Raw genomic sequence first — 57,671 nt, forward strand, 5'->3', positions numbered from 1 at the left:
CCGGGCCTGACGAAGGTGGCGCAGTTCGGCGACCCGGTCGGTCCTGGGACGCTGGCGGGATTCATCACCGACAGCGGGCTGAGGCCGCGCTACCCGGCGGTGGAGATCTACCACGTGGACGCCTCGGGGCCCACGTCGACACCGACCCGGCCCTATCTCACCGACACCGACGCGATGGCCCGCGTCGACGGCGGGCCCGAGGCGCTGCTGCGAATCGACGAACGCCGACGCCTGCTGGGCCAACCACCGCTGGGCCCGATGCTGCTCACCGCCGACGCCGAACGCGCGGGGTTGCCCGCACCGGTCGTCACCGTCACCGATACCCCGGTCGCGCGCGAGACCGACTACGGCCGCGTCGACGACCACTCGTCGGCGATCCGCACCCCCGACGACACCAGGCACACCTTCAACCGGGTCCTCGACTACCCGGCAGGCGGCGCCGACCCCGTCTACGGGAAGTGGCCGGGCGGCCGGCTGTCGGTGTCCAGTTCGGCGGCGGACTCGACGTCGCTGCCCAACGTCGCCACCGCACTCGGTCCCGCCGCGGCCATCGACGGGGACTCGTCGACCAGTTGGGTGTCCAACGCCCTGCAGGCCGCCGTTGGGCAGTGGTTGCAGGTCGACTTCGATCACCCCATCGCCAACGCGACCGTCACCATCACCCCGAGCGCCACAGCGGTCGGCGCGCAGGTCCGCCGCATCGAGGTGGCCACCGCCAACGGCACCAGCACGCTGCGGTTCGATCAACCCGGCAAGCCGCTCACCGCCGCCCTGCCATACGGCGAAACCCCGTGGGTCCGGTTCACCGCGGTGGGCACCGACGACGGCTCACCCGGGGTGCAGTTCGGCATCACCGACTTCACCGTCACCCAGTACGACGCGTCCGGGTTCGCCCAGCCGGTCAGCCTGCGGCACACCGTCATGGTGCCGGGGCCGCCGCCCGGTTCGGCTGTGGCGCAATGGGATCTGGGTTCGGACCTGCTCGGCCGCCCCGGCTGCGCGGACGGCCCCGTCGGTGTGCTGTGCGCCGCGTCGATGGCGTCCTCACCGGAGGAACCGGTCAACCTGAGCCGCACGCTGACCGTGCCTGCGGCCACCAAGGTGGTGCCGACGGTGTGGCTGCGCGCGCGGCAGGGACCCAACCTGTCCGACCTGATCAGACCGCCCGACACCACCTTCGCGGTGGGCGACGCCGACCCGATCGACGTACTCGGTTCGGCATACGCCGCCACCGACGGCGACCCCCGCACCGCGTGGACCGCGCAGCAGGGCGTGGTTCAGCACCGGACGGCTCCCAGCATCGAGGTGCGCCTGCCCGCCCCGACGGAGGTCGCCGCGCTGCGCTTGACGCCGAGTTCGTCGGCGCTGCCCGCGCACCCGACGATGGTCGCCGTCGACCTCGGCGACGGACCACAGGTCCGTCCACTCGACGCAGACGGCGGTGCTCAGACGGTGCCGTTGCACCCAAGGGTGACGGACACCATCAAGTTGTCGATCCTGGATTGGGACGACGTGATCGACCGCACCGCACTGGGTTTCGACCAGGTCAAGCCGCCCGGCCTGGCAGAGGTCACCGCACTCGACGCGCGCGGTGCACCGATCGCGGCCGCCGATCCGACGCGCAACCGCGCCAGGGCCATCGCGCTGCCGTGCGGCCGCGGCCCGATCATCGCCGTCGCGGGCCAGTTCGTGCAGACGTCCGTCGCCACCACCGTCGGCGCCCTGCTCGACGGCGAACCCATCGCCGCACGGCCATGCCAGGCCGCACCGACCACCTTGCCCGCGGGCGAGCAGGAATTGCTGATCAGCCCCGGCCCGGCGTTCGTCGTCGACGGAGTCCAGTTGGCCGGCCCACTCGCCGCGCAGGTGCGCGGCGCCACGGCCACTGCGGCCGTCACCGGCCGCTGGACGGCCGATCACCGCGAGGTCGACGTCACCGAATCCGCCGCGTCGCGAGTGCTGGTGGTGCCCGAGAGCATCAACCCGGGATGGCGGGCGCACGCACCCGACGGCGCCACCCTCACCCCGGTGACGGTCAACGGCTGGCAGCAGGGCTGGGTCATTCCGCCGGGCACGTCCGGCCCGATCACCCTGGAGTTCGCCTCGAACACCGCATACCGCATCGGGTTGTTCGGCGGCCTGGCGCTGCTGCCGTTGCTCGCCCTGTTGGCCTGGCTGCCCGTCCGGCGGAAGGTGCCACCCAGCGAACCGGCGCGTCCATGGCAACCGGGCACCCTGGTGGCCGGACTCGCCGTCCTCGCAGTCGGATTCGTCGTTGCGGGCCTGGCCGGAGCCGCGGTGGTAGGCGCCTGCCTCGCGCTGCGCCGGTTGCTACCCCCCAGGTGGTCAGACCGCGTGACGATCGGCGCCACCGCAGGCGGCCTGATCCTGGCCGGCGCCGTGCTCAGCCAATACCCCTGGCGCTCGGTCGACGGATACCTCGGCCACTCCTGGGGCGTCCAGTTGCTGGCGCTCATCAGCGTGGGCGCGGTGGCCGCGTCGGCGGTGCCGTTGACGAACGAGTCCGCCGGAAACCGGCCCGAGACAGGACAATCCGGCCGTAGCATCCCGAATGGTCAGTCGACGGAAGCAGGGGCATGAACTCGACCACGCTGAACACGGCGCGCGGCGCCATCGACGCCGCCGACCTCGGCGTGACACTCATGCACGAACACGTCTTCATCATGACCACCGAGATCACGCAGAACTACCCCGAGGGGTGGGGCGACGGCGCAAGGCGGGAGGCCGACGCCATCACGCGGCTGAACGAGCTCAAGTCCCGCGGGGTGGACACCATCGTCGACCTCACCGTGATCGGCCTCGGTCGCTACCTTCCGCGCATCGCCAGGATCGCGGCGGCCACCGAACTGAACATCGTGGTGGCCACCGGCCTGTACACCTACAACGACGTGCCGATGTACTTCCACTACCTGGGCCCGGGAGCCGCGCTCGGCGGCCCGGAGATCATGACCGAGATGTTCGTCCGCGACATCGAACACGGCATCGCCGACACCGGGATCAAGGCCTCGATCCTGAAGTGCGCCACCGACGAACCCGGCGTGACGCCAGGGGTGGAGCGAGTGCTGCGGGCCGTCGCGGCCGCGCACCGCCAGACCGGGGTGCCGATCTCGACGCACACCCACGCCGCGTCGCGTCGCGGGCTGGAACAGCAGCGCATCTTCGCCGAGGAGGGCGTGGACCTGTCCCGCGTGGTCATCGGCCACTCCGGTGACACCACCGACATCGCCTACCTGGAGGAGCTCATCGCCGCGGGGTCCTACATCGGCATGGACCGGTTCGGCGTCGACGTCTTCCTGTCCACCGAGGAGCGTGTGAAGACGGTCGCGACGATGTGCGAGCGCGGCCACGCCGATCGGATGGTGTTGTCCCACGACGCCTCCTGCTACTTCGACGCACTGCCCGAGGCGACGCTGCCGATCGCTTTGCCCAACTGGCACTATCTACACATCCACAACGACGTGATCCCCGCGCTCAAACAACGTGGCGTGACCGACGAACAACTCACCACCATGCTGGTGGACAACCCGCGCCGGATCTTCTCCACACAGGGCGGTTACTGACATGGTCGACCGCGTCGCGCCGATGAGCACCCAGATCTCGACGCTGGCACGGGCGGCGCCCGACGCGCCTGCCGTCACCTGCGGCGGCCGCACCCTGACCCGCGCCGAACTCGACGCGTCGACGAACCGACTGGCCCGGGCGTACGCCGAACTCGGCGTCGGCGTCGGCGACTACGTGTCGATCGCCATGCCGAACTCGATCGAATGGATACAGGTGGTCATCGCCTGCTGGAAGCTCGGCGCCGTGCCGCAGCCGCTGTCGGCGCGGCTGCCGGTCGCCGAGTTCATCGGCATCCTCGATCTCAAGCCGCGGGCCTTGATCGTCGGCCGGGCCGATCCGCGTGGCGAGGCGCCAAGCGTAGCAGCGGATTTCGCGCCCGATCCGGCCATCTCCGACGCGCCACTGCCAGAGGCGGTGTCCCCGGTGTGGAAGTCGATGACCTCTGGCGGAAGCACGGGCAGACCAAAGCTCATCGAGGCGGGCGGGGACAGCCGGATACCAGCTCTGATCGGCTTCCCGCTCGGCATGCAGGAGGACGACGTCAACCTGCTGTCCGTGCCGCTGAGCCACAACACCGGGTTCACGACCGCGGCGGCGGGCCTGCTACTCGGGCACCACCTGGTAATCATGCCGCGGTTCGAACCCAACGAGTTCCTCCGGCTGGTCACCGAACACCGGGTGACGTTCCTGGCCACGGTGCCGACCGTCATGCAGCGCCTGCTGCCGGTGTATCGCGCCGACCCGGACTCCTACGACCTGTCGTCGATCCGGAGGTTCTGGCACCTCGGCGCGCCGTGTCCGCCCGCGATCAAGCTGGCCTGGATCGAGCTACTCGGGCCCGAGGCTATCTGGGAGTTGTACGGCGGCACCGAACTTCAGGCGTTGACCTTCATCTCGGGCGACCAGTACCTTACGCACCCGGGGTCGGTGGGCGTCGTCGTCGCAGGCGAGATGAAGGTGCTCGACGACGACGGGGACGAGTGCCCGCCCGGTGTGGTCGGCGAGATCTACATGCGCCCCGCTCCGGGCAGCGCGCCCACCTACCGCTACGTCGGCGTCGACGCCAAGAGCCGCGACGGCTGGGATTCGCTCGGCGACCTCGGCTACTTCGACGCCGAGGGCTTCCTATATTTGTCCGACCGGCGGGTCGACATGTTCACCGTCGGCGGGCGCAACGTCTACCCGGCCGAGATCGAAGCGGCGTTGGCCGAGCATCCAGACATCTTGTCCAGCTTGGTCGTCGGCGTGCCCGACGAGGACCTCGGCCAAGTTCCCCACGCGCTGGTGCAGGCAGGTGCGCCCCTCGACGAGGCGGCGGTGCGGGAGTTCCTGGCCGGCCTGGTCGCAAGGTACAAGGTGCCGAGCACCGTGGAGTTCGTCGACCGGCCGTTGCGTGACGATGCGGGCAAGGCGCGGCGCTCGGCAGTGCGCGCCGAGGTCATCGCGCGGCGGGCCGCGCAATCCGGCTAGCGCGCGACGGCAGGCTCGGGCGAATCGCTGACCGAGCTGTCCAGCGGCGTCACGTCGTTCCTTCTTTCCCACCGCCGCAAGGCATTCCGGCACGGCGACTCGACCAGCGCGTAGCTCACCGCGGCGATCGCGAAGCCGAAGATGACCGTCAGGACCAGCACCACCGACATGTGTCCGTTGAACGGGAACTCGCCGATCACCGGGAACACCATCGCCAGCGCGGCCAGATGCCAGACGAAGAGGCCATAGGACCACCGGCCCAGCGTCACCATGGTGGTGCTGCCGAGGAATCGATGGCTGGTGTCGGGCCGGTCGAGCACCAACGGCGCCAGCAGCGCGGCCGCCACCACCGTGCCCATCGCCACCTTCACCACGAACTGGCCGAGGTTGCCCGGAATCAGACCCTCCGGGCCAGCCAGCGGCGAGGCCGCCACCCCGAAGGCGGCGGCGGCAACCAGCGCCATCAGTACGCGGCGGCGCGCCAGCCGGTGCACCCACCCGACCGGGCTCACCGCCAACTCCGCCAGCACCATGCCTGCGGCGAACCAGGAGAAGAAGGCGGGGGGCCACGTCAGCGCATTGACACCGAACGGCACGTCGAACGGGATCAGCCCCCAGCCGAAGCTGGCGACCGCGAGCACCGCTATCGCCGTGATGCGCGCACGCACCGGCAGCCTGCGGGCCAGCAGCGCCAGGACCGGCAGCGCCAGGTAGAAGCTGACCTCGACCGACAGGCTCCACATCTGGGTCAGGCCTGCGGTCAACGTCAATGGCACGTAGATCTGGGTCAGCGACAGATTGGCCAGCCACACCACCAGGTCGGCGTTGGCGTCGGGCAAAAGACACAGGATCACCACGACGGCCACCAGATAGCCGGGCATGATGCGCACGACCCGGGACCGCAGGTAATGACCCGTCGGCGGTGTGTGTCGCAGCCCGCGGGCGGCGGCGGCGTGCCCGCGCCACAACAGGAAGCCCGACAGCGAGAAGAACACCGCGACCGCGAGATCGAACCGGCCGAGCAGCCGGCCGGTGGCCCAGGTGGTGTGCCCGGTCTGGAAGGCGACGTGGGTGATCACCACGCCCACTGCGGCGCAGGCGCGCATACCCTCGACGGCGGGGACGAATCCACGCTGCCCGCCGGTCTCATTCCCCACGGCGCCAGTGTGCCCGATGCGGTTGTAGTACGCGTCGAGCCCATCGCGGGGCTGTTAGGGTCGTTCGAGTTGCCTCCTCCGCCTGGTCTAGGCAGGTGGCGGCATGTGGACACCGAGTCGTGTGGTCACCCCGAAGACGAGGAGGCACGGTTTGAACCGCGCTGTGGCGCTGCGTATCGCAGCGTGCGGGCTCATGGGACTGGGCGCCGCCCTACTGATCGCCGCGCTTCTGCTGTCCACCTACACCGAGGGCAAGATCGCCAAGATCCCGCTCGACCTGGACACCACACTGGTCAGCGACGGCACCGGCACCTCGTTCGACCCGGCGTCGCTGATGGCCCAGAAGTTCGTCGTCAGCAAGAACGTGCCGCTCTCGCTGCAGCAGCAGCTCAGCGTGGAAGCGCCGTCGAACGCGGACGTGGTGACGCTGCAGGTTGGCAGCACGCTGAAGCGCACCGACAAGCAGCAGGACAACGGCCTGCTACTGGCGATGGTCGACACCGTGACCCTCGACCGCAAGTCGGCCTTGGCCGTGTCCAGCGACACCAACCCGGGCGGCGCGGTGCAGAAGCCCCGCAGCATCGAAGACCAGAACCCGCCGACCAACGTCGCGCTACCGCACGAGGGCCTGTCCTACCGCTTCCCGTTCAACACCGAGAAGAAGACCTACCCCTACTTCGACCCCATCGCGCAGAAGCCGTTCGACGCGAACTACGAGGCCGAAGAGGACGTCAACGGTCTGACCACCTACCGGTTCACCCAGAACGTTGGCTACGACGGCGACAACAAGCTGGTCGACCCGGTGAAGTACGCCTCGCTCTACGACAACGACGAGGACAGCCAGGTCACCGCACGTGCCGAGTTGTGGGGCCTGCCGGGTGACCCCGCCGAGCCGGTCACCATGCAGCGCTACTACGCGGCGCAGCGCACGTTCTGGGTGGACCCGGTGTCGGGCACCATCGTCAAGGCCAAGGAACACGGCTTCCACTACTACGCCCGCGACGCCCTCAAGCCAGAGGTGACATTCGCCGACTACAACGTCACCTCGACCGAGGAGACCGTCGAGGCGCAGGTAGCGGCTGCCCGCGACGAGCGGGACACCGTGGCACTGTGGGGCCGGATCCTGCCGATCACGTTCACCGGGCTCGGTCTTGTCTTCCTGGTCGGCGGCGTGCTGCTCGGCTCGTTCACGCTGCGAGCCGAGTCGGCGCTGATCGATCCTGGGCTGGACGGCGCCGACCACGGGTTCTTCTCCAGACGTGGCGCCGACGACTCCGGTCCGATGCCTGCCGCCGAGGCGCAGACCGAGAAGCTGCCCACCCAGCGGCCGTCCGACCTGCCGCCGGACCGACCGGCCTGATACCGACCAGCCTGATTCGGCACCCCGGCATCCGTTGGGCGGTGCCCGGGTACGCGCTGGCGCTGTCGCTGCTGGTGACGGCGCCGCTGCTCGCGCCGGGCTACCTGTTGGTGCGCGACGCGGTGTCGACGCCCCGCTCGTATCTCTCCGACGCGGCGCTGGGGTTGTCCGAAGCCGCGCCGCGGGCGCTGCCGCAGGACTTCGCGATCGCGCTGGCCTCGCACGTCGTCGACGGCGGCGTGGTGGTCAAGGCACTGCTCATCGCCGGGCTGTGGCTGGCGGGGTGGGGCGCGGCCCGACTCACTGCCGTCGTGGTGCCCGACGCGGGCCTGTCCGGGCAGTTCGTCGCAGTCACGCTGGCCATCTGGAATCCCTACGTCGCCGAGCGCATGTTGCAGGGGCATTGGAGCCTGCTGGTCGGCTACGGCTGCCTGCCGTGGGTGGCGGCGGCGATTCTTCGCCTGCGCAGCGGTGACGGCGCCTGGTGGCCGGTGGTGTTCTGGATAGCGCTCGCCGGCCTGACGCCGACGGGGCTGCAGCTGGCCGCCGCCGTCGCAGTGACGTGCAGTCTGGCGCCGGGGCCTGGCAGGTCGCGCTGGGCATGTGCGGCGGTGAGCCTCGGCGCGGCGGTGCTGGCCGCGCTGCCGTGGCTGGTCGCCTCGGCGGTCGCCGGGTCGCTCTCGTCGTCGCAGGCGGCGGGGGTGGCTGCGTTCGCCGCACGCGCCGAACCGGGTCTCGGTACGTTGTTCAGCCTGGCCGGGCTCGGCGGCATCTGGAATGGTCACGCCGTACCCGACTCGCGGACAACGCTTTTCGCGGTCGTGGCCACCGTGGTACTGCTCGCCGTGGTGGCCGTCGGCCTGCCGACCGCAATGCGCCGCCCCACCGCAGTGCCTCTGCTGGCGCTGGCCGCCGTCGCCGTCGTGCTGCCCGCACTGATGGCGACGGGCCCCGGTCTGGCGTTCGTCGAGTCGACCGTGCGGACGCTGCCAGGACTGGGGGTGGTGCGGGACGCGCAGAAGTGGGTCGCCCTGGCGATGCCCGGCTACGCGGTCGCGGGCGCGGCCGCGGTCGTGACGCTGCACCGCCTGCCCGCCGTGGCCACCGCCGTCGCGTGCTGCCTGGCGCTGCTGGCCGTCCTGCCTGACCTGGCGTGGGGGGTGGGCGGCAAGGTCGTCTCGGTCCGCTACCCGCCGGGGTGGGCGGCGACGGCGGCACTGATCAACGCCGATCCACGGCCCGTCGCGGTGCTGCCGCCGGACAGCATGCGTGACTTCGCCTGGGCCGGGCGTGCGCCGGTGCTCGATCCGCTGCCGCGCTGGGTGTCGGCAGATGTGCTGGCAACGGGTGATCTGTTGATCGGCGGCCGGACGGTGCCCGGTGAGGGCGAGCGGGCCAGGGAGGTGCAGCGCCTGCTGACCTCGGGCGCCGACGCCGCGGAAGTAGCGCGCGCGGGTGTCGGCTGGGTGGTGGTCGAGTCGGCGGGGTCGGCGCCGCTGGCGCTGCCGGTCGCGTACCGCGACGACGACCTGACGCTGTACCGGGTCGGGGGCGAGCACCCGGCGGCGGCGCACCGCGGTGTGCTGTTCGCCGCGCACCTGATCTGGCTGGCGGCGTTGATCATCGGCGCCGTCGGGTCGGTCGTGACGTGGCGGTCGACTAGACGATGCCGCTGACCATCCGGCCGGCGAGCACTGACTCCAGCACCTCGTGCATGGCGTCGGCGCTCTGCCGCCAGGAGAACTCGCCGCTGCGTACCTGAGCCTTCACCCCGAGTTGCTCGCGCAAGACGTCGTCGCCGAGCAGCTGCTCCAGCCGGGCGACCAGTTCGTCCTTGTCGTCGACGAGCAGACCGGTCACGCCGTCCACGATCGAATCGGTCAGCCCGCCTGAGGACCGGTAACCGATGGTGGGCACCGCGTGCTGGGCCGCCTCCGTCACGGCCAATCCCCAGCCCTCCTTGCAGGACGGCAGCAGATGTACCCAACTCCGTTGCAGGAGTTGGTGCTTCGCGAGTTCGTCGACATGGCCGTGCAACGTCACCGCGTCCGATATGCCCAGCAGCTCGGCATGGGCGACCAGACGGTCTTCCCACCATCCACCGCCGACTACGTCGAGATGGAGGCCGGGCACGACCGGGCGCAGTCGGGCGATTGCATCCAGTGCATCCTCGATCTGCTTGTGCGGCACCAACCGCGACAACACGACCACCCGCGGAGTGGCCGACCTCGGCAGGTCGAGCGTGCCCGCGGGAGCCTCGTCGAGTCCGTTGCGCACCACCGCGATGCGATCGGGACGCACTCCGAGGTCGACCAGGTCGCGCGCCGACGGCAGTGACACCGTGACGTACTGGTTGCGCCGGTGTAGCCGCGGCGACAGCGTCGCCTCGATGAACCAGCCCACTCTGCTCAACAGCCATCCGGCCACCGGCCACAGCTCGCGGTGGCAGTGGTGCACCAGCACGACGGCCCGGCGACCGAACACCAGACGGGCCAGGAACGGCAACCCGTTCTGGGTGTCGACCACCACGTCGGGACGCACCCGGCCCAGCGGGCCGAGCCCGACCCTGGCGCCGAGCATGGCCAACCCGGCACGCAGGTAGACGGTGTACGGGCCGCCTGCGCGACTGATCGTGACGCCGTCGACGGTCTCGCGGCCCGACGCGCCCGGGTAGCGGGCGGTCCGCAGGGTGACGTCCACGCCCTGCGCCGCCAGCTGAGCACCGATGCGCTGAAGATAGGCCTCACTGCCCCCGCCCTGCGGATGCCCGGTGTCTCGCCAGCACAGCAGCAAGACGGAACGGAAGGGACGGGCAGACATCCGAGTCAGACTAGTCGCCGCCTACGCTCGATCGGTGCCTGCCAGCCGAACCGATCTGTTCGCCAGGCGGGCCACCTTGGCGCGATCGGTACGCCTGCTCAGCGAGTTCCGGTTCGAACAGCGCGATCCGGCCCGCTTCTACGGCGCACTGGCCGACGACACCGTCACACTCGTCACCTCGTTGTGGACCTCACTGCACGGCACCGTACCGACCCGGCGCACCCTGCTCGACGTGGGCGGCGGGCCTGGCTACTTCGCCACCGCGTTCATCGATGCCGGGCTGAACTACGTCGGCGTCGAACCCGACCCCCGAGAGATTCATGCGATGCATACCGACCCTTGCGAAGCCGGCGCGGGCATCTTCGTCCGGGCCTCGGGGCTGGCGCTGCCGTTCGCCGACGGCAGCGTGGACATCTGCCTGTCGTCGAACGTCGCCGAGCACGTCGCGCAGCCCTGGCGACTGGGCCGCGAGATGCTGCGGATCACCAGGCCTGGCGGGCTGGTGGTGCTGTCCTACACCGTGTGGCTCGGTCCGTTCGGTGGCCACGAGATGGGGTTGACGCACTACCTCGGCGGCGCGCGTGCCTCAGAGCGCTACACCCGCAAACACGGTCATCGGCCGAAGAACGACTACGGCTCGTCGTTGTTCGCGGTGTCGGCGGCCGACGGACTGGAATGGGCTGCGAGCACCGGGGTGCTGGTCGCCGCATTTCCGCGCTACCACCCACGATGGGCCTGGTGGATGACACGCGTGCCCGTGCTGCGGGAGTTTCTGGTCAGCAATCTGGTGCTCGTGCTGCAGCCGTGCTGAACCACTGAACTGCAACAGGTTCTCGTTTCGCGATTCGATGGGTAATGTGACGCTCATGACACAGAGCACTGCCTTCAAGACCGAGTGGGACAAGCTGTTCATCGGCGGCAAGTGGGTCGAGCCGGCCACGTCCGACGTCATCGAAGTGCACTCACCCGCCACCGGAGAGCTCGTCGGCAAGGTGCCGCTGGCGTCGGAGGCCGACGTCAACGCCGCGTGCGCCGCGGCCCGCAAGGCCTTCGACGAAGGGCCGTGGCCGCACACCTCCCCCGAGGAGCGGGCCGCCGTTCTCGGTGCCGCCGTGAAGATCATGGAGGAGCGCGCCGACGAGCTGAAGTTCCTGCTCGCCGCCGAGACGGGTCAGCCGCCGACCATCGTCGACATGATGCAGTACGGCGCGGCGATGGCGTCGTTCAACTTCTACGTCGGTGCCGCGGACAAGTTCACGTGGCAGGACATCCGCGACGGCATCTACGGCCAGACGCTGGTGCTCAAGGAGCCGATCGGCGTCGTCGGCGCGGTCACCGCGTGGAACGTGCCGTTCTTCCTGGCCGCCAACAAGCTCGGCCCTGCGTTGTTGGCCGGCTGCACCGTCGTGCTGAAGCCCGCCGCCGAGACCCCGCTGTCGGTTTTCGCGATGGCCGAGATGTTCGCCGAGGCCGGACTTCCAGAGGGCGTGCTGTCGATCATGCCCGGCGGTGCCGAGACCGGGCGCGCGCTGACCGCGAACCCGGAGTTGGACAAGTTCACCTTCACCGGCAGCTCGGGCGTCGGCAAGGAGGTCGCCAAGATCGCGGCCGAGAAGCTGAAGGCCTGCACCCTGGAACTCGGCGGCAAGTCCGCGGCGATCATCCTCGAGGATGCCGACCTGGACTCAACGCTGCCCATGCTGGTGTTCTCCGGATTGATGAACTGCGGTCAGGCCTGCGTTGGCCAGACCCGCATCCTGGCCCCGCGGTCGCGCTACGACGAGGTCGTAGAAAAACTTGCGGAAGCTGTCTCAAATATGCCGATCGGCCTGCCAGACAACCCGGGAGCCATGATCGGCCCGCTGATTTCCGAGAAGCAGCGCGAGCGCGTCGAGGGCTACATCAAGAGGGGTGTCGAAGAGGGCGCGCGGATCGTCACCGGTGGCGGCAGGCCCGAGGGTCTGGACGGCGGCTGGTTCGTCGAGCCCACCGTTTTCGCCGACGTGGACAACTCGATGACCATCGCCCAGGAGGAGATCTTCGGACCGGTCCTCGCGGTGATCCCCTACGAGACCGTGGAGGACGCGATCCGGATCGCCAACGACTCCGTGTACGGGCTGGCGGGCAGCGTCTACACCACGGACTTCCCGAAGGCCCTGGAGATCGCGAAGAGGATCCGCACCGGCACCTACGCGGTCAACATGTACGCGTTCGATCCCGGTGCGCCGTTCGGCGGCTACAAGAACTCCGGCATCGGCCGCGAGAACGGGTGGGAAGGCATCGAGGCGTACTGCGAGTCCAAGAGCGTGCTGCTGCCCTTCGGCTACACGCCGTAGCTCAACCCCGTCCCGCTCGCCGAGACGTACGTTTTGCAGCGTCCCACTCGAACTTCTTCCGCAGAACGTACGTTTCGCGTCACCCACGATGGCTAGAAGGACGCCTCACTGAGGTCCATAGCCGTCAGGTCGACCGATTCCACGATCCTGCGCTCAGACGCAAGGCGCGGGAGGACGTTCTTGGCGAAGAACTTCGCCGCGGTGATCTTGCCTTCGTAGAAGGCACGATCCCGTTCGGATGGCCCCGCGTCGAGCGCCTGGAGTGCGATCTCCGCGTTGCGCAACAACAGCCAGCCGATCAGCACGTCGCCGACGGCAAGCAGGAACGGAACCGACTCCAGCCCAAGGCGATACAGGTCACGCGGGTTCTGCTGCGACGCGATCAGGTAGCCGGTCATGGTGACCACCATGGCCTGCAGGTCAGCCAGCGCGGCGGCCAGCACCTCGCGGCACTCCGCGAGTTCGGGACGCGACTCGCCGTCGAGGAAGACCTGAATCTGGCCTGCCACGTGACCAAGGGCGGCGCCGTGGTCTCGGGCGATCTTGCGGAAGAAGAAGTCCTGCGCCTGGATCGCGGTGGTGCCCTCGTACAGCGAGTCGATCTTCGCGTCGCGGATGTATTGCTCGATCGGGTAGTCCTGCAGGAAGCCCGAGCCACCGAAGGTCTGCAGCGACTCGGTGAGGCATTGGTAGGCGCGTTCGGAACCGACGCCCTTGACGATCGGCAACAGGAAGTCGTTCACGCGTTCGGCCATCCCGGCGTCCGCCCCGGACACCAAGGCCGCAGCGGCAGCGTCCTGGTGGGCGGCGGTGTACAGGTACAGCGCGCGGAGTCCTTCGGCGTAGGACTTCTGCACCAGCAGCGCCCGCCGCACGTCGGGGTGGTGCAGGATGGTGACCCGCGGCGCGGTCTTGTCGGTCATCTGGGTCATGTCGGCGCCCTGGATGCGGGTCTTGGCGTACCCCAGGGCGTTGAGGTAGCCGGTCGAGAGCGTGGCGATGGCCTTGGTGCCCACCATCATTCGCGCGTATTCGATGATCTTGAACATCTGCGCGATGCCGTTGTGCACGTCGCCGACCAGCCATCCAACGGCGGGCCTGCCGTGCTGGCCGAACGTCAGCTCGCAGGTCGCAGACGCCTTGAGTCCCATCTTGTGTTCGAGACCGGTGACGTAGACGCCGTTGTGCTCACCGGGGTCGCCCGTCTCGGGGTCGGGCAGGAACTTCGGGACGAGGAAGAGGCTCAGCCCCTTGCTACCTGGCCCTGCGCCCTCCGGGCGGGCCAACACCATGTGGAGGATGTTCTCGAAGAGGTCGTCGGTGTCGCCGTTGGTGATGAAGCGCTTCACGCCGTCGAGGTGCCAGGTGCCGTCGGGTTGGGGGACGGCCTTGGTGCGTCCGGCGCCGACATCCGAACCGGCGTCGGGTTCGGTGAGCACCATGGTGGCGCCCCAGTTCCGGTCGATCGCCATGGCCGCCCAGTGCTTCTGCTGCTCGTTGCCGACGTGATGGAGGATGTCGGCCAGGATCGGCCCCGCGAGGTAGATGAAGGCCGCGGGCTGGGCGCCGAGCGCAAACTCGTTTATGGCCCAGGCCACCATGGCCGGCGCGGGCACGCCGCCGATCTCGTCGGACAGCCCGATGCGGAACCACTCACCCCGTTGCCAGGTGCGCAATGACTTCTTGAACGGCTCGGGCACGGTGACGGTGTGCGCGTCCGGGTCGAACGTCGGCGGGTTGCGGTCGGTCTCGGCGAACGACTCGGCGAGGGGGCCCTCGGCCTGCTTGGCCGCCTCGCCGAGCATCTCTCGCACCGATTCGGCGTCGAGGTCGCCGAATTCGCCGGTCGCCAGGACCTTTTCCAGGTCGAGCACCTCGAAGAGGTTGAACTCGAGATCACGCACGTTGCTCTTGTAGTGACCCATGGCCGCGCCTTTCGCGATCGAACAGCGCCCCTCAGCCTAGCTTCGACTACCGGTCAGTAGCCACGAAACTGGGCGGGCCGCCGCTCGACGAACGACTGCACGCCCTCCGCCGCATCCGCCGTGCCGAACAGGCGGGTGACCTCGGGCCGGAGCCGGTCGGCCGCTGCGGCGTCGCCTTGGGTGCGGGCCAGGTGGGCCGACGCCAGCGTGGCCTGGACGCCCAGTGGCGCGGCGCGGTCGGCGATGCCGTGGGCGATCTCGCGGGCCCGCGCCCTCGCCCCGTCCGCACCGTCGACGACCTCCTGGACCAGCCCGATCCGGTGCGCTTCGGTGGCGTCGAACTCGTCGCCGGTGAGCAGCCACCGCATCGCGTTTCCCCACCCGGCCTGCCGCGGCAGCCGGATCGTGGCGCCGCCGAACGGGTAGATGCCTCTGAGTACCTCCATCTGGGCGAACCGGGTGTCCGACGCAGCGATCCTGATGTCGGCCGCCAGCAGCAACTCGATGCCGAGGGTCAGGCAGCGACCCTGCGCGGCGGCCACCACCGGCTTGGTCCAGTCACCGTCGAGGCGCCACGGGTCGCGGCCGTCGTCGGGGAGCGGGTTGCGGCCCTCGGCGATGAGCGGCGCGACGTCGACCAGGTCCAGGCCCGCGGTGAAGTGGTCCCCGTGCGCGACGAGCACGCCGGCCCGCAGGGTGTCGTCGTTCTCCAGCAGGGCGTACGCCAGGGACAGGTCGACGAGCATGGCCACGTTGAAGGCGTTGCGCTTGTCAGGTCGGTTCAGCCCCATCACCAGGACGTGCCCGTCGCGCTCGAGGGTCACGGTCTCCAACGTGGGATCGGCGGCGGTGGTCATGGGTGGAGTGAACTCCCATCTCCCAGATTATGCAAGAGACCATAATCCTGGCGAGGGCGGTCGGAGGCGATGCTGGTCGTGCGCCGCCGTGCACCTGCTGTTTACCGACAGCCACGTGTGATCCGGAATACATTCGTTGCCCCCATGTGTTGTGAGTTCTATGCTGAAAGCCATAGTCAGGAGGCGCGCCGATGTGGATCGTTGAGGTCAACATCCTCGGTCGCAGATTCACGTACCGGGGACCCAACCGGACCCGGGCGTTCCGGCTCAGCCCTCGCACCGTGCAGTCGCGCCTGGCGCAGCTTCGGCACGTGCGAGCCGCTTGATGTCGGCCATCGCCACGAAGGCCACGAACAAGCGCGGCAGCACCCGTCACCGGATGTTGTTGAGCGCCGCGGAGGTGTTGCGCGAGCGCGGTGCCGCCGGCGTCACGATCGACGAGGTGCTCACGCGTAGCGGCGCGCCGCGCGGGTCGGTGTACTACCACTTCCCCGAGGGCAGGAATCAGCTCCTCACCGAGGCCCTCCGGTTCGCGGGCGATTCCATTGCCGCCGACATCGACGACGCCGTCGGCCAGGGTGGAGTTGCCTTGGTACGCAACTTCGTCGAGTTCTGGGAGCGCACGCTGGTCGACAGTGACTTCAACGCCGGGTGTCCGGTGGTCGCGGCCGCGATCGGCTCTGCCGACGACGACCCCGAGCTGAGCGCCGTTGCCGGCGAGATCTTCAACCGCTGGCGCGCTGCACTCACCCGCGCGTTCGTGACCGACGGCTTCGACGAGGCCGACGCCGGGTCACTTGCGGTGACCTGCATCGCCGCCATGGAAGGGGCGGTGGTGCTGTGCCGGTCAACCCGCAGCGCCGAGCCCCTTCGCGAGGTCGCCCAGCAGATCGAATTCCTGGTCAAGTCACGGGAGTTCGTGCGCCGCAACGGAATACCGGGCACCGAACACTAAGCGGCGGCCCACCTGGCGCAGACGAAGTCACCGTTGACCCCAGACTCGGCCAGCCGCCACTCCGATCGAACCGGCAGCACGGGCGCGCCCGAGCCCAGGGAGCACGGGGCATAGCTCACGATCATCTCGTCGATCAGGCCGGCAGCCACGAACTGCGCCGCGACGTGGCCGCCGCCGACCACCCAGACGTCCCTGCCCGCCGCCGCCGACACCAGTTTGGCGTGCAGTTCGGCGACGTCGCCGTCGAACGTCTGCACCGGGTGCCCGGCCTCGATGATCTCGGGGCGGCTGGTCAGCACCCACGACGGCTGCTCGTATATCCAGTCGCCGGGATGGTTCTTCACCACCCAGTCGTAGGTGGCTGATCCCATCGCAAGGGCGCCAACGGATTTCGCGAACGCCTCATAGCCGAACGGGCCATTGGCGTCGATGGCTCGAGACGTCAGCCAGTCCAGGCTGTCGGCGTCGTCGACGATGAACCCGTCCAGGCTCGACGCGGTGAAGTAGACGGTGGCCATGTCAGTTTCCTCTCATCCAGTCCAGTGGATCGCCGTGCTTGGTGGCGATTCCGTGGCGGGTCAGCATGGTGCGGGCGAGCTCCCGCCGGTGCGCGGAGTAGGTCAGGACGTGCGCGACGATCCCGTACAGCTGAAACGACTCGGGTGGATCGCACAGCGCGTCGATCACCGTGTCCGTCAGCCGGCCCTGTTCGGCGTAGTCGACGACCATCGCGGTCCACCGCGTCGCGACGTCGTCGTGATCGGCGGCGAGCCGGTCCGGCGGCCGCAGTTCCGGCCGGGTGGGCAGGTCGCGGCCCTCGATGCTGGCCAGCCACACCTCCTTGGACCACACGATCGCCCCGAGCACAGCCCCGACGCTCGGCTCCTCGCCGTCCCAGTCGAGGACGACCTGGTCCGGCGAAATCGGTTCGGCCCACTGGTCTTCCGACAAGCGGGCGGCCCGCGTGATCAGGTAGGCGGTGTCGGCGACGTCGTGCGCCATCATCAGCCGCGAGACGTCCGGTTGCTCAGCATCGCCGCCTGCGTCCAGCCACAACGACTGCGGCGGGTGAAAGTGCACGCCGTTGGGCGCGGGCAGCCGGAACCCCACGTCGGAGGCCTGCGACGGTGGAACGCCGAACGTCCGGCGGAACGCGCGGGAGAACACCTCGGGCGAGGACCAGCCCTCGTCGACGGCCACCGCCGCGACCCCCTCACCGCGCTGCAACCGCCACGCCGCGCGCTCGAGCATCACCCGCCGGCGCAACGCTGCGGGTGGCTCGCCGGTCAGCCGACTGACCTCACGGGAGAAGTGGAACTCCGAGGCGTGACTGCTCCGTGCCATCCCGGCGACGTCCGTGTTGTCTCCGCCGACGACGGCGTCGAGCAGCTCGCGCAGGCGATCGCGCCGCGGACCCGGTGAACTCGGTTGCACACTCACGGTCACCGAGTATCGTCGCGCGCCGCGTGCGGCGACATGACTTTTCCTGCTGCGTCGACGCGGGAACCTCGGCAGTAGACTCACCAATCCTGTGAGCGAATTCGACGCACTGTGCGCCAACGACGCCGAACTGGCCGAACTGCGGTCGGCCATCCGGGGCTTCCTCGCCGCCGATCGGGAGCGGTTCGGTTGGCTGCCCGCCGTCGACTGCTGGCTGTCGCGATGGGACGCCGACTTCAGCGTCCGCCTCGCCGACGCCGGGTTCGTCGGGCTGACCATCCCCGCCGAGTACGGCGGCCGGGCGCCGACGGTTGGCGCCGGCTATCTGCACCGCTACGTGGTCACCGAGGAATTGCTCGCCCAGGGCGCCCCGGTCGGCGCGCACTGGATCGCAGATCGACAGGTCGCCCCGGCGCTGCTGACCTACGGCACCGAGGAACAGCGCCGTCGCCTGCTGCCACGGATCGCGGCGGGCCGGCTGTACTCGGCGATCGGCATGAGCGAGCACGGCGCGGGATCCGACCTCGCTGCAGTTCAGACCAGGGCGACCCGAACCGACGGCGGCTGGGTGCTGAACGGGACCAAGGTGTGGACCAGCGGCGCGCATCTTGCGCATCAAGTCGTGGTGCTGGCCAGGACCAGCCCGAGAGATCCCGAGCATCGCCACGCCGGGTTCAGTCAGTTCATCGTGCCGACCGACGCGGCAGGGGTGACCGTCAGCCCGATCATCCTGATGGACGGTGAGCACCACTTCAACGAGGTGCTGTTCGACGGCGTTGCGCTGTCCGACGGCGACGTGTTGGGTGAGATCGGGGACGGTTGGCACCAGGTCACCGCGGAACTGGGTTTCGAGCGCAGTGGACCAGAGCGCATTCTGTCCACCGCCACAATGCTTTTCGCTGTCATTCGAACGCTGGCCCGGCAGGGCCGTATCGACGACAGGACCGCCGCCGAGGTCGGCGATCTGGTGGGCCGGATGATCTCGCTGCGGCAACTGTCGGTGTCCGTCGCGCGGGCGCTCACCGACGGTCAGGACGCGGCCGCCAGTGCCGCGATGGTCAAGGACCTCGGCACCCGGTTCGAGCAGGAGTCCGTCGACGTCGCGGCCGACCTGATCGACGACGTCGAGCGCTCGTCCCCGGATGCTGCCCGCTTGCGCGCGATGCTGGCCACCGCACGCGTGCACTCGCCGCTGTTCACGCTCCGCGGCGGCACCAACGAGGTGCTGCGCGGCGTGGTGGCCAAGAGCCGCGAGACGCTGCCTGCCGCACCGCGTGACGAGATCGACCGTCTCGTCGACGACGTGGGGCGGCGCTCCTTCGACGCCAAGCTCGGGCGTCGCGGCCTTCCGGAGGAGTTCGACGCCGAGCTGTGGCGCACGCTCGAGGAGACCGGACTGACCCGGCTGACCAGTGCACAGGGCGCGAGTCTGCGGGAGTCGGCGGTGGTGCTCGACGGGCTCGCCCGCTGGGCGGCAGCGGTGCCGGTCGCCGAAACCGACCTACTCGCAGCATGGTTGGCGGAGCAGGCGGGCCTTCAAGTGCCCGACGCCGGGCCGATGTCCGTAGCCATCGCCGACGCGTCACCCGACGGCGGAAGGATCGCAGGCACGGCGACCGACGTACCGTGGCCCCGATCTGGTCCGGTACTGCTGGCCGTGCGTGCCGACGACGCCACCTTCGTCACCGTCCTCGACGACGCCGAGATCGTCGACTCGCACACCTTGGCGGGCGAACCGCGCGGGGCGATCGCCTTCGACGTGCCTGCGGCCGACACCGTCGCACTGTCCCGCGCCGTCGGCGACGAGTTGGCGCGCCGCGGCGCGTGGGCGCGCTGCGTGCAGATCATCGGCGCCTTCTCGGCGGCCGCCGACCTCACGGTCAGGCACATCGGCGAGCGGAAGCAGTTCGGCCGCCCGTTGAGCAAGTTCCAGGCCGTCCAGCACGCGCTGGCCGAGATGCTCGGCCAGATCGAGCGGTCCAGGGCGGCAACGGTATTGGCTACCGCCGCGGCCGCCGACTTCGGGTTCGACAGCTCCAGGGCCGACTACGCGGTGACGGTGGCGAAGGTGGCGGTGGGTCGCGCGGTCGGCCCGGTGACCACCATCGCCCACCAGTTGCACGGCGCGATCGGGACGACCATCGAGCATCCGCTGTGGCTGGCCACAATGCGTGCGCGCAGCTGGTCCGACGAGTACGGCACGACGGGGTGCCACGCGAGAAGGCTTGGGCGGATGGCACTGTCGGGCGACGATCCGTGGGATCTGGTGGTCGGCCCCTAAGTATCCAGCACGGCATCGACCCGAGCCTCGACGACGGCCCGGTCGCCGAGATCGTCGAGGTCGATGCCGAACCGGTCGGTCAGGGCGTCGACTACCTGTGCGGCGGTGTCGAACCGGATCCGCTCTGTCTCGCCATCCCGATGGATCGCCAGGTTGCGGCCGCGCAGATTCCGGCGTTCGTCGTCGGTCACCAGTGCCGCCGTCAACCCGGTGACGAAATAGGACCCGGGATGTGTAGAGACATACCAACTCCCGGTCTCGAGATCGATTCGCGGCTGGGGACGGGTGTTGAACTGGTACAGCGGCTGCCATTCATCGCGGACTTGGGCCTGGAGCGTCAGCTCTGTGACATCGGAGCCATCGGCGACCAAGCGGTACGGCTCGTGCCGCGTCGATTGGACGGGTCCGGCTTCCAGTCGCACCGGCGACGACAGGGTCTGACCGCCGAATCCGACGTCGACCAGGAACGGTCCGTCCGTGCCGGGCATCGTCACCGACAGCACGTTGTGCGTCAGCGCGGGCAGCGGCGCATCCGGCTCCTTCATCCAAACCACGCGGCCGGCGAGACGCTCGACGCCGTAGCCCAACGCCTCCAGCACGAAACCCATCAGGCCGTTGTGCTCGTAGCAGTAGCCGCCGCGGCGCCGGTGCACCAACTTGTCGGTCAACGCCGCCGGGCCGAGGTCATCGACCGGTACCCCCGTCAGCGGGTCGAGGTTCTCGAATGGGATCGACCGGTTGTGCGCGGCCACCAGGCCGCGAAGCGTGTCCAGCGTCGGATCCGTCGATCCCCCGTACTCGACGCGGTCGAGGTATCCGGCCAGATCCAGTTCCGTGGCAATGCTCGTCATCGGTCCATGGTGCGACCTCAACTGTGATTCAGGTCAAGAACACCCACTGGATGTGACGTGAGCTACAGCTACGGCACGACGAAGTGAAATCAAGGAAGCTGAGCTAATGACACTATTGGCGCAAGCGACATTGGTCGCAGCTGCCGCGTCGCTGATGGCCATCAGCCCCGCAATCGCATCGGCCACTCCCACCGAACCCACCGGCGCCGCCGTGATGCCGATGGTCAGCAAGTTTCGCGCCTGCGACTTCACCGCGGAGATCTGGGTGAACGCCGGCGGTGACGCCCGCGGGGTTACCTACCTCAGCACGTCGGGGTCGAACGTCGTGGCCAACGTCGACCTGGCGACCGCCGAGCCCAACACCCACTACGACGTCCGGATCATTCAGACGCCGCGGCCGTCCATGGGCTGCGCGCCCGGCGCGCCCGGCGTCATCACCGGCGGTCTGCAGACCGACGCGGGCGGCGCGGGACACACGACGCTCCAAGGCCCGATCGAATCGAACGCGACCGGCGCCTGGGTGATGATCCAACGCCCGGCGGCCAACTCCCTGACGCCTGAGGAGTTCTACACCTCGGAGTTCGTCGGCTCGATCTAAACCAGGAGCAACCTGACCGACGAGATCCGGGGGTTGACCCGACCCGGTACCATCAAAACTAGAACACGTTCCAATTCTTCAGGGGGTCCCGTGGACGCGACCGATATCGAGCCGCCGGAAGTCACGAAGTGGGATCCTGGCCTCACCGAACGGGTGATGGGCTGGATTCGGCCGCTGATCAAGGGTTACCACCGCGCCGAGGTGCGCGGGCTGGACGACTTCCCGCCCGGCGGTGCACTGGTGGTGGCCAACCACTCCGGCGGCATCTTCCCGATGGACGTGCCGGTCTTCGCGACGGGCTTCTACGAGAAGTTCGGCTACGACCGGCCAGTCTTCACGCTCAGCCACGACATCATCTTCACCGGGCCCACCGCCGACTTCTTCAGGAAGACCGGCTTCATCCCCGCCAACCACGAGAACGCCGACGAGGCGCTGCGCTCGGGCGGGATCGTCGTCGTCTTCCCCGGCGGCGACTACGACGTCTACCGGCCGACGACGTCGGAGAACAAGATCGACTTCGACGGTCGCACCGGCTACGTCCGGGCGGCGCTGAACGCCGGCGTGCCGATCGTGCCGACGGTGTCGATCGGCGGGCAAGAGGCCCAGTTGTTCCTGTCGCGCGGCGAGTGGCTGGCCAAGGCGGTCCGACTGGACAAGCTCATGCGGGTCAAGATCCTTCCGATTACCTTCGGTTTCCCGTTCGGCCTGTCCGCCGTCCTTCCGGTCAACGTGCCGTTGCCGACCAAGATCGTCACCCAGGTATTGGCTCCGATCGACATCGTGGCGACGTTCGGCGAGGATCCCGACGTCGATGAGGTCGACGCCCACGTCCGGCACGTCATGCAGCGGGCCCTCGACGAGTTGGCCAGGGAACGCCGCATCCCCGTGCTTGGCTGAAAACGTGGCGCTCACCGACACGATCGGCCTGGTGTCCACGATGGTGCGGGCCGGTGTGATCGCACCGCTTCGGCCCGACAAGTACGTCAGGATCGCCGCCGCGATGGCGCGCGAGAACATGGGCATCACTTCGGGTTTCGCCAGCGCGGCGGCGCGCTGCCCCGACCGGCCCGGGCTGATCGACGAACTCGGCACGCTGACGTGGCGGGAGATCGACCGGCGAAGTGACGCGTTGGCCGCGGCGCTACAGGCCCTGCCCGGCGGTGGACCCAAAGTGGTCGGGATCATGGCCCGCAACCACCGTGGCTTCGTCGAGGCGCTCATCGCCGCCAACCGCATCGGTGCCGACGTGCTGCTGCTGAACACGTCATTCGCGGGCCCCGCCCTTGCGGAGGTGGTGGTGCGCGAAAAGGTCGACGCCGTCATCTACGACGAGGAGTTCACCCCCACCGTCGACCGGGCGCTGGCCGAACACACGGGCGCCAGGCGCATCGTGGCGTGGACCGACACCACCGACGGAGGGCAGGAGCGAAGCGACCCGGGAAATGACACCGCCGACCTCACCGTCGAGAAGCTGATCGACGCATGGTCTGGAAGCCAACCCAAGCGCACCAAGGCCAAGAGCCGGGTGATCTTGTTGACGTCGGGCACCACGGGATCGCCCAAGGGCGCCAGCCACTCGGGCGGTGGACCGGAAACGCTCAAGGCGATCCTCGACCGGACCCCATGGCGGGCGGGGGAGGTGACGGTCGTCGTCGCGCCGATGTTCCACGCCTGGGGCTTCTCGCAACTGGCCTTCGCCGCGTCGATGGCGTGCACGATCGTCACCCGGCGCAAGTTCGACCCCGAGTCCACCCTCGACCTCGTCGACCGGCATCAGGCCACCGGATTGTGCGTCGTCCCCGTGATGTTCGACCGGATCATGGATCTGCCCGACGACGTCCGCGGGCGCTACAGCGGCCGGTCACTGCGGTTCGCGGCCGCCTCGGGATCCCGGATGCGCCCCGATGTCGTGACCAGGTTCATGGACCAGTTCGGTGACGTCGTCTACAACAACTACAACGCCACCGAGGCCGGCATGATCGCCACCGCGACGCCCGCCGACCTGCGCGCCGCCCCCGACACCGCGGGCAGGCCCGCCGAGGGCACCGACATCCGCATCCTCGACGCCGACTTCCGCGAGCGGCCGACGGGTGAGGTGGGCACCATCTACGTTCGCAACTCGACGCAGTTCGACGGCTACACCGGGGGCTCCACCGAGAAAGGCAAAGCCTTTCACGACGGTTATATGCACTCGGGCGACGTCGGTTACCTCGACGACGCGGGCCGGTTGTTCGTCGTCGGCCGCGACGACGAGATGATCGTGTCCGGCGGCGAGAACGTCTACCCGATCGAAGTGGAGAAGACGCTGGCCGCTCATCCCGAGGTCGCCGAGGCCGCGGTGGTGGGTGTGGACGACGAGCAGTACGGCCAGCGACTGGCGGCGTTCGTCGTGCTCGACGCCGGGGCAGCGGCGACGCCGGAGACACTCAAGGCGCACGTCCGGGAGAACCTGGCGAACTACAAGGTGCCGCGCCAGATCGCCGTGCTCGACGAATTGCCCCGCGGCAGCACTGGCAAGATCCTCCGTCGTGAGCTTCACGCGCTTCTCCATGCGGCTGGCGACGAGACGTAGGCGGTATCCGCTGCTGCGTGCGGTCGCGGAGCTGGTCAACGCCAGCAACGCGGCGCACCCGCTGGGCCGCAAGGGCTATGTCACGCTGCCGGTGTTCGCGTTCGGCTGGCCGACCGGCGAGGCCGCCCCCGTGGTGGCCGGTGCGTCGATGCTGGACGCCGCCCGACGCGGCCTGCGGGGCGACTTCACGGGCCTCCGCGGCCGAATCGCCCTGGCGCTGACGGTGCTCAGCTGGGGCGTGCTCGGTTTCGTCTACCGCCGTTCCGCGCAGTCCCAGCACTACTTCGAGGATCCGCTGCGCGAGACGCTCGGCGAGAACTACGAGGCGGTCGCCGCGCAGGAGCGACGCCGCAGGCCGGGCGGTGTGCTCCGCACGTCGTGGAGCAGGCGGCAGTACGTACAGAAGACGAGCACCGTCCGCTACGGACCGCACCGGGTCAACGTCGCCGACGTGTGGCGGCGCGCCGACCTCCCCCGTGACGGGCGTGCCCCAGTGCTGCTGCAGGTGCCCGGCGGCGCATGGGCGATCGGGATGCGCCGCCCGCAGGCCTACCCGCTGATGAGCCACCTGGCCGAGCGCGGCTGGGTCTGCGTGTCGATGGCGTACCGGGTGAGCCCGCGCAACAGCTGGCCCGCGCACATCGTCGACGTGAAGCGGGCGCTGGCATGGGTCAAGGAAAACATCGCCGAATACGGCGGCGACCCGGACTTCGTGGCGATCACGGGAGGCTCGGCGGGCGGACACCTGACCGCTCTAGCGGCGCTGACGCCGAACGATCCGCAATGGCAGCCCGGCTTCGAGGACGCCGACACGTCGGTGGTGGCGGCCGTCCCGGTGTACGGACGCTACGACTGGTTCAGCACCAAGGGGGCCGGCCGCCCGGAGTTCATCGCCTTTCTGCAGAAGTTCGTGATCAAGAAGCGCTTCGCCGGGAACGGGCAGGTGTACGTGGACGCGTCACCCATCGCCAAGGTCCGGTCCGACGCTCCACCGTTCTTCGTGCTGCACGGCCAGGACGACTCGATCATCCCCGTCCGGGAGGGGCGCGCGTTCGCCGCGGCGCTGGAGGAGGCGTCGGACCACCCGGTGGCGTACGCAGAGATTCCGCACGCCCAGCACGCCTTCGACTTCTTTGGCTCGCCGCACGGCCACTACACCGCCACGGCGGTGGCCCACTTCCTGGACTGGGTGAAGGCCACCCGGGGTTGACCGCGTAGAAGGGCCTTCTCATGGCTGGCGATACCGAACCTTCCCGGGACGAGATGGGCTCCGGCGTCGAACCGCCCGTTTTCGCCGAGGGTGCGTCGGGCATTCGGGCTCCTGGAACGCCTCGCTCCCGCGATCGGAGCGAGGTGGGCCGTCGAGCTGTGGTGCACACCGCCCGTCATGGAGTCGAGTTTGCGCATGCCGCCGGGTGTTTCGCCGGGCGAGCCGGTCGAGGCAGCGTGGTCCGGACACCGGATCGCCGGGGAGTCATGGGGCACTGGGCCACCGGTGTACCTCGTGCACGGCTGGGGCGGCTGCCGCGCGCATCTGGCGATCTTCGTCAAACCGCTCGTCGCGGCCGGCCACCGGGTCATCGCGTTCGACCTGCCGAGCCACAACGAGTCCGATCCAGGCGCACTCGCGCCCGGACGCACCACGATCGTCGAGTGCGCCCACGCGGTACGCGCCGTCGTGCAAGCACACGGGCCCGCGCACGCGATCGTGGCTCACTCCCTCGGTGCGAAGGCTGCCGCGTTGGCGACGGAGTGGGGCACACCGGTCGAACGTCTGGTGTTCCTGGCGCCGATGGGTGACTTCTCGATGTATCTGGACCTCTTCGCCGATCGCCACGGCTTCGGACTCCGCATCCGCACCGGGCTGCATCGCCGTCTCGATCGACGAGTTGGCATGCCGCTGTTCGACACCGACATCTCCCACGTGGCGGCCGCAATCAACAGTCCGACGCCGCTTCTGGTCATCCACGATCCCGATGACCCCGACAGTCCCTACGCGACGAGCGAGAAGGTCGTCGGCATTTGGCCTGACGCACGCTTGGTCACCACCCGTGGGCTCGGGCGGCTTGCGCACTACCGCATCCTGCGACATCGCCCTGCGATCAATGCCGGCATCGACTTCATCGGCCACTCAGCCGGACAATCTCAAGACGTGACATGACGTCGTCGCGGACAGTCGAGCCGCATCCGCGGATGCAGAACCCCTTCTTATCCGCGGATACGGTGGGATAGCATCCGTGCGTGCCGTCGATCCGAATCCGCGAGGCCGCCGGCCTGCTCGGGGTCAGCGACGACACCGTCCGGCGATGGATAGACCACGGCAGTCTGTCCGCGACTGAGGACGACTCCGGGCGCATGGTGATCGCGGGTGACGTTCTCGCGGAGTTCGCCCGCGCCAATGCGGCTCCGGTGCCGCAGGATCCGCTTGGAGTCGCCAGCTCGGCACGCAACCGTTTCGTGGGCCTGGTGACCAAGGTCGTCACCGACAAGGTGATGGCTCACGTCGAGATGCAATGCGGACCGTTCGTCGTCGTATCGCTCATGAGCGCCGATGCCGTGCGCGAGCTGAAACTCGAGCCAGGCAGCGTCGCCGTCGCCGTCGTCAAGGCCACCACCGTCATCGTCGAGACACACCGAGGAGATTCGTGAAGCGCGCTCTTGGACTAGTCATGGCGGGCGTCGTGTCCATGGCCGTGGCGACCGGCTGCGGGTCGTCGACCGACTCGTCCTCGCCGGCCACCTCATCCGGCGGCTCCACGAGCACGGCGGCGGCAGGCGGGCAACTCGTCGTGTTCGCTGCAGCGTCACTGAAGAAGACGTTCACCGACATCGGCGAACAGTTCAAGACCGACAACCCCGGTTGGTCCGTCGACTTCACCTTCGCCGGTTCGTCGGACCTGGTGACCCAGTTGACCCAGGGCGCCAAGGCCGACGTGTTCGCCTCCGCAGACGAGAAGAACATGGACAAGGCGACCCAGGCCGGGCTGCTCTCCGGTGCCCCCGTCGACTTCGCGTCCAACACCCTCGTCATCGTCACCGCGCCGGGCAACCCGAAGAAGGTGAGTTCGTTCGCCGATCTGGCCACGCCGGACCTGAGTGTCGTCGTGTGCGCACCGCAGGTGCCGTGCGGATCGGCGACGAAGAAGGTCGAGGACGGGACCAAGGTGACACTCAACCCGGTGAGCGAGGAATCCTCGGTCACCGACGTGCTGACGAAGGTGACCAGCGGGCAGGCCGACGCGGGAGTCGTCTACGTCACCGACGCCATCAGCGCTGGCGACAAGGTCGCCCAGGTCGACTTCGTGGAGTCATCCGTTGCGGTCAACACCTATCCGATCGCGGTGCTCAAGAGCGCAACCGACGCGGACGCGGCCAAGAAGTTCGTCGACCTGGTGACCAGCGAGGCGGGCCAGAAGGTGCTGTCGCAAGCGGGCTTCGCCAAGCCCTGACTCGGTGACGGCTACTGGGCCATCGCGCCCTCGACGACGGTGAGCTCTTCGGAAAGCCCAGCGGCGCGCCGGATTTCGATGAACGCCTCGATCATGCCCTTGGTCAGCTCATGCGGGTCTTCGAGCGTGGCGCCGTCGGACAGCACCGAGATGTTCAGCTGGTCGACGTAGCTCCACACGGTGATGTTCAGGCCGCTGCCGGTGGTGAGCGGGCCCACCGAGTAGATCTCGGTGACCAATGCGCCGCCCACCCGGCCGTGCTCGCGGGGGCCTGGCACGTTGGAGATGGGCAGGTTGAGCACCTTGTTCTGACCGTCCTTGTTGGCCAGCCAGCGGAACAGCGCCTCGGCGGGCGCGGGCGGGAAGTATGCCGACCAACGGCTGACCAGTTCGGGCCCCATCAGGTCGTGAGCCTCCTTGGCGTCCACCGCCGCGTCGTGCACGGCCTGCACGCGCTCGAGCGGATCCTCGAGCTCCACGGGCAGCACCATCATGACGCCGGTGAAGTAGTTGCCCGAGATCCGATCGCGCGAGAAGTCGAAACTCACTGGGACGGAAGCCAACAACGGGTGATCGGCGTTGCCGTCGTAGCGCAGCAGAAGCTTGCGCAGTGCCCCAGCCGAGATTGCGAGCACCATGTCGTTGATGGTGGCGCCCAGGTGCTTGCCCGTCGCCTTGACGTCGGCGAGCGCCAGCGACGCGGTCGCGAACTTGCGCGTGCCGTCGACCATGTGGTTCATGAAGCTGGGTGGCGGCGTGAACGGACGGGTCAACTCCGGCGACAACTTCCGCGAACTCTTGCGCACCCGACTCAAGCCCGCGGCGGTGTAGCGCATCACGCCGGGCAGTCTGCCGATCTGGCGCAGGTGGTCGCCGAACGCGGTTCGCACCAGCTCCGGCCGGGTCGGCGCGGGATCGGTTGCGTACCCGTCCCGATCGGCCTGCGTCCCATCCGACAGATCCATCCCGCGCGCCATCAGGTTCGCCGACGCGACCCCATCGGCCAAGGCGTGGTGGATCTTCCCCAGCACGGCGATCCTGCCGTTGGCAAGCCCCTCGATGAAGTACATCTCCCACAGCGGCCTGCTGCGGTCGAGTGGTGTGCCGGCGATCTTGCCGACCGCCTCGTCGAGTTGGCGCCTGCCCCCTGGGCTGTCCACCCGGTACGGCCGCACGTGGTAGTCGATGTCGACTTCGCAGTTCTCCCGCCACATCGGGTGGTGGAACTTGAACGGGATGTCGACGAGTTCGTAGCGGAAGGGGTCGAGCTTGTAGAGCCGGCCACGGATCACCTGACGGAACTCGTCGATGCCGAACTGTCGGCCCTTGAGGTCGTCGAGCGTGATCACGGCGAGCTTGAGGGTGTGCATGTGCACTGCCGGTGTTTCGCTGTACAGCAGCACAGCGTCCCACCCGCTGAGTCTCTTCACCCGAACCTCCTACCCGGAGGCTATATAACCTGCTTCTCCCGGATGATCGTCCGGTTTCGGTGTACTTCATTGAGGAACAAGCCGATTGCCGTGGCCATCGAGCCGGTGCGGGCACCGTCGGTCATGTCGAACCCGTGCCCGGCGCCCGGCAACTCGACGTAACCGACCAGGGCTCGCGACGCGGACCGCAGCTTCTCCACGAAGTCACGCGCCTGCTGCACCGGGATGACGGTGTCGCCGCTGCCATGGATGACCAGGAACGGCGGCGCGTCGGCGTGGGTGCGGGCGATCGGCGAGGCCTTGCGGAAGATCTCCGGGTGTCTGTCGATCTTGCGCTTGACCACCACGTGCTCGAGGAAGTCGACGAAGCGGGCCCGCTCGACGGTGGACCGGTCCTCCCAGTCGTAGCGGCCGTAGATGCCGACGACGGCGGCGACGGACGTGTCGGACCCCTCGGGAAGATCGTCCTGGAGCTCGGGATCGTTGGCCGTCAGACCGGCCAGGGCTGCGAGATGCCCACCGGCCGACGTACCGGCCAAAGCGACGAAGTCGCGGTCGCCGCCGAACTTGTCCACATTGGCGCGCGCCCACGCGATGGCGGTCTTCACGTCGGTGATGTGTTGGGGCCAGCGGTGATTCGGCGCAACCCGGTAGTCAATGGACAGGCACACCCAGCCCATCTCGGCCAGGTGCGACATCAATGCGTAGCCCTGCAGCAGCCGGCTGCCGTGCACCCATGCGCCGCCAGGAACGAACAGCAGCACCGGTGCGGGTTGGGTGGGCAATTCCTCGCGGCGCCACACGTCGAGCAGTTGCGCCGGGCTGTCGCCGTAGCGCACCGAGGACCGGTACACGTTCTTGCGATGCTCGAACGCCTTCCACACCGGTGGGGTGCGCTCGGGCGCGGGCCAGGTGATATCGAGATCCTTTGCAGGCACGACACCCCTCAACGCGGCTTCGGTCACGGTGTTGGTGGCGTCGCGCTCCTGCTTGCGCACCTCGCCGATGCCCGGCGTGAACCACGACTTCACCGCCGCCACGAGGAAGTCCGGCATGTGCCGGACACCCCAGATGCTCATCGCCGTGGCGCCGCCGAGCGGCTCGAGATGCCTGCCGATTACGGGCAGCGAGGTGGATGCGACGCTCATCGCCAGCATGTAATCGGCGGGGCCTGCCTTCATCAACCAGCGCGCTCGCGTGGTCCAGGTCGGTCCGGGGTACCGGGTGTCCGGGCGAGCCGTCATTTCGCGACTGTACCTCGGCTACTCATTGGGACACGACAACTCTGGGATGTTGTCTACCAACGGCACATTTGCCCGATTGCTGTGACCTGTATCACAGGTACGAGCTGGGCTTTTCGGTGGTTAAGTCGAGCGGTGGGCAACTCTGCGCTAGCGATCACCGACGACCACCGCGACCTCGCCGACGCCGCAAACGGCCAGCTCAAACGGCTGAACAGCCTTGCTGCGGCCAGGGCCACACTCGACTCGGACACCGACGGCGCCAACCACCCGGCCGCCCTGTGGTCGGCCGCCGCCGACGTCGGGTGGCAGGGCCTTGCCGTCGCCGAGGAATACGGTGGTTCGGGCTTCGGCCTGTCCGAGCTGGCGGTGGTGCTGGAGGCACAGGGCCGTGAGCTGTGCCCCGGCCCCTTCCTGCCCACCGTGGCGGCCGCGGTGGTGATCGACCGCTGCGCGCCCGATTCGGTTCACGCGCAACTTCTTCCGGGACTCGCCGATGGCAGTGTGGTGGGCGCGCTTGGCTTGTCGGGCAGCGTCACCGTCGGCTCGGACCTGGTGGTCGCCGGTGAGAGCCCGGCCGTGCTGGGCGCTCCGGATGCGGCCGTGCTGGCGGTCATGGCCGGAGACGACGTCGTGCTGGTCGACGCCGATGCCGACGGCGTCACGGTGACCACGCTGTCGTCGCTGGACACCACCCGCAGCATCGGATCGGTCGCACTGCGCAACGTCGCCGTCGCCGAGGAGCGCGTGCTCCGCGGCGCCGCGCGACGCGCCCGCACCGTCTTCCGCATCCTGGCCTCCGCCGAGGCCGTCGGAATCAGTTGGGCCACATTGGACATGGCCGTGGAGTACGCGAAGGTCCGCGAGCAGTTCGGCCGCACCATCGGCACCTTCCAGGCCGTCAAGCACCACGCCGCGAACATGCTCGTCAACGCCGAGCAGACCACGGCGGCTACCTGGGACGCCGCGAGGGCAGACGACCTCGACAGCGCCTGGTTCGCAGGCGCCGTCGCGGCGTCGCACGCCATCCGAACTCAGATATTCAACGCGCAGTACAACATTCAGTTGCACGGCGGCATCGGGTTCACGTGGGAGCACGACGCGCACATGTACCTGCGGCGGGCCCGCACGCTGGCGGCGGTGATGGCTGACGGCGCCGAGCCCCTGATCGACGTCGTCGACGGCCAGCGCGGCGGCCAGGCGCACGGCGCCTCGTTCACGCTGCCCGACGAGGCCGAGGAGTACCGCAAGCCCGCCCGCGACGCCGTCACCACGTGTAAGTCCCTGCCTGCAGAGCAGCAGCGTGACTTCCTGGTCGACTCCGGGTATTTGGTGCCGCACTGGCCGAAACCGTGGGGTCGCGGTGCGGGTGTGCTGGAGCAGTTGGTGATCGAGGAGGAGTTCGAGAACGTAGAACGTGCCGACATGGGCATCACCGGCTGGGTGACGCTGACGATCGCCCAGGCCGGCAACGACGACCAGCGCGAGCGCTGGGTCGAACCGGTGCTGCGCGGCCAGGTGATGTGGTGCCAGTTGTTCTCCGAGCCCGGTGCGGGTTCCGACGCCGCGGCGGTGCGCACGGCGGCCAAGAAGGTCGACGGCGGCTGGCGGATCACCGGGCAGAAGGTGTGGACCAGCCTGGCGCACCAGTGCCAGTGGGGGCTGGCGACGGTGCGCACCGATCCCGATGCCCCCAAGCACGCCGGGGTCACGATGATGGCGATCGACATGGCCTCGCCGGGGGTGACGGTGAATCCGCTTCGCGGCATGACGGGTCACGCCCACTTCAACGAGGTGTTCTTCGACGACGTGTTCGTGCCCGATTCCGACGTCGTCGGCGACGTCAACCGCGGCTGGCTGGTCGCCCGCGCCACGCTGGGCAACGAGCGGATCTCCATCGGTGGCGGATCCTCTGCGCCGACGGGGTTCACCGTGGACGACCTGATCAAGCTGCTCGACAGCGCACCGGCCGACACCGCCACCAGCTACATCCGGCGAGCCGGCGAGGTGATCGCCGAGGGCCACACGCTGCGGCTGCTCAACCTGCGCCGGGTCACCCGGGCGATCTCGGGCGCCGAGCCGGGCCCTGAGGGCAACGTGACCAAGCTCCTGCTCGCCGAGCAGTCCCAACACCTCACGGAGCTGGGCATGGACCTGGCCGGGTCCGCCGCCGTCGTCGGGCTGACCCCTCAGCTGGCGACGACCTACCTCGGTAACCGCGCCATGACGATCGCGGGGGGCACCTCGGAGATCACCCGCAACACCATCGCCGAACGCATCCTCGGCCTGCCGCGGGACCCGCTGCTGAAGTAACGGAGAAGCCACGGGTGCAGTAACGAAGGGCCACGGGCTGGGCACGACGCCGCGGATTGTGCCAAGCTTGACTATCGTGGCTAGCAAACTCGGCCCGGCGAGCGAGTCGCCATCGTCGAGCAACGGCGCAGAAACCGTCGACCTCGCGTCGGTGCTCGCCGCGCTCCAGCACACGCAGACACCAGCCGAGGATCAGCATCCATCCACCCGCGCGAACCGGCGTGGTCTTCTGACGTTGGCGTTGATTGGCCTGATCCTCGGGGGCGTCATCCAACTTGCCACCTCCACGCCCGAGCGCGAACGGACCGCGTCCAACGGCGCGAGCCGCGCCGAGGTGGTCTTCAGCAACGCCAAGAGCGGTACCTGCCTGAGCTGGCCCCCCGACCAGCCCGACAAACCGTCCTTCGTCCAGTGCACGGCCGACCACATGTTCGAGGTCGCGAAGCCCGTCGCGATGAACAATTTCGGCGAGCCGTGTCAGCTGGCGGCGCGCCAGTACCTGGGTGACCGGTACGACCCCGCCAGCAGGTTCACGATCGGCGTCATCTGGCCAGGGGACGCCGTCGGAACACCGGCCAGTGAGCGAAACCTGCTGTGCGGACTACAACTCCTTGGACCAGGAGGTCGACCGGTCCCATTCACGGGCAAGATCGCCGAAATCGACCAGTCCAGGGTATGGCCGGTCGGCACATGCCTCGGCATCGATGAGACGACACATGGATCGACGGACGTGCCGGTGGACTGTTCGTCATCGCACGCTCTGGAGGTGACCGGAGCGGTGAACCTGGCGGAGCGGTTCCCCGGGGCCTTCCCCGCCGAGCCCGAACAGCAGGCATTCCTCGCCGAGTCGTGCACGCGGGCGGCAGACGCCTACCTCGCGCCGAAAACGCCGCAAGCAAGGGGTTTGGCAAGCAACTACGACACCGTGTCACCGGGGAGCTGGGCAGCAGGCAGCCGACAGGTGTCGTGCACCGTCGGTGACAGGCGGGAGAACGGTTGGGCACCACTGGCCGGCAGCGTAAGGGGTCCGTTGCCTGCCGACCTCCCTCCAGCGTCATCCCCTGAACCCGCACCGCCGCCGCCGAGCCCGTCCGATCAACCGCCACCGCCCGTGTACGAGGAGCCCCTGGTCCCGCTGCCTCCGGTCACCGCAGCGCCTCCGACGACGACAGCCGCTCCGGCACCAACGACCACGACCACGACGACGGCCGCCACGTCGCCGCCACCGCCGGGAGTGCCGGGAGCGCCAGGCCCGCTGCCGGGTCCGCCGCCGGGAGCGCCAGGCCCGCTGCCGGGTCCGCCGCCGGGAGCCGAGCCTTCAACCGAACAGAGCCAAGGCCCCCAGCCGGGCGTCATAGAGGTACCCGGCATGGCGCCGATCACGCTGCCGTGGTTGGTGCCACCGCCACCACCGCCACCACCGCCACCACCGCCACCAGCATCCGGGGTGTGACCGTCCGCCGTTCCTGATTAGCGCGCCCAACGTGCGGTTGTTCACGGCGCCACTCGGGCGATGTGTACGACAACCGTACGTTGGGCGTTGACTTCGCACACGGACCCCTAACGCAGGGCGGCGCGGCCGCGGATGCGACCCAGCAGCACCAGCGCCAGCAGCGTGACCAGCAGCAGGATCGTCGTGCACGCGGCGGCCTGGAACGCCTGGCCGCGGTCGGTCAGCGCGAAGATGGTCACCGGCAACGTCTTCCACGTCGCGGGGTAGACCATCACCGTGGCCCCCAGCTCGCCCATCGACAACGCCACGGCCAGGCCCGCCGCCGCGCCGAGGGCCGGCCTGCTCGAGTCGACGACGGCCATGCCGATGCTGCGCCTGCACCGGCGGTCGCTCGACACCGAGGACCGGCCCATCGAAGTGGTGCGCTCGTTGTACCGCGGTGACCGCGTAGCGTTCGAGGCCATGCCCAACGACCGCGGCTGACGACGGCGGCGCAATCGGTACGCCCTTCAGTAGCCCGGCTTGTTGGCCACGATGATGAGGCGACTGATCTTGTCGTCGTCCAACGAGAAGTAGAAGGTGAGCACCAACGGGTCGGGTACGCCGGTCTTGTCGTAATCGCCATCGATTTCAGCGCCGACGATGTAGTCGCCGTGATGCTCGCGTACGTCAACGAACTTGGTGGTGACGACCTTGTCGCCGACGCTTTCCCGATCGGCCCAGCGTTGGATCGACTTGGGTCCCCAGAACTCCCGCTGGATGTCGTTCACCACGGCGTCGTCGGCGAACGCCGAGACCATGCCCGCGCTGTCGAAGGCGTTCATCGCGGTGAAGTACTGGCGGATTGGGTTGGGCATTGCGTCGGTCATGATTGCGGTCATGCGGTTTCTCCCTTTCGTTGCATCGGGCTGACTGGACCCACAACCCACCTTGTTGCCTCCCCCTGGGGGAGGGTCAACCCTGCGGGGGCACCACCCACGCCGGTGCTCGCTCAAGAACGTAAGGTCGGTTGGGTGGCCGACTTTCATCCAGAGCTGGAGCGCACCGCCCGGTTCATTCCCCGCACGATCATCACCCGCTACACGCTGCCCCTCATGCGCGCGGCGGGGCGACTGGTGGGCCGCAACACGCCTGCCGACATCGAGACCCTGACACTCGCCTCGGGTGTCGGCGTGCGCCTGCACCGACCACCGGGCGCGACGGGCACCGGGCCAGGCATGGTGTGGATTCACGGTGGCGGCTACGTGATCGGCAGCGCGGCGCAAGACGACGCCATCTGCCGCCGGTTCGCGCGCGACCTCGGCATCACGATCGCCGCGGTCGAATACCGGCTGGCACCGGAGTACCCCTACCCGATTCCGGTCGAGGACTGCTACTCGGCGCTGACCTGGCTGGCCGGGCTGCCCGCGGTCGATCCCGCACGGGTGGTCATCGGCGGCGCCAGCGGGGGCGGAGGCCTTGCGGCCGCCCTGGCGCTGCTGGCTCGGGACCGCGGCGACGTCGACGTCGCGGCGCAGATGTTGGTCTACCCGATGCTCGACGACCGGTCGGCGACCGCAGAGGGAATCGACGGCCGCAACCATCGGTTGTGGTCGCAGTCCTCCAACCGATACGGCTGGTCGAGTTACCTCGGCGACGCTGACCCGAAGGTCGCCGTGCCCGCCCGACGCGACGACCTTCGCGGGCTACCGCCCACGTGGCTCGGTGTCGGCACCCTGGACCTGTTCCACGACGAGGACCTCGCCTACGTCGAGCGACTGCGGGCGGCAGGGGTGCCGTGCGACCTCGAGGTGGTCCAGGGCGCATTCCACGGCTTCGACGGCGTCGTCCCGAAAGCCTCGGTGTCACAGTCGTTCTTCAACAGCCAGGTCGAGTTCCTGCGTCAGACGCTCAGGCGGACGGAACCGGCGGACGCCTGAAGTCGTCGCCGCTGCGGTACTTGCCCGCCGCTGGGCGTTCGCGCGGGCAGATCATGACCGTCTCAGATCGAATTCGACGGGCAGCGTGGCCGGTCCGGTGACTCCGACCATCGACGGCCACGGGGCCGGTCCGGTGCGGCGCAGATTGGGCATGCGCTGGGCCATCATGGTCAGCGCTTTGGCGAGTTCGAGCCGGGCCAGATGTGAACCCAAGCAGTAGTGCGCACCGCTGCCAAAGCTCAGCGTGCCGACCGTGTTGTCGCGGGTGATGTCGAATCGGTCGGGATCGTTGAAGGCTGCCGGGTCGCGGTTGGCGGCCGCGGTGTTGGCCAACACGATCGTTCCCGCCGGGATGCGGAGGCCCGCCAGCTCGACGTCTTCGGTGGCGATGCGGGGCAGGGCGAAGCCGATCGGTCGGTAGCGCATGAGTTCCTCCACCGCGCGAGGAACGAGTTCGGGCCGTTCGCCGAGCAGCGCCCATTGGTCGGGATGATCGCAGAGAAGGTCTACGGAAGCGGCCAGTTGGTGGCGTGTGGTGTCGGTGCCTGCGCCGAGCAGGGCCACGGCAAGCGCCAGCAGTTCGTCGTGGTCGAGTTTTTGCCCATCGTCTTCAGCGCGGATCAGCTCTGAGATCAGGTCGTCGGTCAACGTCTGACGCCGGCAAGCGATCATGTCCTCGAGATAGTCGTCGAGGGCCTGCCAGGCGTTGAGGATGCTGGCTTCGTCGGCAGCGAGATTCCAGTCGAAGATCTTCTTGATGTCATTGGACCAGTCGGAGAACAGCTTCCAGTCATCGCGTGGTGTGCCGAGAAGTGCGCAGATCACCGGGGTCGGGAACCGTTCGGCGACATCGCACACGACGTCGCACCGTCCCCGTGCCAGGTGCGGCTCGAGCAATTCGGTGATGATGTCGACGATCAGCTGTTGGAGGCGCGCGGTGGCTCGGGGGGTGAACGCCTTGGCCACCAGGCGGCGCTGCCGGTGATGGCGCTCGCCGTCGATGGACAAGATCAAGGTGGTGATCCGATGCCACAGTGGCCCTGCGGTGATGCCCTGCGCTTCGGCGCCGGGCCGGTGCGCGGTGGCGAACCGCGGGTCGCGCAGCACCGCGCGGACCAGCTCGTAGGTCAGAACCTCGGGCCCGAGCGCGCCGAGGGCGATCGGCGCATCCCGGCGTGCCTCGGCGATGGCGCGGTGGGCGTCTTCGGGGTCCTGTAACTGCAGGTATTCCAGGGACGGCAACCCGGCCTCGAAGACGGTCGGGCAACTGCTGATGGATTTGGTGTCGGTGGTCATGGTGGTCTCCTCGGGTCGGTTGACTCGAGAATCCGATCCCGCGGGCCCAAGTCCATCGGTCGCACCGCGTAGAAAACGCCAGCAAGGGGTCGTAGATACGACGGGTTCCTGGCGCGATCTACGCATCAGCGCCGATGTTTGCGGGTCACGTACGCCGCAGTGTGGCTAGCATGAGCGAAATCGACGCGGTGTCGTTGGTCTGGAGCGACCTGGGCGTGAGCGAGCTGGTACCGACCGGAACGGTGACGTTGCTGCTGGCCGACGTCGAGGGCTCGACTCGGCTGTGGGAGACCCAGCCCGAGGAGATGACCGCGGCGTTCGCAAACCTCGACCGTGCCCTGGCGCAGGTGGTGGACGCCCATCACGGGGTCCGCCCGATCGAACAGGGCGAGGGCGACAGCTTCGTCATCGCCTTCGGACGGGCCAGCGACGCGGTCGCCTGCGCGCTCGAGTTGCAGCGGGCTCCGCTGGCTCCGATCCGTCTGCGGATTGGGCTGCACACCGGTGAGGTCCAGCTTCGCGACGAAGCCAACTACATCGGGCCCACCATCAACCGCACCGGCCGGCTGCGGGATCTAGCACACGGCGGACAAACCGTGCTGTCCAATACGACAAGTGGTTTGGTCGATGAACGGTTGCCCGCCGATGCGTGGCTGACCGATCTCGGTGCTCATCCGATTCGGGATCTGCCCCGCCCCGATCGCGTGATGCAACTCTGCCATCCCGAGATCCGCAACGAGTTCCCACCACTTCGAACCTCCAAAACCACCCGCTCGCACAATCTTCCGGCCCAGCTCACCAGCTTCGTCGGGCGCCAAGCCGAAATGGACGAGCTAGGGCGAAGCCTTAGTGACAATCGCTTCGTCACCCTGACCGGAGCCGGCGGCGCAGGCAAAACGCGACTCGCCATCGAGGTCGCGAGCCGGCTCACCACCGAGTTCGACGACGGCGTGTGCTACGTCGAACTGGCACCCATCACCGATCCCGCGCTCGTACAAGTAGCGGTCGCCCGTGCACTCGGTCTTCGAGACGAACCGGGCCGGTCTGCCCTCGACTCGGTGGCGCGGTTCGTCGACGATCGACGAATTCTGATGGTGCTGGACAACTGCGAGCACGTCCTCGACGCCGTCGCCGACTTGACCACGACCCTGTTGAGTGCGTGCGCGCAACTATCCCTGTTGACCACCAGCCGTGAACCCATCGGATTGGCCGGCGAGGTCATCTACCGCGTGCCATCACTGTCGCTGGACGACGAGGCTATCGAACTGTTCGCCGATCGCGCACGCCGAGCTCGACCGGCGCTGACTCTCACCGACGAAAACGCAAGAGCCATTGCAGAAATCTGTCACCGCCTTGATGGCGTCCCGCTGGCGATCGAACTCGCGGCGGCGCGCGTACGGGCCTTGTCCCTGGAAGAGATCCTCGACGGTTTACACGATCGATTCCGGCTGCTGACCGGCGGATCGCGCGGTGCGGTGCGACGCCAACAGACACTTCGGGCATCGGTGGACTGGTCACACGCACTGCTGACGGAACCCGAACGCGTGCTGCTCCGTCAGCTGGCGGTATTCATGGGTGGGTTTGACATCGTCGCGGCTGAGGCAATCGCGGGCGGCGACGTCGAGCGCCATCAGGTGATCGACTTGATCACCCTGCTCGTCGACAAGTCTCTGGTCAATGCGGAATACACCAGCGGCCCAACACGATACCGTCTGCTCGAAACGGTGCGCCAGTACGCCCTGGAGAAGCTCGGGGAGTCCGGCGAAGCTGATGTGGTCCGCACACGTCACCGCGACCATTACAACGCCGCGGCCGCGAAGCTTGACGCCCCGAGAGTGACTGACATAGATCGGCGCGTTGACTGGGCCGACGGCGAGATCGACAACCTACGTGGGGCGTTCACGTGGAGCCTTGAACTCTCGCAGATTGATCGAGCGCTGGAGCTGGCGTCGGCGCTGCATCCGCTGTGGGTGACGAAGGGCCGCTTCACGGAAGGACTGAGCTGGTTCGACACTGTGCTCAATGGAACGGGCCACACCCTGCAACCCGCGTTGCGAGGGCTGGCAATGGCCGACCAGGCCGCGCTCGACGCATACGCCGGCGCGGTCAGCCTGGAGCTTGCCCAGCAGGCATTGGCGATCGCCCGCGATATCGGCGATCAGAAGCTGACGGTCAGGGCACTGACGGCGTGCGCGGGGCAGGCCGTCTATCGAACGGACATCGTCCAGCGGTACCTGGATGAGGGCATCGACCTCGCGCGGAAATCCGGCGAGGGGTGGTGGTTGCGCCAGCTGCTCGGTTGGCGGGCATTCAATGGGAACGCAACCGGTGACCTGGGTGTGCCGCTCATGGCGGCCGAAGAGGGTTGCGCCCTCGCTGATGCGGCCGGGGATGGGTTCCACGGTCGCATCTTTCGATTGTGGCTTGCCTTGGCGAAGACCTGCCTCGGCGATCTGGCAGAAGGAAATCCCGGGTTACGCCGTGTGCTCGAGGACGCTGACGCGGCTCACGACCCCGTTACGCGGGCACTCTGCCTGATCACCTTGTCTTTCGGACTCACTTACCAGGGTGAGTTCGACGCCGCTCGGGTCACTGCCGAAGAGTCCATCGCAGCTGGGGCAGCGATCGGGGGTTACAACCTCGATAACGCCTACGCGGTGTTGGGGCTGGCAGCCTTTGCCGCAGGAGATCTGGCGGAGGCAAGGATCGCATGCGAAAAGGCGTTGCACCACCAGGTTCCTGAGCGGGAGCCGCTGACGCTGAGCCTCGCCCCCCTGGCAGAGGTGGCCACCGCCTGCGGCGACCCCACCGAAGCGCGCCGCTGGGCCGACACTGTGGTGTCAAAGACCAGTTACTGGCATTTGATGCGAGCGCTGGGCACGCGTGCCCGGGTGGCACTCGCGCAGGGAGAACCACAACAGGCTGAACGGGATGTCTATGACGCACTGGCGATGGTCACCGACATGCAGGCGCACTTGATGACGCCGGACCTGCTCGAAACCCGCGCGGTGCTGACCGCACGAACCGGAGGTCACAGCGAGGCCGCACGGCTGTTCGGCGCCGCGCACGCGATGCGGCTGCGCATCGGCGTTGTTCGATTCAAGATCGATGAGGGCGACTATGTCCACGATGTCGAGGACGTTCGTACCGCCCTGGGGGACAGTGACTTCGAGGCAGCCTGGGATCAGGGCGCCGCGTTGTCGACGGAGGAGGCGCTCGCTTATGCACAGCGTGGGCGTGGGGAACGTAAGCGGCCTGACAGCGGTTGGGAGTCGCTCACGCCAACCGAGCGCGACGTCGTGAAGCTGGTCAGCGAAGGCCTGGCCAATGCCGATGTCGCCAAGCGCCTGTTCATCTCGCCGCGAACGGTGCAAACCCATCTCACGCACGTGTATGCAAAGCTCGGGTTGACCTCACGCGTGCAACTCGTCCAAGAAGCAGCACGCCACACCTGAACCCCGCCGACGGGTCGAATGCTTCACCGCACCATCAGGCTCGCTCGAAAACCACGCTTCCCTCGACGATCGTGGCGGCGACCAGGTCCGCGTCCAGCTCGCGCAGGAGTTCGTCGGGCGGCGCGGCGATCACGCACAGGTTCCCCGGTTGGCCGGGCGCGACGGTGCGCGGCCTGGCCGGCTGGTGGGGCTCACCGAGGAACATCTCCAGCGCGGTGCGTGCGTCGATGCGTTCGGCCGGTCCGAGAACCGCACCCGACGCGGTGGTGCGGTGCACGGCGGCCCGCATCGCCGCCCACGGGTCGGCGTCACCGAACGGAAGATCGGTCGACATCACGACCTTGACGCCGGCCAGAAACAGCGACGCGACGCGCCACAGTTGGTGGTGCTCATCGGCGGGTACGTCGGCGAGGTACTGGTCGCCGCGCTCGGCGACGAAGTTCGGCTGCGTTGCGACGGTCACGCCGAGCCGGGCCAGGTCGGACAGGCAGTCGTCGGGCACCACAGCGGCGTGCTCGATGCGGTCCCCCGGTCGGGTACCCGCCGAGTCGAGCGCGGCGATGGTGACGACGAGTTGGGCGGCGGTGACGCAATGCAGCGCGACCGGGCCGCCTGCGTCGTGTCGGGCGCCGATCCAGCGGGTCAACTGGTCCAGGTCGAGGCCGTCGTCGTGCAGGATCCGCTTGCCTGGCGACAGGCACGCCACCTGTTGCAGGAGGTCACCGTGGCGGTGGGCCTCGGCGAACTTCACCGTGTCCTCGATGCCGAGGTCCGGGGTGGCCTCGGTGACGCCGGTGATGCCGTAGGACGCCAGCCGTCGACTGACCTCCGCCAGCCCCGTTTCGCGGCGCTGCAGGGAGTTGGACCAGTTCTGGTCGGCGCTGCGGAGCCGTCCGTCGGGGTGGTCCGGCAGCCCGACGCAGGCCAGCCCAGCCGAGTTCAGCGTCCACAGGACCCCGCTGCGGTGCTGCACGCGCACCGGTACGGCAGGCGCCACGTCGTCCAGCGTCTCGCGGTTCAGCGGCCCGGCGACGGCTTCGTGGTAACCCACCGCCCTGATCCAGCCGTCCTCGCCGATCACGGCCTCGGCCAGCACGCGGGCGAGGTCATTTCGACCGTGCACCTCCCGCGGCCCGACCGGTACCGACGTCAAGGCCGCTGCGGCCGAATGCAGGTGGACGTGGTGATCGTGCAAGCCGGGGATGACGGTGTGCTGGCCGGCGTCGAACACCGACTCCCCCGCGGACGGCGCGAGGTGCTCGGCCACGTCGACGATGCCTTGTTCGGCACGGATGTCGACGACCGCGCCGTCGAGCAGGCGGGCGCGCTGAATCAGCATGCGGCGTACCGTCTTTCGGTGACCAGTCGGTCCACGCGGGCGGTGTCGGCCCCCAGTTCGGCTGCAGGCGATGCCACCGTCGGCGCAGCGGGTGCTGCGGCGGCACAATCGCTTTCACTGGGCATCTCGGATTCGGCAGCGTAGTTCGCGGCGACGGCGGCCATGGCGACGTCGATGAGTTCGCCGCCGCCGCGGGCCAGGCTCTCGGCAACGGCGAGCGCGGCCTGCAATCCGGTGAGGGGGTCGGCGACGGCATCGGCGCAGAACACCGGACCGTCGGCGCTGCGGCCGACCAGCCCGCCCGCCACCGCGGCGTCGTCGCCGAAGGCCACCAGGTCTCCGCGGTCGCCGTCCGCGCCGTAGCCGGTGATCCGCAGCCAGACCCGCCCGTCGCGGGCGGGCACGTCGTCGGGCCCGAGGCCGCGGCGGGCCAGCGCCGCCGCGCGCGACGAGGTGATCACCACGTCGGCCGCGGCGAGCAGTGCGCGCAGGCCCGACGGATCGCCGAAATCCGCTGCATAGGAAAGCTTTCCGCCGTTCATCCAGTCGAGGAATGGCTTCGGGCCGAGACGGGTTCCGTCGGGCCGCGCCGTGCTCTCGACCTTCACCACCGTGGCACCCGCCCACGCCAGAATCCGCGCACACAGCGGCCCGGCCCACATCGACGACATGTCGACCACCAACAGGCCCGACGGTCGACGGGGCGACGCCGCGGCACCGATCCGCCGCACGACGGGCTGCCCGGGAGACGCCTCACCGAGCACCGCCGCGGGCAAGCCAAGCAATCGGGCCCGTCCGACGACCTCGTCGGCCGACCGGCCTGCGGCCCAGCGTTCGACGGCGGACCACGTGTCATCGGGGGCGATCTGGTGTTCCAACAGGGCTGGCACGGCGTCGACGTCGTCGGGTCGCGACAGCGTGATGGCGCCCCAGCCGTGACGGGTGGGCAGCAGTCGGGTGGCCCCGCCAGGGGAGACGCGGCCGCCGCGGGACAAGCCGAGCTGAGCGGCCCGCCCGGACAGCAACACGGCCGCATCCAACTCGACGCCGATCCGGCCGCCGAGGTCGGCGGCGACGGCGCGGGCCCTGGTCAGTACGGCGGCGCGGGAGAAGTCGGGGGGACCGTCGGGCAGGCCGGTCAGGTAGGCCAGCCCGCTGGCACCCCAGTCCCGCGCCACTGCGTCCACGGCACCATTGTGGCCGGAGCCCGCCCCGGCGGCGACATCGAATCGGGCGCTTAGAAATGTAGGGCGGTGAATCTCCAGTCCAGCACCTGCCGATCGGTCTCGTCGACCGCGAACACCAGCGACCGCAACGTCAGCACCGCGCCGCGGCCGCCGGGCAGGGCCGCCGCCTCCTCGACGTGGATCTCGCTGTAGAGCGTGTCACCCTCTTGCACCGGTCCGGTGTGGTCGCACGATGCCCACCCGAGCACCGTGACGAGGTTCGGCAGCACCCGGGTCACCTGAGCCAATGCCAGCCCGATGGTGTGTCCGCCGTACACCAGTCGCTGGCCGCCGACACGCGAATCATGGTGTGTCGCCGCGATGTTGAGTGTCAGGCGGGCCAGTTCGGGCGCGCTGCTGACCACGTCGGCGGTGCCGTGCAGCACCGAACCGACGATGCCGGGGTCGAAGTGCGGGCCCGGCACCCGGGTACGGAAGGCGTCGGCATCCCAGGCTTCGGTCGGATCCGGCGCCGTGGGCGCATCGGCGCCGATCGCCGACAGGTCGTCGTCGTGGCCCGTGTCGGCACCATCACGCAAGGGCAGCATCGCGCAACGGTGGAAGTCGAGTACCAGGCGGTCGGCCTGGTCGATGGTCGTCATCCGCAGCGCAGCCAGGCCGGTTGGCGCGCGTCCCGGTTTGGCCGAGTTCTGCTTCAGGCCAACGACCTCCGTCCGGGTGTACAGGGTGTCGCCGAGTACCGGGAACCGGTGAAATTGCAGGCCGCGGTAGAACAGGTTGGCCTTGACGCGCCGGGTGGCCAGCGTGCTCTGACCGATCGCGACATCACACACCAGGGCGGGGTGCGCCAGCGCGGCAGGCGCTCCGGTGACGGCGTGGGTCAGGGTCTGGTCGAGGGGCAGGCGCATGCGGTCGCCGAGGATCGACTGGTGCACCGCAGCGGCACCGTCGCTCAGCGTCATCGACGGCGCCCAGCCGAATACCTGGCCGACGTGCAATTCGTCGAAGTGGGGGCCACCCGAAATATGGCCGGACAAAGTCACAGCATCACATGCTGGCAGCCTCTTGATCTGTGTGTCAATATGGCCGTACATTTGGGACCAATGAACACAATCAGCGACGAAGAAGCCATGCTGGTGGAGACCGTGCGGGCGTTCGTCGACCGCGACGTGCGCCCGACGGTGCGCGAGGTCGAGCACGCCAACGAATACCCCGAGGCGTGGATCGAGCAGATGAAGCGGATCGGGATCTTCGGTCTGGCGGTCGGTGAGGAGTACGGCGGGGCGCCGGTGTCCACCCGCTGCTACGTGCTGGTCACCCAGGAGTTGGCCCGCGGCTGGATGAGCCTGGCAGGCGCGATGGGCGGGCACACCGTCGTCGCCAAGCTGATCGGTCTGTTCGGCACCGAGGAGCAGAAGCTGCGCTACCTGCCGGGGATGGCCTCCGGCGAGATCCGCGCAACGATGGCGCTCACCGAACCCGGCGGCGGGTCGGACCTGCAGAACATGACGACGACCGCCCGACGCGACGGCGAGGATCTGATCGTCAACGGCGCCAAGACGTGGATCTCCAACGCCAGGCGCTCGGGCCTGATCGCCCTGCTGTGCAAGACCGACCCCGACGCCGTGCCCAAGCACAAGGGCATCTCGGTGGTACTAGTCGAGCACGGCGACGGGTTGACCGTCTCACGGGATCTGCCCAAGCTCGGCTACAAGGGCGTGGAGAGCTGTGAGCTGTCATTCGACGACTACCGCGTCCCCGCTGCCGCGATTCTCGGCGGCTCAGCCGGCACGGGCTTCGCCCAGATGATGAAGGGCCTCGAGACCGGCCGCATCCAGGTGGCATCGCGCGCGCTCGGGGTGGCGACGGCGGCCCTGGACGATGCCCTGGCCTACGCCCAGCAGCGGGAGAGCTTCGGCCAGCCGATCTGGAAGCACCAGGCCATCGGCCACTACCTGGCCGACATGGCCACCAAGCTCACCGCTGCCCGTCAGCTGACGCTGTACGCGGCCGACCGCTACGACAGCGGCGAGCGCGCCGACATGGAGGCCGGGATGGCCAAGCTGTTCGCCTCCGAGACCGCTATGGAGATTGCACTCAACGCCGTCCGCATCCACGGCGGGTACGGCTACTCCACCGAGTACGACGTGGAACGGTACTTCCGTGACGCGCCGCTGATGATCGTCGGCGAGGGCACCAACGAGATCCAGCGCAACGTCATCGCCGCGCAGCTGGTATCCCGTGGCGGGATCTGAGGCCATGCGATCTGCTCCGGCGTATCAGACACTGCGCCAACAGCTTCGGGACGAGATCGCCGCCGGACTGTATCGCGACGGGGCGCGGTTGCCCACCGAGTCCGAACTCGTCGCCCGCCACGGCCTGTCCCGGCAAACGGTCCGCCGCGCCTTTCAGGACCTGGTCGCCGAGGGCGTGGTGTACCGGGTGCCAGGGCGCGGCACGTACGCCAGTGAGTCGAGTAGCCGCTACCTACGCCAGCTCGGCTCGATCGAGGACCTGATGAGCCTGTCCGACGACACCACCATGGAGGTGCTGTCGGGTCTGGGCCGCCGGGTCGACGTCGACGCAGCGAGCCGGTTGCGCCTGGTCGATGACGTCGTCTACACGGTGGTGTTCCGGCGGTGTCACGATGGGGTGCCGTTCGTGCTGACCCGGGTGCACCTGCCGGAGTCGGTGGCCAGGCGTGTCCTCGACGCTCCCGAGATGGCCGACGGCGCAGTCAGCACCACCACCGTCATCGGTCTGACGGAACCACATTTGAGCGCGCCGATCGTCGAAGCGGCACAGTCGATCACGGTCGGGGAGGCCGATGGCGAGGTGGCCGACGCGGTGGGTTGCGCGCCGGGTCATCCGATGTTGCGGGTCGACCGGCTGTACGCGGACGCGACGGGCACCCCGGTCGAGTTGGCGGTCAGCCACTTCCTGCCCGAGCAGTACACCTACCGGGTGACGCTGCGCCGCTCCAGTTAGTCCGGGTACGAGGACCAGGTGCGCACCGAGGGCTCCAGACCGAGCGCGGTCAGCCAACGGGACTCCCCCGCCTCGACGATTTCCTCGGCCCTGGCGCACAGCACCTCACCGAGATCTGCTGCGGCGTCGACGCCCAGCGCCGCCCGCAGATCGGCGACCTCCACCGACACCGAGTACTCGTACTCCGAGGTGCCGGACCAGCCGCCGGGTCCACACCGTTGAAGGTCAGTCCCTCGTCATCGAACTCCAGCCGGACACTGAGGGTGTCGGTCTTCCAGAACGGTCGGCTGTGCACCCCACGATGATGACAGGACCGGTGTCGATCTCGCGCGCCACAGAACTCGACGGCGGGTCATCGACTGCAGTGAGGGTCGTGAAATTCGCGCGATCACGACCCTGTGCGCAGTCTCAACGCCCAAGAAGCGGCGGCTAGGTCACCTCGTCCACCAGTCCCCAATCCAGCGCAGTGGCGGCGTCGATGGTCTGCCCTGACAGAACGAGATACGCGGTGCGCCAGCGGCCGATCCGCCGAGTAATGCTCACCGTTCCGCCCGCGCCAGGGATCAGGCCGAGCGCCAGTTCGGGCAGCCCCAGTGTGGCGCCGGGCCGGCATGTCACGTGTCCGCAGAACGCCGCCATCTCCAGTCCGCTGCCCAGCACCTGACCGTGGACCTCGGCGCGGCAAGCAGGCCCGAGCCGGGCGGTGATCTCGTCGAGAACCAATGCCGGGCTGTGCCGGGTGCGGGCAAGGTGTGCGGTGGCCGGGTCGGCGAAAGTGCCGAACTCCGCGAGATCGCCTCCGCTGCAGAAGGACTCGCCGTTGCCGGTGAGCACCATCCGGGTCACGGACGGGTCGAGCCGGGCGACCTCGAGCGCCTCGAGCAATGCCGCCCGCGCGTCAGTGGAGAACGCGTTGTGGCGTCTCGGTCGATTGAACCGCACCCGCAGCACGTCGCCGTCCCGTTCGGCCTGAACGGGATCGGGGATCTCGGGCATGGTCGCAGGACCCCGTTCGGCCAGCCACCGGGCGAATTCCGGTCCGGACTGCAACGTCGAGTAGGCCAACGACTCGGTGACGACCCCGGCGAAGGCAGGCGCCGCGACGTCCACGGAGCGCAGCACGTCGTCGCACACCGCTGCCGCCTGCGGCCACCGCTCGCATCGACCGGTGAGCTCGGCCAGTGCGTGCAGAATCGATGGGACGGTCACGGAGCGGCGGTCGTCGCACTCCCGCTCGGTCAACGTGAAAGTCGCTTCGTCGAAGGGCGATTCGACGGCGACGACGATACCGCCCGCGAGCTCGACGGCGTGCGGGGTCATCGGTCAGCCGACCGGTTGGGAGTACTTCTCGATCAGGGTCTGCTTGAAGAGCTTGCCGGTGTCGGTGCGCGGAAGTTCCGCCTCGAACGAGATCGATCGCGGACACTTGTAGTGCGCCAGCCGATCCCGCAGCCACACCAGTAGCTCGTCGGCGAACGCATCGGTGGCGTCGGCGGGGTCGACGGTCTGCACCACGCCCTTCACGCTCTGACCCATCTCGTCATGGGGGACGCCGAACACCGCTGCGTCCATCACCTTCGGGTGGGTGACGAGGATGTTCTCCGCCTCCTGCGGATAGATGTTCACCCCGCCTGAGATGATCATGTGATGGCGCCGGTCGGTGAGGTAGAGGTAGCCGTCCTCGTCGAGATATCCGATGTCGCCCACCGTCTTCCAGCCCTTGGGATGCGTTGACGATGCGGTCTTCTCCGGGTCGTTGAGGTACTCGAACGACTGACCACCCTCGAAGTAGATCTCACCCGCCTGTCCCGGTGGCAGATCGTTGCCGTCCTCGTCGACGATGTGCAGCGCACCCATCATGGGCTTGCCCACCGATCCTGGGTGGGTCAGCCAGTCCTCAGCCGTGATCAGCGTCGACCCATGAGCTTCGGAGGACGCGTAATACTCGTCGATGATCGGACCCCACCAGTCGATCATCTGCTTCTTGATCTCGACCGGACACGGGGCGGCGGCATGCATGACGCGCTCCAGGCTGGAGACGTCGTACGAGTTCCGCACGGCCTCCGGCAGTTTCAGCATTCGGGTGAACATCACCGGGACGAACTGACCGTGGGTGACGCGGTACTTCTGAATGGCCTCCAAGGCGCCTTCGGCGTCGAACTTCTCCAGGATGACGGTGGTGAGGCCACCGGCCTGCGTCTGCATCGACCACACAGAAGGCGCGGTGTGATAAAGCGGTGCGGGGCTCAGGTAGACGGTCCCCGGCCGCATCCAGAACCCGACCAGCGCGGCCATCATGCCTGGCACCTCGGAGGGCGGCAGGTGCGACAGCTCGCGCTTGATGCCCTTCGGCCGTCCGGTGGTACCTGACGAATACTGCAGCAGGTCACCCTCGATCTCGTCGGCGATCGGGGTATCAGGCTGATCGGCAACGCATTCCGGGTGACGCTGCCAACCTTCCAGGTCGCCGTCGGCGATGAGGAGCACCCCGGGCAGCCCGTTGGGCAGTTCGGCTCCGAGGCCGGCCAGCGTCTCCCGCAGGGCGACCGAGCCGATGACGGCCTTCGCATTGCTGTTGTCGATGATGTACGCGGCCTCGGCGGAGGTGAGGTGCGTGTTGATCGGGACGTAGTAGAGCCCGCTGCGCCGCGCCGCCCACATGACGGCGTGGATGTGCTCGTTGTTCTCCATCAGGATCGCGACGGCGTCGCCCTCCCGCAGGCCGTGCGCACGGAAGTAATGAGCCAGTCGGTTGGCCCTGGCCTCCAGGTCATCGAACGTGACGACGGTGCCCGTCGGGTGCAAGATGACAGCTGGCTTCCCGGTACCCACGTGCTCGCGAATCTGCATGTGGAGCACTTTACGACGGCCCAAGTTGACAGGTGTCAAGTGGGTCCGATCAGCGGCCAGGCGAACTCAGGTAGCCGACTACTCTAGGCCCCTCATCGCGGTCGCTCGATGCTGATCTGGATAGTTGATCGCCCTGCGAGGAGCCCCCGATGACCATCGAAATCGACCGACCGGGCGCGCCGAGCGTGTTCGACGCCGGCCTGCCTTCCATCGACTACTCGTTCGTCCAAGATCCCGAAGAGGCGCACGAAATCATCGGGCAGGCGCGGGAACGAGCGCCGATCGCGCTCGGGCCACACGGTCCCGAGTTGCTTACCTACGATCTGGTCCACGCCGTGCTGCGCGATCCGCGATTCTGTCCGCCGCAGGGGTTCAGCCTTGCCGCACAGGGCATCACCTCCGGTCCGCTGTGGGATCGGGTGGTCAACAGTCTGCTGTGCATCGACGGCGCCGAACACCACCGGCTGCGCCGACTCGTATCCAAGGCGTTCGCCCCCCGCGCCGCCGCACGACTGCGCACCACCATCGCAGAGGTCATCGACGAACTGGTGACACCGCTCACCGCCATCGGGAGCTGCGACATCGTCGACGACGTCGCGCGGCAGTACCCGATCCCGATCATCTGTGCTCTCCTCGGCACGGACCGCCGGGATTGGAAGCTGTTCTCCGACTGGACCGACGACATGATGAAGACGTTCAGCTGGACTGCAGCCGAGGACCAGGCCGACATCCTGCGCTCGTGGAACGCGGTCGACGCATACCTCGACGACATGATCGCCGAGCGGCGCGACACCCTCACCGACGACCTGATATCCGACTTGATCCGCGCCGAGGACGACGGTGACCGCTTGACGCATGACGAACTGCTCATGCTCGCCGCCGGGCTCCTGATGGCAGGCACCGACACCACGCGAAACCAGCTGGCTGCCGCGGTCCACACCCTGTGCGACCACCCCGACCAATGGCTGCTGCTGGCTGAGCATCCAGAGCTGGCACCGAACGCAGTCGAGGAGATCATGCGCCATTCACCGGTGGCTGCTTCAACGTTCCGGACCGCGGCGGTCGACGTCGAACTGGGTGGGGTCACCATCCCGGCGGGCACGCTCACCATCGTCAACGCGGCCGCCGCCAACCGCGACCCCGCCGTCTACGACGATCCGGGCCGCCTCGACATCACCCGCGATGCCCCGGCTGCGATGCTGACCTTCGGCGGCGGCATGCACTACTGTCTCGGATCGCACCTCGCCAGAGCCGAACTCGTCGAAGCGTTGACCGTGATCACACGGCGCATGCCCAATGCGCGCCGCACTGGACCCGCCCCATGGAAACCACTGACCGGGATGAGCGGCCCGGTCACGCTGCCCATCGAATTCGACAAGTACGCGCCAGCTCGAGTGTGAAACTGACGACGAAATCGGCCGCGCAACGTCGTGACAGTCACACTCGCGGAGGAGACGCCGGCGCCGCGCCTAGTCGGCCTCAGCCAAGCGGGTCTTCAGCGCGTCGAACTCGTCCTTGATACCGGTCGGCAGCTTCTCGCCGACGAACTCGAACCACTCCTCGATCAGCGGCAGTTCCTTGCGCCACTCCTCGGCGTTGACGGCCAGCGCCAGGTCGACATCGGCGGCGTCTACGCCGAGGCCGTCCAGATCCAGATCGGTGGCCGTCGGCACGATGCCGATCGGGGTGGTCTTGCCGTCGGCGCGGTGCTCGATCCTGTCGATCGCCCACTTCAGCACGCGGCTGTTCTCGCCGAATCCGGGCCACAGGAAGCGGCCGTCGTCGCCGCGGCGGAACCAATTCACGAAGAACACCGCGGGCATCTTGGACTCGTCCGCGTTCTTGCCGAGGTTGATCCAGTGCTGGAAGTAGTCGCCGACGTTGTAGCCGAGGAACGGCAGCATGGCCATCGGGTCGCGGCGGATCGTACCGACCTTGCCCTCGGCGGCGGCGGTCTGCTCGGAGCCCAGCGTCGCGCCGATGAAGACACCGTGCTGCCAATCGCGGGCCTGCGTGATCAGTGGAACGGTCGTCTTGCGGCGGCCGCCGAACAGGATCGCCGAGATCGGCACGCCTTGCGGGTCATCCCACTCGGGCGCCAGCGTCGGGCACTGCGAGATCGGGGTGCAGTAGCGCGAGTTCGGGTGCGCTGCTTTGGTTTCCGTCTCCCGCAGGATCCAGTCGTTGCCCTTCCAGTCGATCAGGTGGTCGGGTTCGCCCTCCAGGCCCTCCCACCACACGTCGCCGTCGTCGGTCTTGGCGACGTTGGTGAAGACGGTGTTACCCGCGGCGATGGTCTTCATCGCGTTGGGGTTGGAGTCCCAGTTGGTGCCCGGCGCGACGCCGAAGAAGCCGAACTCGGGGTTGACGGCGTAGAGCCTGCCGTCCTTGCCGAACCGCATCCAGGCGATGTCATCGCCGACGGTCTCGGCGCGCCAACCGGGGATGGTGGGCTGCAGCATCGCGAGGTTGGTCTTACCGCACGCCGACGGGAACGCCGCGGCAATGAAGTACGCCTTGTTCTCGGGCGAGATCAGCTTCAGGATCAGCATGTGCTCGGCGAGCCAGCCCTCGTCGTGGGCCATGGCCGACGCGATGCGCAGCGAGTAGCACTTCTTGCCAAGCAGAGCGTTGCCGCCGTAGCCCGAACCGTAGCTCCAGATCTCGCGGGTCTCGGGGAAGTGGGTGATGTACTTCGTGTCGTTGCAGGGCCACGGCACGTCCTTCTCGCCGGGCTCGAGCGGTGCGCCGAGCGAGTGCAGGGCCTTCACGAAGAAGCCGTCGTCACCGATCTTGTCCAGCGCGGCCTTGCCCATCCGGGTCATGGTGCGCATCGACACCACGACGTACTCGGAGTCGGTGATCTCGACACCCAGCTTGGGGTCCTCGGCACCGAGCGGCCCCATACAGAAGGGCACCACCCACAGCGTGCGGCCCCGCATGCACCCGCGGTACAGGTCGGTCATGAGGACCCGCATCTCGGCGGGGTCCATCCAGTTGTTGGTCGGGCCTGCGTCGATCTCGCGCTGCGAACAGATGTAGGTGCGCGACTCGACGCGCGCCACGTCGGACGGATCGGACAGCGCGAGGTACGAGTTCGGCTGCTTCTCGGGGTTGAGGCGCTGGAAGGTCCCGGCCTCGACGAGCTGAGCCGTGAGCCGGTCGTATTCTTCGTCGGTGCCGTCGGCGAACATCACCCGGTCGGGCTGCGTCAGCTCGGCAATCTCTTGCACCCAGGCAAGGAGGCCCGCGTGTTTGGTCGGCGCCGTATCCAGGCCCGGAATGGTCGCTGAGGTCATCGAATTCTCCTGCTGGCGGTCACGGTCATCGCTTACTAGAGGTTAACGCGGGTGACATACCCGCGGAGAATCGAGCCTATGTCCGATCGCTCACAGGAACGATTCAGATGCCGAATTTCGCCATTTCCCGTCATTCGGCCTCAATCAGGGCGGTCTATTGTGCCGACGGTCGAATTTCCGATCGGGCCGCGGCGGCCGGGTCACGGGCGGCGAGCTCGCTGGTGAATGCGATCTCGGTGTCCAGTAGCCGGCGGGCGACCGTCTCCTCCGCACAGGTCCGCAGTGTGGAGGTGACCTCGCCGACCCACCTGTCCATCAGCGCCCTGTCGTGCAGGACACCACGGATGCCGACCACCCAGATCGTCAGCAGCAGTCCGACGACGCCACCGACGAGAAGCCCGATCAGGTCCGAGCCGGGCCCCAGCTGAACCGTCAGACGGCTCAGCGTCAGCGCCACCCCAAGGCCGAAGCCGCCACCGAGCACCAACATCAGCCGGGTCTCCAGCCGACGCGACGACGGTCGTGGCAGGGGCAGTCCGTGCGACGGTGGTGCAGCCGACGGCGGTGGCGGCGTCAGCGCGAGCGCGCCTGCGACCTGACGGATCGTGGCGTCGATGGCTTCATCTATCGCCAAGTCCAACTCCGCATCGAAGTCGGCCACGGCGTCGCGCACTCGGTCGGCGAACCGGGCCGTCGCGCCACGCGGCAGTTCGACCGCCTCCGCGCGCAGGTCGGCACCGATCGCCGCGCACCGTCGGCGCACGAAGTAGACCAGCGTCAGGCGGGCCTTCTGGATTCCGCCCCGCACGGCTAGGGCATCCGCGGATCTCGACGACCGGTGTCCGCGGAACACGCTGGCCCGCAGCCGGTTTCGCTGGTTCAGATCCGGACGGGCGAGGCAGGCTCGCAGCGTGTCGACGAGTTCGTCAACATCGGGTTCGCCGAGATCGGGAGCCGCGGCGACCCCCACCCACGGCACCTGCCGGTAGCGCTCGTCCCGTCGGGCCACCAGTGCGCGGTCGGCGGTCAGCACCTCACGCCACCCGCGGTGGGCGTCGATCTTGGAAACCGCCGCGATCACCAGGTCGGTGCCTGCCGCGGCCCGTTCGATCAGATCGACGTCGGAGTCGGCCAGCGGTGCGACGGCCGAAGCGACGATCACCACCGCATCGGGTGTGGTCGGCCCGAGCGCCTCGACGACCGTGTGGTCGGGCAGGCGCTCCGCGACCGCCGCGGCGAGGCTGGAGGCGCCGGCCGACGGCGGCCCGACCACCGCGATGACACGGCTGGGCGCGGTCACCAGAAGCCGTCAAGCAGTCGCAGCGATCCGCGGGTGATGTCCGCGCCGCATCGGCGGTGCAGCGCATCGACGGGCCCTCGGCTATACCGCCGCCACTGCGCAGCGCGGCGCCGGTGCGCGTCGGGGTCATCACCGGGGTCGACCCGGATGCCGTCGGCTTCCACGACGTCGACGGCCGCCGTCATCGTGGCGAGCACCGCGGCGTCGGAGTTGAGCAGCCCGAGCAAGGCTTGGTCATCCAATTGAACTGCCAGCGAATGCATCTCGGCCAACGCCGCCCGAAGTCGCCGATAGCGGACTGGGGCGGAGGACGCGTCGAGCCTGGCCAGTACGGCGTCGACGTTGCTCAGCCGTTGCAGGAGCGTCGGCAGCGTGGCCGGGTCGGCGCCGCGGGCCAACGCGAGCACGGCGTGTGCGATGCCGAACCGGTCGAGGCGTTCGAGCAGACGCGTCCGGATCTCGCGGCCGACGGGGTGATCACCACTGGTGAAGGCGTCGACGGAACGGAGGTCGGCGGCCGTGTGCACCAGCGAGCGCAGCGCGTCGACGAGGTCATCGTCGAGCGCCGTTGTCTTCCCCAATAGACCGACCATGGCGACGGTCGGCGTTCCGGTGCGCCGTTGCACGTCGGCCGCCGTGCGGTGCGCGTTCGGCAGTGCGCCGCCGGATCGCGATCCGGTCAGATCGGCCTTGTTCAGCACGATGAGCGTCGGCCTGTCGGTCGCCGCCATCGCCCGCTCCTCCGGCTTGAGCGCTTCGGCGATCACCAGCACCTGGACGTCTGCGGCGGCGGTGTCGGCGGTGACGGCGACGCCGTGGTCGCGCAGTGCGGCGGCCACCGTATCGCGGCCCACCCCGGCCCGGCCCACCACCGCAACCCCGACCCGACGCGTGAGACGGGCGATGATCTGCGAAAATTGCGGCATCGGCGCGGTCTCAGCGAATCGCGTCAGATGCTCGCTGAAAGTCGTAGCAACGTCGGCTGATGGATTCGGCATAACTCGGTAAACCCCCAGGCCATCGTCGCATCTCGGCGACGCCATCATGAGCGGAGATTTTGCGGTACCCGGCCCACGCGGACGGAAGGCAACTGTTGGGTATCAATCTGTACCACGATGCGGGTCCACCGGCCTCGATGAGCGACGATGGACGGATGTATGCCCAGCGCGAGGAGGCCGCCCTCGAAGCGGCCGGGATCCCTGCGCACCCCTACCCCCGCATCACCAGTTTCCGGTCAAGACGTTCGGCGCTCTCGGGTGGTCAGCAGGAAACCTGGGAACGTCGCTGGCCCGAGCTCGGCATGCAGGCCAGAGACTCCGACGGCCTGCCAACCGGCTCGTTGGACACCGAGTCGTGGTTCGGCCGGTCGGCACCCTTGGTTCTGGAGATCGGCTGCGGCGCAGGAATCTCGACCCTGGCGATGGCAGCAGCCGAACCCGACCTCGACGTCATGGCCGTCGAGGTCTACCGGCGCGGGCTCGCCCAACTGCTCAGCGGTGTCGATCGGGCAGGCCTGACCAACGTCCGGCTGATCCGTGGCGACGGCGTCGACGTGCTTGAGCACATGCTGGCTCCGGGGTCGCTGACCGGCGTGCGGGTGTTCTTCCCCGATCCGTGGCCCAAGGCGCGCCACCACAAGCGCCGGCTGTTGCAGCCGTCGACGGTGGCGCTGATCGCCGACCGACTCGAACCCGGCGGTGTACTGCACGCCGCCACCGATCACGCCGGGTACGCCGAACAGATCGCCGAGGTCGGCGACGCCGAGCCGCTGCTGCACCGGGTGGCCGTCGATGCCGTGGGCTTGCCGATCTCGGTGAGTCGCCCCGTCACGAAGTACGAGGCGAAGGCCCGGCACGCCGGGAGTGCCATCAGCGAATTCCTCTGGGAGAAGACCCGATGAGCATTACCGAAGAAATCCAGGATCTGGGGCAGAATCCCGAGTCGCCCGCAGCGCCGGTCGCCGTGCCGGAGCGGGTGCTTCTGGTCTGGGACGCCCCGAATCTCGACATGGGTCTCGGCTCCATCCTCGGCGGCAGGCCGACCGCGGCGCACCGCCCTCGGTTCGACGCGCTAGGCCGCTGGCTTCTGGCCCGCACCGCCGAACTGTCCGCCGCCCGCGCCCACGAGGACCCGCAAGTCTCGCTTGAGCCGGAGGCCACGGTCTTCACCAACATCGCGTCCGGAAGCGCCGACGTCGTGCGCCCGTGGGTGGAGGCGCTGCGCAACGTCGGCTTCGCGGTGTTCGCCAAACCCAAGATCGACGACGACAGCGATGTCGACAGCGACATGCTCAACCACATCGCGCTGCGCCGCAGCGAAGGTCTTGCCAGCGTATTCGTGGCGTCCGCCGACGGGCAGGCGTTCCGGTTGCCGCTCGAGGAGCTGGCTCGCGATGGCATCGAAGTACACGTTCTCGGATTTCGCGAACATGCGAGTTGGGCACTAGCGTCGGATACCTTGGAGTTCGTCGACCTCGAAGACATTCCTGGTGTCTTCAGGGAGCCGTTACCGCGAATCGGCCTTGATTCGCTGCCCGAGCAGGGCGCTTGGCTGCAGCCGTTCCGACCGCTGTCTTCGCTACTGACGTCGCGCGTCTGACAACTTAAGCAGCTCGGGCCGAAAGACTTGAAGATCAGTTAGGAGCTCACGTGTTCGCCTGGTGGGGTCGAACGGTGTACCGATTCCGATACGCGGTGATCGGAGTCATGGTCGCACTGTGCGTTGGCGGCGGCATCTACGGCATCAGCCTGGGCCAGCACGTCACGCAGAGTGGCTTCTACGACGACGGCAGCCAGTCGGTGCACGCGTCGGTGATCAGCGACGAGGCCTACGGACGTGACACGTCGGGCCACATCGTTGCCATCTACACCGCGCCCGACGGCAAGACGGTCGACGATCCGGCGTTCCAGAAGAAGGTCCTGGACAACCTCGCCCAGGTCGAAAAGGACCACCCCGACCAGATTCTGCGCTCGATCGGTTACTTCAAGAGCCCCGAGCTGCTGAAGAACATGGCAGACGCCGACAAGAAGCAAGCCTTCATGTCCGTGCAGCTGAAGGGCGACAACGACGACCAGATCCTGAACAACTACAACAAGAACGTCGGCGAGGACGGCAAGACCGTCAAAGAGGCACTGAACATCGACGGCGTCAGCGTTCAACAGGCCGGCCTGCAACCGCTGGCCAGTGAGTTGACCGGCACCATCGGCGAGGACCAGAAGCGCGCCGAGGTGGCCGCCATCCCGCTGGTCTGCGTGGTGCTGTTCTTCGTGTTCGGCACCGTGATTGCGGCCGCACTCCCAGGGCTCATCGGCGGCCTGACCATCGCGGGCGCCCTCGGCGTCATGCGCCTGATCGCCGAGTTCATCCCCGTGCACTTCTTCGCCCAGCCGGTGGTGACCCTGATGGGACTCGGCATCGCGGTCGACTACGGCCTATTCATGGTGAGCCGATTCCGGGAGGAGCTCGCCGAGGGCTACGACACCGAGGCAGCGGTGCGTCGCACGGTGATGACCTCGGGCCGGACCATCATGTTCTCCGCGGTGATCCTGGTTGCGTCCTCAGTACCGCTGCTGTTGTTCCCACAGGGCTTCCTCAAGTCGATCACCTACGCGATCATCGCCTCGGTCATGTTGGCGGCGATCCTGTCGATCACCGTGCTGGCCGCCGCCCTGGCCATCCTCGGGCCCCGCGTCGATTCCGTTGGCGTGAAGATGCTGGTGCGGTTCGCCCAGCCCGATCCCATCACCTCCGACCGCTCCAATCCACGCTCCAATCCCCTCGCACTGGCATCGATCCCGGTCGGGATCTTGCTTCCGCCGCTGGGCATCGCGTTCGGACACATCGCCCGATCCCGCATCAGGACGACCGGTGAACGCGGCGCAGGGCTCGCCCTCATCGGTTTGGTCCTCGGCTATGTCAGCCTGATGTGCGCGCTCGGATACGGAGTGG

At 68.3% G+C, this 57,671-nt stretch carries 45 protein-coding genes and 4 pseudogenes (1 of these 49 running past the window's edge); 28 read left to right on the top strand and 21 right to left on the bottom strand.

Going from position 1 to position 57,671, the window contains the following annotated elements:
- From QOC69_RS22635 to QOC69_RS22645, 3 genes are all read left to right on the top strand, one after another.
- Positions 1-2,601 (top strand): alpha-(1->3)-arabinofuranosyltransferase domain-containing protein (locus QOC69_RS22635; protein ID WP_526443780.1); only part of this gene is annotated, 2,601 nt, incomplete at its 5' end.
- On the top strand, positions 2,598-3,581 hold the full coding sequence (locus tag QOC69_RS22640; RefSeq protein ID WP_526443782.1) for a phosphotriesterase family protein: 984 nt from the start codon (positions 2,598-2,600) through the stop codon (positions 3,579-3,581). The genes QOC69_RS22635 and QOC69_RS22640, both read left to right, overlap by 4 nt.
- 1 nt (position 3,582) lies before the next feature.
- On the top strand, positions 3,583-5,052 hold the full coding sequence (locus tag QOC69_RS22645) for an AMP-binding protein (protein WP_526443784.1): 1,470 nt from the start codon (positions 3,583-3,585) through the stop codon (positions 5,050-5,052).
- Here QOC69_RS22645 and QOC69_RS22650 read toward each other — a convergent pair.
- A complete protein-coding gene (locus tag QOC69_RS22650; RefSeq protein ID WP_526443858.1) occupies positions 5,049-6,158 on the bottom strand; it encodes an acyltransferase family protein in 1,110 nt (369 codons plus the stop codon). The genes QOC69_RS22645 and QOC69_RS22650 overlap by 4 nt on opposite strands.
- Before the next feature lie 202 nt (positions 6,159-6,360).
- On the opposite strand from QOC69_RS22650, the gene pgfA reads away from it, so the two are divergent.
- Both pgfA and QOC69_RS22660 read left to right on the top strand, forming a co-directional pair.
- Entirely contained in the window at positions 6,361-7,569 is a 1,209-nt protein-coding gene (gene pgfA / locus QOC69_RS22655) for a cell envelope lipid trafficking protein PgfA (RefSeq protein ID WP_526443786.1), read from the top strand.
- 41 nt (positions 7,570-7,610) lie between these two features.
- The gene (locus QOC69_RS22660) at positions 7,611-9,245 is read left to right on the top strand and encodes an MmpA family trehalose lipid delivery protein (protein ID WP_526443788.1); all 1,635 of its coding nucleotides are present in this window, start codon (positions 7,611-7,613) and stop codon (positions 9,243-9,245) included.
- Here QOC69_RS22660 and QOC69_RS22665 read toward each other — a convergent pair.
- Positions 9,229-10,389 carry a glycosyltransferase family 4 protein gene (locus QOC69_RS22665; protein WP_526443790.1) on the bottom strand — a complete coding sequence of 387 codons (1,161 nt, stop codon included), beginning with the start codon at positions 10,387-10,389 and terminating at the stop codon, positions 9,229-9,231. The genes QOC69_RS22660 and QOC69_RS22665 overlap by 17 nt on opposite strands.
- A gap of 34 nt (positions 10,390-10,423) precedes the next feature.
- On the opposite strand from QOC69_RS22665, the gene QOC69_RS22670 reads away from it, so the two are divergent.
- Both QOC69_RS22670 and QOC69_RS22675 read left to right on the top strand, forming a co-directional pair.
- Positions 10,424-11,200, top strand: a complete 777-nt coding sequence (locus QOC69_RS22670; RefSeq protein ID WP_526443792.1) for a class I SAM-dependent methyltransferase — start codon at positions 10,424-10,426, stop codon at positions 11,198-11,200.
- 55 nt (positions 11,201-11,255) lie between these two features.
- A complete protein-coding gene (locus QOC69_RS22675) occupies positions 11,256-12,725 on the top strand; it encodes an aldehyde dehydrogenase (protein WP_526443795.1) in 1,470 nt (489 codons plus the stop codon).
- A 92-nt stretch (positions 12,726-12,817) separates the two neighbouring features.
- Here the strand turns inward: QOC69_RS22675 and QOC69_RS22680 are convergent, their stop codons facing one another.
- Positions 12,818-14,650, bottom strand: a complete 1,833-nt coding sequence (locus QOC69_RS22680; protein ID WP_526443797.1) for an acyl-CoA dehydrogenase C-terminal domain-containing protein — start codon at positions 14,648-14,650, stop codon at positions 12,818-12,820.
- Between the two features lie 53 nt (positions 14,651-14,703).
- Positions 14,704-15,507: an enoyl-CoA hydratase/isomerase family protein gene (locus tag QOC69_RS22685; RefSeq protein ID WP_526443799.1), complete on the bottom strand. Its 804-nt coding sequence runs from the start codon at positions 15,505-15,507 to the stop codon at positions 14,704-14,706.
- Positions 15,508-15,832: 325 nt separating this feature from the next.
- On the opposite strand from QOC69_RS22685, the gene QOC69_RS22690 reads away from it, so the two are divergent.
- Positions 15,833-16,462, top strand: a complete 630-nt coding sequence (locus tag QOC69_RS22690; protein WP_526443801.1) for a TetR/AcrR family transcriptional regulator — start codon at positions 15,833-15,835, stop codon at positions 16,460-16,462.
- On the opposite strand, the gene QOC69_RS22695 is transcribed toward QOC69_RS22690, so the two are convergent.
- Positions 16,459-16,980, bottom strand: a complete 522-nt coding sequence (locus tag QOC69_RS22695) for a dihydrofolate reductase family protein (RefSeq protein WP_526443803.1) — start codon at positions 16,978-16,980, stop codon at positions 16,459-16,461. The two genes, QOC69_RS22690 and QOC69_RS22695, sit on opposite strands and share 4 nt — an antisense overlap.
- 1 nt (position 16,981) lies before the next feature.
- Complete coding sequence (locus tag QOC69_RS22700) at positions 16,982-17,908, bottom strand: helix-turn-helix domain-containing protein (protein ID WP_526443805.1); 927 nt, start codon at positions 17,906-17,908, stop codon at positions 16,982-16,984.
- Between the two features lie 85 nt (positions 17,909-17,993).
- Between QOC69_RS22700 and QOC69_RS22705 the strand changes: the two are divergent.
- Together QOC69_RS22705 and QOC69_RS22710 are read left to right on the top strand one after the other, a co-directional pair.
- A pseudogene (locus QOC69_RS22705) lies at positions 17,994-19,148 on the top strand (acyl-CoA dehydrogenase family protein); the annotation flags it as partial.
- Entirely contained in the window at positions 19,137-20,183 is a 1,047-nt protein-coding gene (locus tag QOC69_RS22710) for an acyl-CoA dehydrogenase family protein (protein ID WP_526443860.1), read from the top strand. The pseudogene QOC69_RS22705 and the gene QOC69_RS22710, both read left to right, overlap by 12 nt.
- On the opposite strand, the gene QOC69_RS22715 is transcribed toward QOC69_RS22710, so the two are convergent.
- Positions 20,180-21,034: an arylamine N-acetyltransferase family protein gene (locus tag QOC69_RS22715; protein ID WP_526443807.1), complete on the bottom strand. Its 855-nt coding sequence runs from the start codon at positions 21,032-21,034 to the stop codon at positions 20,180-20,182. The two genes, QOC69_RS22710 and QOC69_RS22715, sit on opposite strands and share 4 nt — an antisense overlap.
- 106 nt (positions 21,035-21,140) lie before the next feature.
- Here QOC69_RS22715 and QOC69_RS22720 point away from each other — a divergent pair, with 106 nt between their 5' ends.
- The 7 genes and pseudogenes from QOC69_RS22720 to modA all read left to right on the top strand — a co-directional run bounded on the left by QOC69_RS22720 (position 21,141) and on the right by modA (position 27,653).
- Positions 21,141-21,632: a hypothetical protein gene (locus tag QOC69_RS22720; RefSeq protein ID WP_526443809.1), complete on the top strand. Its 492-nt coding sequence runs from the start codon at positions 21,141-21,143 to the stop codon at positions 21,630-21,632.
- A 90-nt stretch (positions 21,633-21,722) separates the two neighbouring features.
- Positions 21,723-22,529, top strand: coding sequence for a lysophospholipid acyltransferase family protein (locus QOC69_RS22725; protein ID WP_526443811.1), 807 nt, complete (start codon positions 21,723-21,725; stop codon positions 22,527-22,529).
- A 40-nt stretch (positions 22,530-22,569) separates the two neighbouring features.
- Entirely contained in the window at positions 22,570-24,204 is a 1,635-nt protein-coding gene (fadD12, locus tag QOC69_RS22730) for an acyl-CoA ligase FadD12 (protein ID WP_526443862.1), read from the top strand.
- A complete protein-coding gene (locus QOC69_RS22735; protein WP_526443864.1) occupies positions 24,182-25,414 on the top strand; it encodes an alpha/beta hydrolase in 1,233 nt (410 codons plus the stop codon). Before fadD12 ends, QOC69_RS22735 begins: the two co-directional genes overlap by 23 nt.
- Positions 25,415-25,434: 20 nt before the next feature.
- Positions 25,435-26,365 (top strand): annotated as a pseudogene (locus QOC69_RS22740) (alpha/beta fold hydrolase).
- Positions 26,366-26,445: 80 nt separating this feature from the next.
- Positions 26,446-26,853, top strand: a complete 408-nt coding sequence (locus QOC69_RS22745) for a TOBE domain-containing protein (RefSeq protein WP_526443813.1) — start codon at positions 26,446-26,448, stop codon at positions 26,851-26,853.
- Positions 26,854-26,873: 20 nt separating this feature from the next.
- Positions 26,874-27,653, top strand: coding sequence for a molybdate ABC transporter substrate-binding protein (gene modA / locus QOC69_RS22750; protein ID WP_526443866.1), 780 nt, complete (start codon positions 26,874-26,876; stop codon positions 27,651-27,653).
- 11 nt (positions 27,654-27,664) lie between these two features.
- Here modA and QOC69_RS22755 read toward each other — a convergent pair whose 3' ends face one another.
- Positions 27,665-29,083: a WS/DGAT/MGAT family O-acyltransferase gene (locus tag QOC69_RS22755; RefSeq protein WP_526443815.1), complete on the bottom strand. Its 1,419-nt coding sequence runs from the start codon at positions 29,081-29,083 to the stop codon at positions 27,665-27,667.
- Positions 29,084-29,103: 20 nt separating this feature from the next.
- Entirely contained in the window at positions 29,104-30,327 is a 1,224-nt protein-coding gene (locus QOC69_RS22760) for an alpha/beta hydrolase (RefSeq protein ID WP_526443817.1), read from the bottom strand.
- A 132-nt stretch (positions 30,328-30,459) separates the two neighbouring features.
- On the opposite strand from QOC69_RS22760, the gene QOC69_RS22765 reads away from it, so the two are divergent.
- Together QOC69_RS22765 and QOC69_RS22770 are read left to right on the top strand one after the other, a co-directional pair.
- Positions 30,460-32,637, top strand: a complete 2,178-nt coding sequence (locus QOC69_RS22765; protein ID WP_526443819.1) for an acyl-CoA dehydrogenase family protein — start codon at positions 30,460-30,462, stop codon at positions 32,635-32,637.
- A gap of 76 nt (positions 32,638-32,713) precedes the next feature.
- On the top strand, positions 32,714-34,090 hold the full coding sequence (locus tag QOC69_RS22770) for a septum formation family protein (protein ID WP_526443820.1): 1,377 nt from the start codon (positions 32,714-32,716) through the stop codon (positions 34,088-34,090).
- Between the two features lie 107 nt (positions 34,091-34,197).
- On the opposite strand, the pseudogene QOC69_RS22775 reads toward QOC69_RS22770, so the two are convergent.
- A pseudogene (locus QOC69_RS22775) lies at positions 34,198-34,431 on the bottom strand (ABC transporter permease); the annotation flags it as partial.
- On the opposite strand from QOC69_RS22775, the pseudogene QOC69_RS22780 reads away from it, so the two are divergent.
- Positions 34,412-34,573 (top strand): annotated as a pseudogene (locus QOC69_RS22780) (UTRA domain-containing protein); the annotation flags it as partial. The pseudogenes QOC69_RS22775 and QOC69_RS22780 overlap by 20 nt on opposite strands.
- A gap of 26 nt (positions 34,574-34,599) precedes the next feature.
- Here the strand turns inward: QOC69_RS22780 and QOC69_RS22785 are convergent.
- Entirely contained in the window at positions 34,600-34,971 is a 372-nt protein-coding gene (locus QOC69_RS22785) for a nuclear transport factor 2 family protein (protein WP_526443822.1), read from the bottom strand.
- A 132-nt stretch (positions 34,972-35,103) separates the two neighbouring features.
- On the opposite strand from QOC69_RS22785, the gene QOC69_RS22790 reads away from it, so the two are divergent.
- On the top strand, positions 35,104-36,009 hold the full coding sequence (locus QOC69_RS22790; protein ID WP_526443824.1) for an alpha/beta hydrolase: 906 nt from the start codon (positions 35,104-35,106) through the stop codon (positions 36,007-36,009).
- 51 nt (positions 36,010-36,060) lie between these two features.
- Here the strand turns inward: QOC69_RS22790 and QOC69_RS22795 are convergent, their stop codons facing one another.
- Positions 36,061-37,305 (bottom strand): cytochrome P450, encoded by a 1,245-nt coding sequence (locus QOC69_RS22795; protein WP_526443826.1) that lies wholly within the window; start codon positions 37,303-37,305, stop codon positions 36,061-36,063.
- A 170-nt stretch (positions 37,306-37,475) separates the two neighbouring features.
- Between QOC69_RS22795 and QOC69_RS22800 the strand changes: the two genes are divergently transcribed.
- Positions 37,476-40,760 carry a helix-turn-helix transcriptional regulator gene (locus tag QOC69_RS22800; RefSeq protein WP_526443829.1) on the top strand — a complete coding sequence of 1,095 codons (3,285 nt, stop codon included), beginning with the start codon at positions 37,476-37,478 and terminating at the stop codon, positions 40,758-40,760.
- A 34-nt stretch (positions 40,761-40,794) separates the two neighbouring features.
- Here QOC69_RS22800 and QOC69_RS22805 read toward each other — a convergent pair whose 3' ends face one another.
- The 3 genes from QOC69_RS22805 to QOC69_RS22815 are packed head-to-tail and all read right to left on the bottom strand — an operon-like array spanning position 40,795 to position 44,248.
- Positions 40,795-42,099 carry an amidohydrolase family protein gene (locus QOC69_RS22805; RefSeq protein WP_526443831.1) on the bottom strand — a complete coding sequence of 435 codons (1,305 nt, stop codon included), beginning with the start codon at positions 42,097-42,099 and terminating at the stop codon, positions 40,795-40,797.
- The gene (locus QOC69_RS22810) at positions 42,093-43,286 is read right to left on the bottom strand and encodes a CoA transferase (RefSeq protein WP_526443833.1); all 1,194 of its coding nucleotides are present in this window, start codon (positions 43,284-43,286) and stop codon (positions 42,093-42,095) included. The genes QOC69_RS22805 and QOC69_RS22810 overlap by 7 nt, the downstream gene beginning before the upstream one ends.
- Positions 43,287-43,336: 50 nt before the next feature.
- Entirely contained in the window at positions 43,337-44,248 is a 912-nt protein-coding gene (locus QOC69_RS22815) for a hotdog family protein (RefSeq protein WP_526443868.1), read from the bottom strand.
- Positions 44,249-44,389: 141 nt separating this feature from the next.
- On the opposite strand from QOC69_RS22815, the gene QOC69_RS22820 reads away from it, so the two are divergent.
- Positions 44,390-45,541, top strand: coding sequence for an acyl-CoA dehydrogenase family protein (locus QOC69_RS22820; protein ID WP_526443835.1), 1,152 nt, complete (start codon positions 44,390-44,392; stop codon positions 45,539-45,541).
- Positions 45,542-45,545: 4 nt separating this feature from the next.
- Positions 45,546-46,274: a GntR family transcriptional regulator gene (locus QOC69_RS22825; protein ID WP_526443837.1), complete on the top strand. Its 729-nt coding sequence runs from the start codon at positions 45,546-45,548 to the stop codon at positions 46,272-46,274.
- Here the strand turns inward: QOC69_RS22825 and QOC69_RS22830 are convergent.
- The 3 genes from QOC69_RS22830 to fadD4 all read right to left on the bottom strand — a co-directional run bounded on the left by QOC69_RS22830 (position 46,271) and on the right by fadD4 (position 49,124).
- Positions 46,271-46,444 carry a hypothetical protein gene (locus QOC69_RS22830; protein ID WP_526443839.1) on the bottom strand — a complete coding sequence of 58 codons (174 nt, stop codon included), beginning with the start codon at positions 46,442-46,444 and terminating at the stop codon, positions 46,271-46,273. The two genes, QOC69_RS22825 and QOC69_RS22830, sit on opposite strands and share 4 nt — an antisense overlap.
- Positions 46,445-46,703: 259 nt before the next feature.
- Complete coding sequence (locus tag QOC69_RS22835) at positions 46,704-47,594, bottom strand: enoyl-CoA hydratase/isomerase family protein (protein WP_526443841.1); 891 nt, start codon at positions 47,592-47,594, stop codon at positions 46,704-46,706.
- A gap of 3 nt (positions 47,595-47,597) precedes the next feature.
- A complete protein-coding gene (gene fadD4, locus QOC69_RS22840) occupies positions 47,598-49,124 on the bottom strand; it encodes a fatty-acid--CoA ligase FadD4 (RefSeq protein ID WP_526443843.1) in 1,527 nt (508 codons plus the stop codon).
- 149 nt (positions 49,125-49,273) lie between these two features.
- On the opposite strand from fadD4, the gene QOC69_RS22845 reads away from it, so the two are divergent.
- Positions 49,274-50,524 (top strand): cytochrome P450, encoded by a 1,251-nt coding sequence (locus tag QOC69_RS22845; protein WP_526443845.1) that lies wholly within the window; start codon positions 49,274-49,276, stop codon positions 50,522-50,524.
- 69 nt (positions 50,525-50,593) lie between these two features.
- Here the strand turns inward: QOC69_RS22845 and QOC69_RS22850 are convergent, their stop codons facing one another.
- The 3 genes from QOC69_RS22850 to QOC69_RS22860 all read right to left on the bottom strand — a co-directional run bounded on the left by QOC69_RS22850 (position 50,594) and on the right by QOC69_RS22860 (position 54,649).
- A complete protein-coding gene (locus QOC69_RS22850; protein WP_526443848.1) occupies positions 50,594-52,423 on the bottom strand; it encodes a phosphoenolpyruvate carboxykinase (GTP) in 1,830 nt (609 codons plus the stop codon).
- A 154-nt stretch (positions 52,424-52,577) separates the two neighbouring features.
- Complete coding sequence (locus QOC69_RS22855) at positions 52,578-53,723, bottom strand: hypothetical protein (RefSeq protein WP_526443850.1); 1,146 nt, start codon at positions 53,721-53,723, stop codon at positions 52,578-52,580.
- Positions 53,720-54,649 (bottom strand): hypothetical protein, encoded by a 930-nt coding sequence (locus QOC69_RS22860; RefSeq protein ID WP_526443852.1) that lies wholly within the window; start codon positions 54,647-54,649, stop codon positions 53,720-53,722. Before QOC69_RS22860 ends, QOC69_RS22855 begins: the two co-directional genes overlap by 4 nt.
- A 209-nt stretch (positions 54,650-54,858) precedes the next feature.
- Here QOC69_RS22860 and trmB point away from each other — a divergent pair, with 209 nt between their 5' ends.
- The 3 genes from trmB to QOC69_RS22875 all read left to right on the top strand — a co-directional run.
- Positions 54,859-55,623, top strand: a complete 765-nt coding sequence (gene trmB / locus QOC69_RS22865) for a tRNA (guanosine(46)-N7)-methyltransferase TrmB (protein WP_526443854.1) — start codon at positions 54,859-54,861, stop codon at positions 55,621-55,623.
- Positions 55,599-56,321: an NYN domain-containing protein gene (locus tag QOC69_RS22870; RefSeq protein WP_526443870.1), complete on the top strand. Its 723-nt coding sequence runs from the start codon at positions 55,599-55,601 to the stop codon at positions 56,319-56,321. Before trmB ends, QOC69_RS22870 begins: the two co-directional genes overlap by 25 nt.
- 50 nt (positions 56,322-56,371) lie before the next feature.
- On the top strand, positions 56,372-57,671 hold part of the coding region annotated (locus tag QOC69_RS22875; RefSeq protein ID WP_526443856.1) for an MMPL family transporter (this coding region is incomplete at its 3' end). Its footprint extends 469 nt past the window's final position; 1,300 of 1,769 annotated nt are visible.

The sequence above is a fragment of the Mycobacterium sp. genome (genome assembly GCF_032162105.1).
In the GTDB taxonomy this organism is placed as follows: domain Bacteria; phylum Actinomycetota; class Actinomycetes; order Mycobacteriales; family Mycobacteriaceae; genus Mycobacterium.

Excerpts from the sequence above, each read along its gene's own strand:
- QOC69_RS22640 (WP_526443782.1), top strand. The coding sequence starts at position 2,598 with ATGAACTCGACCACGCTGAACACGGCGCGCGGCGCCATCGACGCCGCC.
- QOC69_RS22645 (WP_526443784.1), top strand. The coding sequence starts at position 3,583 with ATGGTCGACCGCGTCGCGCCGATGAGCACCCAGATCTCGACGCTGGCA.
- QOC69_RS22650 (WP_526443858.1), bottom strand. The coding sequence starts at position 6,158 with ATGCGCGCCTGCGCCGCAGTGGGCGTGGTGATCACCCACGTCGCCTTC.
- QOC69_RS22665 (WP_526443790.1), bottom strand. The coding sequence starts at position 10,389 with ATGTCTGCCCGTCCCTTCCGTTCCGTCTTGCTGCTGTGCTGGCGAGAC.
- QOC69_RS22675 (WP_526443795.1), top strand. The coding sequence starts at position 11,256 with ATGACACAGAGCACTGCCTTCAAGACCGAGTGGGACAAGCTGTTCATC.
- QOC69_RS22680 (WP_526443797.1), bottom strand. The coding sequence starts at position 14,650 with ATGGGTCACTACAAGAGCAACGTGCGTGATCTCGAGTTCAACCTCTTC.
- QOC69_RS22685 (WP_526443799.1), bottom strand. The coding sequence starts at position 15,507 with ATGACCACCGCCGCCGATCCCACGTTGGAGACCGTGACCCTCGAGCGC.
- QOC69_RS22690 (WP_526443801.1), top strand. The coding sequence starts at position 15,833 with ATGTCGGCCATCGCCACGAAGGCCACGAACAAGCGCGGCAGCACCCGT.
- QOC69_RS22695 (WP_526443803.1), bottom strand. The coding sequence starts at position 16,980 with ATGGCCACCGTCTACTTCACCGCGTCGAGCCTGGACGGGTTCATCGTC.
- QOC69_RS22715 (WP_526443807.1), bottom strand. The coding sequence starts at position 21,034 with ATGACGAGCATTGCCACGGAACTGGATCTGGCCGGATACCTCGACCGC.
- QOC69_RS22720 (WP_526443809.1), top strand. The coding sequence starts at position 21,141 with ATGACACTATTGGCGCAAGCGACATTGGTCGCAGCTGCCGCGTCGCTG.
- fadD12 (WP_526443862.1), top strand. The coding sequence starts at position 22,570 with ATGGTGCGGGCCGGTGTGATCGCACCGCTTCGGCCCGACAAGTACGTC.
- QOC69_RS22735 (WP_526443864.1), top strand. The coding sequence starts at position 24,182 with ATGCGGCTGGCGACGAGACGTAGGCGGTATCCGCTGCTGCGTGCGGTC.
- modA (WP_526443866.1), top strand. The coding sequence starts at position 26,874 with ATGGCGGGCGTCGTGTCCATGGCCGTGGCGACCGGCTGCGGGTCGTCG.
- QOC69_RS22760 (WP_526443817.1), bottom strand. The coding sequence starts at position 30,327 with ATGACGGCTCGCCCGGACACCCGGTACCCCGGACCGACCTGGACCACG.
- QOC69_RS22785 (WP_526443822.1), bottom strand. The coding sequence starts at position 34,971 with ATGACCGCAATCATGACCGACGCAATGCCCAACCCAATCCGCCAGTAC.
- QOC69_RS22795 (WP_526443826.1), bottom strand. The coding sequence starts at position 37,305 with ATGACCACCGACACCAAATCCATCAGCAGTTGCCCGACCGTCTTCGAG.
- QOC69_RS22800 (WP_526443829.1), top strand. The coding sequence starts at position 37,476 with ATGAGCGAAATCGACGCGGTGTCGTTGGTCTGGAGCGACCTGGGCGTG.
- QOC69_RS22805 (WP_526443831.1), bottom strand. The coding sequence starts at position 42,099 with ATGCTGATTCAGCGCGCCCGCCTGCTCGACGGCGCGGTCGTCGACATC.
- QOC69_RS22815 (WP_526443868.1), bottom strand. The coding sequence starts at position 44,248 with ATGACGCTGAGCGACGGTGCCGCTGCGGTGCACCAGTCGATCCTCGGC.
- QOC69_RS22820 (WP_526443835.1), top strand. The coding sequence starts at position 44,390 with ATGAACACAATCAGCGACGAAGAAGCCATGCTGGTGGAGACCGTGCGG.
- QOC69_RS22825 (WP_526443837.1), top strand. The coding sequence starts at position 45,546 with ATGCGATCTGCTCCGGCGTATCAGACACTGCGCCAACAGCTTCGGGAC.
- QOC69_RS22835 (WP_526443841.1), bottom strand. The coding sequence starts at position 47,594 with ATGACCCCGCACGCCGTCGAGCTCGCGGGCGGTATCGTCGTCGCCGTC.
- fadD4 (WP_526443843.1), bottom strand. The coding sequence starts at position 49,124 with ATGCAGATTCGCGAGCACGTGGGTACCGGGAAGCCAGCTGTCATCTTG.
- QOC69_RS22845 (WP_526443845.1), top strand. The coding sequence starts at position 49,274 with ATGACCATCGAAATCGACCGACCGGGCGCGCCGAGCGTGTTCGACGCC.
- QOC69_RS22850 (WP_526443848.1), bottom strand. The coding sequence starts at position 52,423 with ATGACCTCAGCGACCATTCCGGGCCTGGATACGGCGCCGACCAAACAC.
- QOC69_RS22860 (WP_526443852.1), bottom strand. The coding sequence starts at position 54,649 with ATGCCGCAATTTTCGCAGATCATCGCCCGTCTCACGCGTCGGGTCGGG.
- trmB (WP_526443854.1), top strand. The coding sequence starts at position 54,859 with ATGAGCGACGATGGACGGATGTATGCCCAGCGCGAGGAGGCCGCCCTC.